This is a genomic window from Corynebacterium anserum (genome assembly GCF_014262665.1).
Lineage (GTDB): Bacteria > Actinomycetota > Actinomycetes > Mycobacteriales > Mycobacteriaceae > Corynebacterium > Corynebacterium anserum.
Genome location: NZ_CP046883.1, coordinates 2,076,172 through 2,133,842 on the forward strand (window position 1 = coordinate 2,076,172; position 57,671 = coordinate 2,133,842).

General features: G+C 55.6%; 49 protein-coding genes, 4 tRNA genes, 1 other RNA gene and 3 pseudogenes (1 of these 57 running past the window's edge). 25 read left to right on the forward strand and 32 right to left on the reverse strand.

All coding sequences use genetic code 11. From position 1 onward, the window contains the following. The 6 genes in view from GP473_RS08730 to GP473_RS08755 are tightly spaced (at most 6 nt apart) and all read left to right on the forward strand, a layout consistent with a single transcriptional unit that may run on beyond the window. On the forward strand, positions 1 to 101 hold the end of the coding sequence (locus GP473_RS08730; protein WP_186276871.1) for a DUF4040 family protein. The gene continues 3,145 nt to the left of window position 1, outside the view; the window shows 101 of its 3,246 coding nt (coding positions 3,146-3,246); its start codon lies off the left edge, out of view; it ends in the stop codon at positions 99 to 101. Beyond that, complete coding sequence (locus GP473_RS08735) at positions 98 to 583, forward strand: cation:proton antiporter subunit C (protein WP_185770477.1); 486 nt, start codon at positions 98 to 100, stop codon at positions 581 to 583. Before GP473_RS08730 ends, GP473_RS08735 begins: the two co-directional genes overlap by 4 nt. Continuing rightward, positions 583 to 2,289: a monovalent cation/H+ antiporter subunit D family protein gene (locus tag GP473_RS08740; protein WP_185770478.1), complete on the forward strand. Its 1,707-nt coding sequence runs from the start codon at positions 583 to 585 to the stop codon at positions 2,287 to 2,289. The genes GP473_RS08735 and GP473_RS08740 overlap by 1 nt, the downstream gene beginning before the upstream one ends. Further along, positions 2,289 to 3,266 carry a Na+/H+ antiporter subunit E gene (locus GP473_RS08745; RefSeq protein ID WP_185770479.1) on the forward strand — a complete coding sequence of 326 codons (978 nt, stop codon included), beginning with the start codon at positions 2,289 to 2,291 and terminating at the stop codon, positions 3,264 to 3,266. The genes GP473_RS08740 and GP473_RS08745 overlap by 1 nt, the downstream gene beginning before the upstream one ends. A gap of 6 nt (positions 3,267 to 3,272) precedes the next feature. After that, the gene (locus GP473_RS08750) at positions 3,273 to 3,551 is read left to right on the forward strand and encodes a cation:proton antiporter (protein WP_185770480.1); all 279 of its coding nucleotides are present in this window, start codon (positions 3,273 to 3,275) and stop codon (positions 3,549 to 3,551) included. Positions 3,552 to 3,555: 4 nt separating this feature from the next. Then, on the forward strand, positions 3,556 to 3,960 hold the full coding sequence (locus GP473_RS08755; protein ID WP_185770481.1) for a Na+/H+ antiporter subunit G: 405 nt from the start codon (positions 3,556 to 3,558) through the stop codon (positions 3,958 to 3,960). 149 nt (positions 3,961 to 4,109) lie between these two features. Here the strand turns inward: GP473_RS08755 and GP473_RS08760 are convergent, their stop codons facing one another. Next, a complete protein-coding gene (locus tag GP473_RS08760) occupies positions 4,110 to 4,535 on the reverse strand; it encodes an organic hydroperoxide resistance protein (protein ID WP_185770482.1) in 426 nt (141 codons plus the stop codon). A 195-nt stretch (positions 4,536 to 4,730) separates the two neighbouring features. Then, positions 4,731 to 6,338, reverse strand: a complete 1,608-nt coding sequence (locus tag GP473_RS08765; RefSeq protein WP_185770483.1) for a catalase — start codon at positions 6,336 to 6,338, stop codon at positions 4,731 to 4,733. An 89-nt stretch (positions 6,339 to 6,427) separates the two neighbouring features. Here GP473_RS08765 and GP473_RS08770 point away from each other — a divergent pair, with 89 nt between their 5' ends. Next, on the forward strand, positions 6,428 to 7,030 hold the full coding sequence (locus tag GP473_RS08770; RefSeq protein ID WP_185770484.1) for an RNA polymerase sigma factor: 603 nt from the start codon (positions 6,428 to 6,430) through the stop codon (positions 7,028 to 7,030). Between the two features lie 60 nt (positions 7,031 to 7,090). Continuing rightward, positions 7,091 to 8,317: a ferrochelatase gene (locus GP473_RS08775; RefSeq protein WP_186276872.1), complete on the forward strand. Its 1,227-nt coding sequence runs from the start codon at positions 7,091 to 7,093 to the stop codon at positions 8,315 to 8,317. Between the two features lie 42 nt (positions 8,318 to 8,359). On the opposite strand, the gene GP473_RS08780 is transcribed toward GP473_RS08775, so the two are convergent. Next, positions 8,360 to 9,394: an aspartate-semialdehyde dehydrogenase gene (locus GP473_RS08780; protein ID WP_185770486.1), complete on the reverse strand. Its 1,035-nt coding sequence runs from the start codon at positions 9,392 to 9,394 to the stop codon at positions 8,360 to 8,362. Between the two features lie 148 nt (positions 9,395 to 9,542). Next, entirely contained in the window at positions 9,543 to 10,808 is a 1,266-nt protein-coding gene (locus tag GP473_RS08785; RefSeq protein WP_185770487.1) for an aspartate kinase, read from the reverse strand. Between the two features lie 141 nt (positions 10,809 to 10,949). Here GP473_RS08785 and GP473_RS08790 point away from each other — a divergent pair, with 141 nt between their 5' ends. Further along, on the forward strand, positions 10,950 to 11,921 hold the full coding sequence (locus GP473_RS08790) for a DMT family transporter (RefSeq protein ID WP_185770488.1): 972 nt from the start codon (positions 10,950 to 10,952) through the stop codon (positions 11,919 to 11,921). Here the strand turns inward: GP473_RS08790 and GP473_RS08795 are convergent. Genes GP473_RS08795 through thiS form a run of 3 tightly spaced genes read right to left on the reverse strand, consistent with a single transcriptional unit; the run spans position 11,883 to position 14,053 of the window. Continuing rightward, a complete protein-coding gene (locus GP473_RS08795; RefSeq protein WP_185770489.1) occupies positions 11,883 to 13,040 on the reverse strand; it encodes a ThiF family adenylyltransferase in 1,158 nt (385 codons plus the stop codon). The two genes, GP473_RS08790 and GP473_RS08795, sit on opposite strands and share 39 nt — an antisense overlap. A gap of 9 nt (positions 13,041 to 13,049) precedes the next feature. Then, positions 13,050 to 13,841: a thiazole synthase gene (locus tag GP473_RS08800; RefSeq protein WP_185770490.1), complete on the reverse strand. Its 792-nt coding sequence runs from the start codon at positions 13,839 to 13,841 to the stop codon at positions 13,050 to 13,052. A 5-nt stretch (positions 13,842 to 13,846) separates the two neighbouring features. Next, a complete protein-coding gene (thiS, locus tag GP473_RS08805; protein ID WP_185770491.1) occupies positions 13,847 to 14,053 on the reverse strand; it encodes a sulfur carrier protein ThiS in 207 nt (68 codons plus the stop codon). A gap of 1,557 nt (positions 14,054 to 15,610) precedes the next feature. Here thiS and GP473_RS09380 point away from each other — a divergent pair. Next, the gene (locus GP473_RS09380; protein WP_222104952.1) at positions 15,611 to 16,282 is read left to right on the forward strand and encodes a hypothetical protein; all 672 of its coding nucleotides are present in this window, start codon (positions 15,611 to 15,613) and stop codon (positions 16,280 to 16,282) included. A 984-nt stretch (positions 16,283 to 17,266) separates the two neighbouring features. Here GP473_RS09380 and GP473_RS08815 read toward each other — a convergent pair. Then, positions 17,267 to 17,500: a hypothetical protein gene (locus GP473_RS08815; RefSeq protein WP_185770493.1), complete on the reverse strand. Its 234-nt coding sequence runs from the start codon at positions 17,498 to 17,500 to the stop codon at positions 17,267 to 17,269. Positions 17,501 to 17,549: 49 nt separating this feature from the next. Here GP473_RS08815 and GP473_RS08820 point away from each other — a divergent pair, with 49 nt between their 5' ends. Further along, positions 17,550 to 17,702: a hypothetical protein gene (locus tag GP473_RS08820; RefSeq protein WP_185770494.1), complete on the forward strand. Its 153-nt coding sequence runs from the start codon at positions 17,550 to 17,552 to the stop codon at positions 17,700 to 17,702. A 149-nt stretch (positions 17,703 to 17,851) separates the two neighbouring features. Here GP473_RS08820 and thiO read toward each other — a convergent pair whose 3' ends face one another. Then, positions 17,852 to 18,946 carry a glycine oxidase ThiO gene (gene thiO / locus GP473_RS08825; RefSeq protein WP_185770495.1) on the reverse strand — a complete coding sequence of 365 codons (1,095 nt, stop codon included), beginning with the start codon at positions 18,944 to 18,946 and terminating at the stop codon, positions 17,852 to 17,854. Between the two features lie 7 nt (positions 18,947 to 18,953). After that, complete coding sequence (locus GP473_RS08830; RefSeq protein ID WP_185770496.1) at positions 18,954 to 19,685, reverse strand: thiamine phosphate synthase; 732 nt, start codon at positions 19,683 to 19,685, stop codon at positions 18,954 to 18,956. 536 nt (positions 19,686 to 20,221) lie between these two features. On the opposite strand from GP473_RS08830, the gene leuA reads away from it, so the two are divergent. The 4 genes from leuA to GP473_RS08850 all read left to right on the forward strand — a co-directional run bounded on the left by leuA (position 20,222) and on the right by GP473_RS08850 (position 25,633). Continuing rightward, on the forward strand, positions 20,222 to 22,021 hold the full coding sequence (gene leuA, locus GP473_RS08835) for a 2-isopropylmalate synthase (protein WP_185770497.1): 1,800 nt from the start codon (positions 20,222 to 20,224) through the stop codon (positions 22,019 to 22,021). 120 nt (positions 22,022 to 22,141) lie between these two features. Continuing rightward, on the forward strand, positions 22,142 to 23,545 hold the full coding sequence (locus GP473_RS08840; RefSeq protein WP_185770498.1) for a DNA polymerase III subunit epsilon: 1,404 nt from the start codon (positions 22,142 to 22,144) through the stop codon (positions 23,543 to 23,545). Between the two features lie 24 nt (positions 23,546 to 23,569). Then, a complete protein-coding gene (locus GP473_RS08845; protein WP_246394781.1) occupies positions 23,570 to 24,898 on the forward strand; it encodes a MurT ligase domain-containing protein in 1,329 nt (442 codons plus the stop codon). Then, entirely contained in the window at positions 24,899 to 25,633 is a 735-nt protein-coding gene (locus GP473_RS08850; protein WP_186276873.1) for a type 1 glutamine amidotransferase, read from the forward strand. A gap of 86 nt (positions 25,634 to 25,719) precedes the next feature. On the opposite strand, the gene recR is transcribed toward GP473_RS08850, so the two are convergent. From recR to ffs, 6 genes are all read right to left on the reverse strand, one after another. After that, on the reverse strand, positions 25,720 to 26,379 hold the full coding sequence (gene recR, locus GP473_RS08855; RefSeq protein ID WP_186276874.1) for a recombination mediator RecR: 660 nt from the start codon (positions 26,377 to 26,379) through the stop codon (positions 25,720 to 25,722). A gap of 3 nt (positions 26,380 to 26,382) precedes the next feature. Next, complete coding sequence (locus tag GP473_RS08860) at positions 26,383 to 26,697, reverse strand: YbaB/EbfC family nucleoid-associated protein (RefSeq protein ID WP_185770501.1); 315 nt, start codon at positions 26,695 to 26,697, stop codon at positions 26,383 to 26,385. Positions 26,698 to 26,785: 88 nt separating this feature from the next. Then, positions 26,786 to 29,449, reverse strand: a complete 2,664-nt coding sequence (locus tag GP473_RS08865) for a DNA polymerase III subunit gamma and tau (protein WP_186276875.1) — start codon at positions 29,447 to 29,449, stop codon at positions 26,786 to 26,788. 9 nt (positions 29,450 to 29,458) lie between these two features. Continuing rightward, on the reverse strand, positions 29,459 to 30,115 hold the full coding sequence (locus GP473_RS08870) for a suppressor of fused domain protein (protein WP_185770503.1): 657 nt from the start codon (positions 30,113 to 30,115) through the stop codon (positions 29,459 to 29,461). 6 nt (positions 30,116 to 30,121) lie between these two features. Further along, positions 30,122 to 31,390, reverse strand: a complete 1,269-nt coding sequence (locus GP473_RS08875) for an aspartate aminotransferase type Ic (protein ID WP_186276876.1) — start codon at positions 31,388 to 31,390, stop codon at positions 30,122 to 30,124. Between the two features lie 153 nt (positions 31,391 to 31,543). Beyond that, an RNA gene (ffs, locus tag GP473_RS08880) (signal recognition particle sRNA small type) lies at positions 31,544 to 31,638 on the reverse strand. 137 nt (positions 31,639 to 31,775) lie between these two features. Here ffs and GP473_RS08885 point away from each other — a divergent pair. After that, a tRNA-Ser gene (locus GP473_RS08885) sits at positions 31,776 to 31,864 on the forward strand. 87 nt (positions 31,865 to 31,951) lie between these two features. On the opposite strand, the gene GP473_RS08890 is transcribed toward GP473_RS08885, so the two are convergent. The 3 genes from GP473_RS08890 to GP473_RS08900 form a co-directional block, all read right to left on the reverse strand. Beyond that, positions 31,952 to 32,497: a hypothetical protein gene (locus tag GP473_RS08890; RefSeq protein WP_186276877.1), complete on the reverse strand. Its 546-nt coding sequence runs from the start codon at positions 32,495 to 32,497 to the stop codon at positions 31,952 to 31,954. A 233-nt stretch (positions 32,498 to 32,730) separates the two neighbouring features. Then, the gene (locus GP473_RS08895) at positions 32,731 to 34,080 is read right to left on the reverse strand and encodes a Na+/H+ antiporter family protein (RefSeq protein WP_185770506.1); all 1,350 of its coding nucleotides are present in this window, start codon (positions 34,078 to 34,080) and stop codon (positions 32,731 to 32,733) included. Positions 34,081 to 34,288: 208 nt separating this feature from the next. Further along, complete coding sequence (locus GP473_RS08900) at positions 34,289 to 35,134, reverse strand: hypothetical protein (protein WP_186276878.1); 846 nt, start codon at positions 35,132 to 35,134, stop codon at positions 34,289 to 34,291. Positions 35,135 to 35,323: 189 nt separating this feature from the next. Here GP473_RS08900 and GP473_RS08905 point away from each other — a divergent pair, with 189 nt between their 5' ends. Next, on the forward strand, positions 35,324 to 36,196 hold the full coding sequence (locus GP473_RS08905) for a crotonase/enoyl-CoA hydratase family protein (protein WP_185770508.1): 873 nt from the start codon (positions 35,324 to 35,326) through the stop codon (positions 36,194 to 36,196). Positions 36,197 to 36,469: 273 nt separating this feature from the next. Here GP473_RS08905 and GP473_RS08910 read toward each other — a convergent pair whose 3' ends face one another. Beyond that, positions 36,470 to 36,739, reverse strand: coding sequence for a metal-sensitive transcriptional regulator (locus tag GP473_RS08910; protein ID WP_185770509.1), 270 nt, complete (start codon positions 36,737 to 36,739; stop codon positions 36,470 to 36,472). A gap of 208 nt (positions 36,740 to 36,947) precedes the next feature. Then, entirely contained in the window at positions 36,948 to 38,000 is a 1,053-nt protein-coding gene (gene gluQRS / locus GP473_RS08915) for a tRNA glutamyl-Q(34) synthetase GluQRS (RefSeq protein ID WP_186277317.1), read from the reverse strand. A gap of 184 nt (positions 38,001 to 38,184) precedes the next feature. Here gluQRS and tgt point away from each other — a divergent pair, with 184 nt between their 5' ends. Further along, positions 38,185 to 39,501: a tRNA guanosine(34) transglycosylase Tgt gene (gene tgt, locus GP473_RS08920; protein ID WP_186276879.1), complete on the forward strand. Its 1,317-nt coding sequence runs from the start codon at positions 38,185 to 38,187 to the stop codon at positions 39,499 to 39,501. Between the two features lie 26 nt (positions 39,502 to 39,527). On the opposite strand, the gene GP473_RS08925 is transcribed toward tgt, so the two are convergent. Then, complete coding sequence (locus GP473_RS08925) at positions 39,528 to 42,698, reverse strand: MMPL family transporter (RefSeq protein ID WP_186276880.1); 3,171 nt, start codon at positions 42,696 to 42,698, stop codon at positions 39,528 to 39,530. A gap of 1,539 nt (positions 42,699 to 44,237) precedes the next feature. On the opposite strand from GP473_RS08925, the gene GP473_RS08930 reads away from it, so the two are divergent. Further along, the gene (locus tag GP473_RS08930) at positions 44,238 to 44,846 is read left to right on the forward strand and encodes a PDDEXK family nuclease (protein ID WP_185770512.1); all 609 of its coding nucleotides are present in this window, start codon (positions 44,238 to 44,240) and stop codon (positions 44,844 to 44,846) included. Positions 44,847 to 45,152: 306 nt separating this feature from the next. Here GP473_RS08930 and GP473_RS08935 read toward each other — a convergent pair. The 4 genes from GP473_RS08935 to GP473_RS08950 all read right to left on the reverse strand — a co-directional run bounded on the left by GP473_RS08935 (position 45,153) and on the right by GP473_RS08950 (position 47,036). After that, positions 45,153 to 45,240 (reverse strand) — tRNA-Ser (locus tag GP473_RS08935). 244 nt (positions 45,241 to 45,484) lie between these two features. Further along, the gene (locus tag GP473_RS08940) at positions 45,485 to 45,652 is read right to left on the reverse strand and encodes a hypothetical protein (RefSeq protein ID WP_185770513.1); all 168 of its coding nucleotides are present in this window, start codon (positions 45,650 to 45,652) and stop codon (positions 45,485 to 45,487) included. A 176-nt stretch (positions 45,653 to 45,828) separates the two neighbouring features. Continuing rightward, the gene (locus GP473_RS08945; RefSeq protein ID WP_246394784.1) at positions 45,829 to 46,362 is read right to left on the reverse strand and encodes a nucleoside deaminase; all 534 of its coding nucleotides are present in this window, start codon (positions 46,360 to 46,362) and stop codon (positions 45,829 to 45,831) included. 134 nt (positions 46,363 to 46,496) lie between these two features. Continuing rightward, positions 46,497 to 47,036 (reverse strand): tRNA adenosine deaminase-associated protein, encoded by a 540-nt coding sequence (locus tag GP473_RS08950; RefSeq protein WP_185770514.1) that lies wholly within the window; start codon positions 47,034 to 47,036, stop codon positions 46,497 to 46,499. A gap of 37 nt (positions 47,037 to 47,073) precedes the next feature. On the opposite strand from GP473_RS08950, the gene GP473_RS08955 reads away from it, so the two are divergent. Then, positions 47,074 to 48,132, forward strand: a complete 1,059-nt coding sequence (locus GP473_RS08955) for a prephenate dehydrogenase (RefSeq protein ID WP_185770515.1) — start codon at positions 47,074 to 47,076, stop codon at positions 48,130 to 48,132. Positions 48,133 to 48,142: 10 nt separating this feature from the next. On the opposite strand, the gene GP473_RS08960 is transcribed toward GP473_RS08955, so the two are convergent. Continuing rightward, complete coding sequence (locus GP473_RS08960; protein ID WP_246394786.1) at positions 48,143 to 49,423, reverse strand: acyltransferase family protein; 1,281 nt, start codon at positions 49,421 to 49,423, stop codon at positions 48,143 to 48,145. A 454-nt stretch (positions 49,424 to 49,877) separates the two neighbouring features. On the opposite strand from GP473_RS08960, the gene GP473_RS08965 reads away from it, so the two are divergent. Continuing rightward, entirely contained in the window at positions 49,878 to 50,378 is a 501-nt protein-coding gene (locus GP473_RS08965; protein ID WP_185770516.1) for a hypothetical protein, read from the forward strand. Between the two features lie 707 nt (positions 50,379 to 51,085). Here GP473_RS08965 and GP473_RS08970 read toward each other — a convergent pair. The 4 genes from GP473_RS08970 to GP473_RS08985 all read right to left on the reverse strand — a co-directional run bounded on the left by GP473_RS08970 (position 51,086) and on the right by GP473_RS08985 (position 54,012). Beyond that, positions 51,086 to 51,158 (reverse strand) — tRNA-Arg (locus tag GP473_RS08970). Between the two features lie 149 nt (positions 51,159 to 51,307). Further along, positions 51,308 to 52,699 carry an alpha/beta fold hydrolase gene (locus GP473_RS08975; RefSeq protein WP_222104953.1) on the reverse strand — a complete coding sequence of 464 codons (1,392 nt, stop codon included), beginning with the start codon at positions 52,697 to 52,699 and terminating at the stop codon, positions 51,308 to 51,310. A gap of 290 nt (positions 52,700 to 52,989) precedes the next feature. Continuing rightward, positions 52,990 to 53,418 (reverse strand): hypothetical protein, encoded by a 429-nt coding sequence (locus GP473_RS08980; RefSeq protein ID WP_185770518.1) that lies wholly within the window; start codon positions 53,416 to 53,418, stop codon positions 52,990 to 52,992. A gap of 509 nt (positions 53,419 to 53,927) precedes the next feature. Beyond that, positions 53,928 to 54,012 (reverse strand) — tRNA-Ser (locus tag GP473_RS08985). A gap of 275 nt (positions 54,013 to 54,287) precedes the next feature. On the opposite strand from GP473_RS08985, the gene GP473_RS08990 reads away from it, so the two are divergent. The 3 genes and pseudogenes from GP473_RS08990 to GP473_RS09000 all read left to right on the forward strand — a co-directional run bounded on the left by GP473_RS08990 (position 54,288) and on the right by GP473_RS09000 (position 56,838). Continuing rightward, a complete protein-coding gene (locus tag GP473_RS08990) occupies positions 54,288 to 55,424 on the forward strand; it encodes a pyridoxal phosphate-dependent aminotransferase (protein WP_185770519.1) in 1,137 nt (378 codons plus the stop codon). 53 nt (positions 55,425 to 55,477) lie between these two features. Further along, positions 55,478 to 55,861: pseudogene (locus GP473_RS09515) on the forward strand (alpha/beta fold hydrolase); the annotation flags it as partial. 791 nt (positions 55,862 to 56,652) lie between these two features. Continuing rightward, complete coding sequence (locus GP473_RS09000) at positions 56,653 to 56,838, forward strand: hypothetical protein (RefSeq protein ID WP_185770521.1); 186 nt, start codon at positions 56,653 to 56,655, stop codon at positions 56,836 to 56,838. 38 nt (positions 56,839 to 56,876) lie between these two features. On the opposite strand, the pseudogene GP473_RS09585 reads toward GP473_RS09000, so the two are convergent. Continuing rightward, positions 56,877 to 57,002: pseudogene (locus GP473_RS09585) on the reverse strand (helix-turn-helix domain-containing protein); the annotation flags it as partial. 19 nt (positions 57,003 to 57,021) lie between these two features. Between GP473_RS09585 and GP473_RS09525 the strand changes: the two are divergent. After that, positions 57,022 to 57,299: pseudogene (locus GP473_RS09525) on the forward strand (alpha/beta fold hydrolase); the annotation flags it as partial. Positions 57,300 to 57,671 lie beyond the last annotated feature (372 nt).

A 57,671-nucleotide genomic window follows, 5' to 3' on the forward strand; every position in this document is an offset into this window, starting at 1 on the left:
AGAAGCGTAGGAAGGTGGAACCCTCGCCCCGCAGCGTGCGCACCGCCGCCGAAGACGCACCGGAAACAACCGCCACCGATACGGAAGGAGAGAAGAAGTGATCATCGCACTCATCATCGCCATCCTGATCGGTGGGGGTACTTACATGATCATGCAGCGTGGCATGGTGCGGCTCATCGTCGGCATCACGCTGCTGAGCCACGGCGTCAATCTGCTCATCCTTGCCGCCGGCATCGGAGCGTGGCGCTACGAGCCACTGATGAACCGTTCCACCCCAGATCAGGCCGCCGACCCCCTCCCTCAAGCTTTCGTCCTCACCGCCATCGTGATCTCTATGGCTTCCACCGCCGTGATGCTCGTGCTCGCCGCAGTCGGCCGCGATGATGACACACGCAGCTCCGACACCCCCGAACGATCTGCACACAAACTGCGCGCGTTACAGACCTTGGGACGTGAAGCTCAGCACATCGCCCCAGATTCACTTCGGGCAGCACGGCGCACCCAACGTGACAATGCAGCCCATGGCGGTGCTCAGCATCACCAGAAACATCAGGTACAGAAGCAGAAGGGAGATGCACGATAATGACCGCCGGAGCCACCCTCTCCTTCTTCATCCTCATCCCCCTGCTGGCCTCCGCCTGTGCGGCGATCGTTCCTTCCCTAGCGGTTCGCCGCTTCCTTGGCCTAGCTGTTCCCGCAGTAGGCATATTGGCTGCGGGCTACCTACTGTTTTATCTTTCCGGTGAGGGCGGCCCTGTCATTGCCGACAATGTGGGCGCCTTCATCGGTGGTATCTCCATCCCGTTGGTGGCAGACACCCTCACCGCAGTTATGCTGCTCGCCACGTCCATTGTGGTCTGTGCCGCGATGTGGTTTGCCGATGCCGTGGGAGAGACGAAAACACGCTTCTTCCCGGCCCTTGCGCTCATGCTCTTGGCGGGCGCATGGGGAGCCATCATGACGGCAGATATCTTCAATCTGTTTGTCTTCATCGAAGTGATGTTGATGCCATCCTTTGGTCTTCTCGCCATGACTGGCACGTGGGCTCGTCTGGCTGCCGCCCGGATGTTCATCGTGGTCAATCTGGTGACCTCCATGATTTTGCTGACGGGCGTGGCCACTGTTTATGCAGTTGTGGGCACCACAAACCTTGCAGCCCTCGCTGGGTCGGCTGGCCCTCGTGGACAAAGCTTCGCTCCCGGTATTTTTGGCAATCAGTGGCAGCTCATGGTGGCACTGGGCGTCGTCCTGCTCGCGCTGTCGGTTAAGGCTGGCATGGCACCGGTGCACACATGGCTGCCGCGCGCGTACCCAGCCACCTCACCTGCTGTGATGGCTCTTTTCTCCGGGCTTCACACCAAGGTTGCAGTGTATGCAATTTTCCGTATTTACCTCACGGCGTTCGAAGGCGATGTGGCCTTGGGGTGGGGAATCTTGGGCTTCGTGGTGCTTGGCATGTTGATCGGTGCTTTCGCCGGTCTGGGCGAAGCATCATTGCGTGGCGTCGTGGCCTACCAAATGGTCAATGGCATCCCATTCATGTTGGTTGCTCTGGTCTTTCTCAACCACGACGCACACCTCATGCTCTCCGCCTCTTTGTTCTACATGCTTCACCACATGGTGGTCGCATCCTCACTGATTATGGCGGCGGGATCCATCGAGGAAACGTACGGAACTGGGCGGATCAGGCCTCTTTCCGGCCTGTCGAGGCGCGACCCCTTCCCATCGGTTATCTTCGCTCTCGCTGCATTGGCCATCATCGGTTTCCCTCCCTTCTCCGGCGTGCTAGGCAAGCTGGGACTCATCATGGGCATCGCTCAAGATGGGACATGGAAAGCGTGGATCGCGATCGGCGCGATCATCATCGCCGGGGTGGGTGCTCTACTTTCGATGCTCTATGTCTGGCGCGAAGTGTTCTGGGGGCGTTCCATGAATGCAAATGAGTGTGATCCCTCTCTAGCTGTCGCCCACCGTTTTGTGTACCCATCCGCCGCGATGATCATTCTGTCGGTGGCCATGTTCTTCGGAGCTGGTCCTGTATTCAACGTTGTGGGTCGTGCCGCGGATAATCTCACGGACACAACAGCTTATGTCTCTGCCGTCATGGGCGACCCGGATACAGCAGTGGGTATGGTTCTCGAGCCCGGGCCGAGCGGATTGGACAATGTTCCGGCCGGCGCGCTGGACTCCACATCCGAGGCTGCGCTACGGGAGCAGGAAATCCGCAATAACCAGATCACGACCAGTGATAATACCGAACAGTCCAAAGCTAAGGAGGCTGGGCGATAATGAAGTATCTCCGCATTCTTGCTCACTGCCTTCGCTATGGTCTGTGGCTGGTGGGGCAGATCATCAAAGAATCCACGGTGATGGCTATCGACACTCTGGGCACTGGTCGCAACATTGCCCCCGTGGTCATTTACTATCCTCTGCGGATTACTAAAGAGCGCGACATTGCCGCCTTCACGGCCTCAATTACCATGACGCCAGGCACCCTCGCACTGGGCATAACCGGCCCCAAAGAAGTGGACTATGACGCGGAGGCGGGTAACCGTTCTCGCCATGATGCGTCCGCTGTCGGTGAATCTGAGTTCGGGACTCACGGCCTAGAGACTGTGCAGCGCTTCCTCGCCGTGCACGCAATGTATGGATCACATCCACAAGAGCTCTTAGATTCTCTCGCAGAGATGGAAGAGAGACTCGTTCCGAGCATCAAGGATAAGAAAAACCACTTTGATGTGCAGACTTTGGTGGAACGTGGACGCCCAGGACCACGCGGTTTCCGCGGTAGTCATGGTGGGCGCGTGTCAGACGAAACTGTCTTTGACGTGGAGAAGGTGGACTCCACTCCCCACGCCGCTGCGTTCGTCGCAGCAATCTTGGAGCAGGACGAAGAAGAATCCAACCCTGAGGATGTCAAGAATATGAACCGGGAAGAACGCTATGCCGTTGCTCAGCGCAACGTTGAGCGTGCCCGTTCCCGTCGCACTCAGTCGCCAAAGAGGGGACCGATGACGGACATCGACACATTCAGAGGCGATAAGCTTGGCTCCTCCCGTCCTGACAGAGAGGGGCGCACCAAGCCAGGAGAAACTCTCTACGATCCGCTCTACCCCAAGAACAATCCAAAGGACGGTGATGTTGACGGGTCTCAGCTCAAAGCACCGCTGCCCAAGGCTTATCGGTTGGAATCAGAGAAAGATAACGGTAAAGACAAAGACAACAGTAAAGGCACAGACACACACAAACACAGGAAAGAGGAATAAGCAGCAATGAGCCCCCAAGATTTCCTCAACGTCACCTCTGGCTTGGCGGCCGTCATCGTGGTCATCGCCCTGCTCATGGTGCTATGGCGTGCGGTGACCACGCATAACGACGCCCGGCGTGCGGTTCTTTCGGACGTCATCTTCCTCGCAATGGCAGCCCTGTTCATGTGCTACAGCCTTTTTGACCATACGTCCGTGACTTATGAAGTGGTGTTGTTTGCCGGTTTCTTCGGTGCCCTGTCCACCGCGGCGTACGCACGCATCATCTCTCGAGGGAGGCGTTAAAAGCATGACCATCACAACTATTGCTGCAGAAGCCGGCGAACTCATCCACTTCAACGAGCCAACGTGGGGGCTCACGATTCTCACGAGTGTGCTCGCTCTGCTAGGAGCCGTATTTGTGTTTGTCTCCGCCCGCGCAATGTACCTCGCCCCGGATGCTATCTCCCAAATCAACATGCTCGGCCCTGCCACGGGCGTGGGGCTTCCGTTATTGATCCTCGCCAATGTGGTACACGGCTGGAATATTCACGGATGGGTGGCCGGGGAGTTCATCCGGGCAATTGGTGCGATCTTTCTCCTGCTCGTTGTCCAGGCCGTTGGCTCCTACATCATGGGCCGAACCCTACACGCCACGCACTGGGATCACACTGCTCCGCTGTCGGGTGGTCAGCGCGCCAAAGAACCAAAGTAAATCACCGTTCGCTCAGCATACGGCCGCATCAAAAATCCCCCGCCGGGAGCGATTGTCTTCACCGGCGGGGGTTTTGTTGTTCTGTGGACTACCAGATAGCGGATTGCTTAGCCGCCGCGGGCTGCCAGATCCTGGTGTCCTTGGCTCACTTAAGCAGCGGTGGCGGTCACTTCCGTATCGACGTTGCCGCGCATCGCCTTGGAGTAAGGGCAGAACTCGTGTGCCTGCTGCACCAGTTCATTGGCCTTGGCAGCGTCTACGTCGAAGATGGTGGCATGGATTGTGGCAGTGAGGAACATGCCGTCCTCACCCTTGTTGAGGGTCATGGTCACTTCCACTTCCGGGGTTTGGTCAGATTGCACGCCAGCGTTTTTCATCATTAGCTGCAGTGCACCATTGAAGCACGCTGCCCATCCCGCGGATACGAGCTGTTCCGGGTTTGTTCCTTCGCCGTTTCCGCCTAGTTCCTTTGGCGGGCGGACATCGAGGTCCAGGGCGCGGTCGGAGGTTGCCACGTTGCCGTCGCGGCCGCCGCCGGTGGACAGCGCCTTGCCTGTGTAGAGTGCCTCACTCATGATGTGTTCTCCTCATTTCTTGTTACTGGGTGTGTTCGGTGTATGTCGTGTTGCCTTGTGGCATTCGGTGTTGTCCTGCGGCATCCAGCGTCGTCCCCGTGGCTCGGGGGCTCTATCGTCCTGGCAGCACCGTGGTCATCGCTGGGGCTTAGCCGGTGTAACGACGCCACGCGTTCCGGCGCCTGCGGGAATCCTTTAACTGGCGTTGAAGATCTCCCTGACCCGGTCACGTAGATCCTCGTCCACATTGCCCCAGTATGTCCAGCATTGTTCCGCCACCTGGTCGGACACACCGTCCATAGCCGCAGCGATGTTGTTGGCTAGGCGCTCGCGTTGAGCATCATCCATGACCTCGCGAACGAGAATTCCCGCCTGGATGAAATCATCATCCTCCGGATGGCGTACATACGCTCCGCGTGTGAAGTCCTTACCGTGAAGCTCATCGAAAAGACCAAGGTCTGCTGCAAGCCCAGTCGCGGATTCTTGACCTCGACCAAAGCCGTACTTGGAGTGGCCTGCGTCGACTCCCTTCTGAACCGCACCGGAACCATCGGATACGTCATCGACACCCTCACCACGCTCAAAACGGTTAGGGGAGTACACTGGCGTGCCCGCTGGAGGGAATTCCTGGGTACCCGCACCGTCCTTAGCCGTGTACAGGTTCTTATTCTCTACGATCGGACGGTTTGATGGCAGCTGATGAAAGTTGACGCCCAGACGGTAGCGCTGTGTATCCGCATAGGCGAACACGCGCGCCAACAGCATTTTGTCTGGAGAAAAGCCCACGCCCGGGACGATGTTCGACGGGGCGAACGCTGCCTGCTCCACCTGGGCGAAGAAGTTCTGTGGGTTTTCGTTCAGTGTGAAGTGACCAACTGGAATCAGCGGATAGTCCTTCTGCGACCACGTCTTCGTGAGGTCGAACGGATTCCAGCGGTAATTCTCTGCCTCGTCAACCGGCATGATCTGCACCTTGACATCCCAGGTTGGGTAGTCGCCCTTTTCAATGGCCTCATAGAGATCCTTGCGGGAGGAGTCAAAATCGCCATCACCAATCAGTTTGGCTGCTTCCTCATCCGTGTAGGTCTGCCACCCCTGGCGAGTCTTGAAGTGGTATTTCACCCAGAAGCGATCACCGTCCTCATTGATCCATTGGTAGGTGTGGGAACCGAATCCGTCCATGTGACGGAAGTTTTTCGGGATACCGCGATCACCCATCAAGTAGGTGACTTGGTGTGCTGTTTCCGGCGAACGAGTCCAGAAATCCCACTGCATGTCAGCGGATCGTAGGCCAGAGTCAGCTAGACGCTTCTGGGAGCGGATGAAGTCTGGGAATTTCATGCCGTCGCGGAGGAAGAACACCGGGGTGTTATTGCCGACGATGTCGTAGTTACCCTCCTGGGTGTAGAACTTCAGGGAGAAACCACGCACGTCGCGTACTGCGTCAGGAAAGCCCTGCTCACCAGCAACGGTGGAGAAACGTGCCAGCATTGGGGTCTTACGCCCTGGCTGGAATAGGTCAGCTTTGGTGTATTGCGAGACGTCTTCGGTGATCGTCAGCTCACCGAAAGCGCCAGAACCCTTCGCATGAACGTTGCGCTCTGGAATGCGTTCGCGGTTGAAGTGAGCATGCTTCTCCACAAGATGCACGTCACTGAGCAGTAGCGGCCCCTGCTCACCAACGGTGGCGGAATGTTCCTCAGTGTGAACGGGTGCACCGTTGACGTTGGTGGAGTGGCCTGCGTATGGGCACACCCCTCGATGTGCGATGTCCTTCGCTGTCTGCTTCTCGTTGGCAGTCATGAGTCGTGGACCTCCTAAAGTTGGGTGGCCACCCATCCTGCCAGAACTCTGCTCAGCCTGCAGAAAACACAGTGCTAAACTTCTTATCTATGAGCATTCAGCACAGTGAGGCGCACGATGCCTTCGTCACCGACCTCGCACTCAAGGCCGCCCACGGTGACCGTGCTGCATTGACTGAATTCATCGCCCACACCCACGATGATGTGTGGCGCCTCCTCGCCCACCTTGCTGATAGTGACAGGGCTGATGACCTGACACAAGAGACGTATCTGCGAGTACTCGGCGCATTGCCCCGTTTTGCGGCTCGTTCTACCGCTCGCACGTGGATTCTTTCCCTTGCCCGCCGCGTCTGGGTTGATTCCGTCCGCCATGACATGGCTCGTCCGCGTAAATCGGCCGGAGATTGGGACGACGCCACATCTGACCACGCCGCAGCGGAAACTACCGGTAGCCAGACATGGGCTGACTGGGTCGACACACGAGCACTCATCGACCAGCTCGAACCGGAACGTCGAGAGGCGCTGATCCTCACTCAAATGTTGGGGTACACCTATGCAGAAGCCGCAGGTATCGCCGGGGTTCGTGTGGGCACCATTCGTTCTCGCGTCGCGCGCGCCCGGGCGGACTTGGTAGATATGTCTCAACCCCGTGATCATCGGAGTGTGTCTCGACAGGTCAAGAAACGGGCGTAGTCTCCGTACAGTCGCACCTGCGAGATTTCAGGTTTCTTAATTCTCGGTAGAGTAAAACGCATGACAAACACTGCGTTGCTCCTGCTGTCCTTCGGTGGTCCGAACAAAACCGAAGACGTCGTTCCTTTCTTAGAAAATGTCACTCGTGGCCGCGGTATTCCTCGGGCGCGACTCGAGCAAGTGGGTGAGCATTATTTCACCCTCGGGGGTAAATCCCCCATCAATGAACAGAATCTGCAGATCATTTCCAACCTCGAAGCCGAATTATCTTCCCGCGGTATCGATATGCCGGTCTACTTCGGCAACCGCAACTGGGAACCATATGTAGAAGATGCCACTGTGCAAATGGCTCGGGATGGAATCGAGCACGTCTACGTGTTCGTGACATCCGCGTGGGGTGGTTATTCCGGTTGTTCTCAATATCAGGAAGATATTCAACGCGCGATCCAAGCGTGTGAGAAAGCCGGTGTTTCTGCTCCCACGATGGAGCGCCTCCCGCACTTCCACACTCATCCCGCGTTCATCGCGGAATTCGCCTCCGCCGTGGATGCAGCCCGTGGTGAACTACCTGAGGAGGCGCGCGAGGATGCAGATCTCATTTTCGCTGCGCACTCTGTTCCGTGTGTCGCCGATGAGGAGGCTGGCCCTCACAAGTTTGGCGGAAACCTGTACTCTCAGCAGGTATTAAACGCGGCGCGCTTGGTGCAAGAAGCTAGCTCATTCAAAGGCAAGCCGGGTTCTGGGGCTTCTTATGCATGGACTGGCAAGCTTGCGCAGCACGAGCCTGTCGGCGGGCGTGGCGATGGGCCGGCTCATACAGGGGAGACGGTCGGTGTAGATCTTGGTGTGGGGACGGACTACGACGTGGAGCTAGTATGGCAGTCCCGTTCCGGTTCTCCTCATACTCCTTGGTTAGAGCCAGACGTGTGCGATCACATTGAGGAGCGAGCACGCAGAGGCAATAAGCGGGGAATTGTTTTATGCCCGATTGGCTTTGTCACTGACCACATGGAAGTGGTGTGGGATCTTGACACGGAAGCTAAAGAGGCTGCTGCGGAAGCTGGTATCCCCTTCATCCGCTCCGCTTCTCCTGGACTCAGTGCTTCTTTCGCCACCATGGTCGTAGACATGGTGGCTGATTATGCAAAGAGCTTTGAAAAGTCCCAGCCGACAGAGGCTCAGCGGGCTGCGGAGGACATTGCGAAGAAACTGTCCACGGTTCCTAACTTCGGGCACACCACAAATGGTTCTTTCTGCGCCCCAGGTTGCTGTGGCTCGCAAAGGTAGCCTCCTACGGCCACCCCGCTAGCCCCATCGGGGTGACGCCCGTTAATCCAACAGTAATTCGGCAATCTGAATAGTATTCAGGGCAGCGCCTTTGCGCAGATTATCTCCTGCCACGACGAAGACGAGCCCGCGACCACCGTCGACAGACTGATCCTGACGGATACGCCCCACCAGGGACTCGTCCTTACCGGCGGCGGCTAGTGGCGTCGGTACATCAACAACCTCAACCCCCGGCGCATCGGCGAGAATTTCCCGGGCGCGATCCGGGGTAATAGATTTGTCGAACTCCGCGTGGACGGTCATAGTGTGCCCCGTCAGGACTGGTACGCGAACGCACGTGCCACCTACTAGGAGATTTGGGATCCCCAAAATCTTGCGTGACTCGTTGCGGAGTTTTTGCTCCTCGTCCGTCTCTTCGGAGCCATCCTCCACCAAGTTGCCAGCAAAAGGCAGGGCGTCGAAAGCAATTGGGGCTACGTATGGTCCCAGATCCTCGGCGACCAAAGCGGAACCATCGTGCACCAGCTCTTCGATACGGTCCACGTTCTCGCGCACTTGCTTTGCTAGCGTTTCCACACCCGCTAAGCCGGATCCAGACACGGCCTGGTAGGAGCTCACGCGCAGTCGCCGCAAGCCAGCCTCAGCGTGCAACGGGCCTAGCACGGGCATAGCCGCCATGGTGGTGCAGTTCGGGTTTGCGATGATCCCCTTGGGGGTGTTTTTCACCTCGTGTCCATTGACCTCGGAAACAACGAGCGGAACGTTATCGTCCTTACGCCAGGCAGATGAATTGTCCACCACGATCGCGCCGGCCTCTGCGAAACGTGGTGCGTGTTCACGGGAGGTGCCGCCACCAGCAGAGAACAGGGCGATATCGATGCCCTTCAGTGCATCCGTAGGGGTTGCTGCAACATCCTCTACAACTACTTTCTTATCCCCGAATTCCAGTTCCTTGCCCGCCGAACGAGCAGAAGCGAAGAAACGGACATTGTCTGCTGGGAAGTTACGCTCACGCAGGATGGAACGCATGACACGTCCCACCTGGCCTGTAGCGCCAACAACTGCGATGGTCGTCATGGGTAATCCCTCTCGGTCTTTCTCGCCCAATTTTATTGCGTCACACAGCGCCTCATCTTCGCGCTGTCTAGGCTTATGTCGGTTGTATTCCTGTTGTGTTCCTAGCGGCCGGCACCAAGGTGCGCGTAGAGCCGACGCTGAGGTGACATTAACGGCCGGTACCTGCGTACACCGTGGCTTCTTCCTCGCCGCCGAGCTGGAAACGCTCGTGGAGAGCCACCACGGCCTTGTCCATATCGGCCTCACGAATCAGTACGGAAATGCGGATCTCAGAGGTGGAGATCAGCTCAATGTTCACGCCGGCGTCTCTGATCGCCTCACAGAAGTCAGCAGTTACTCCGGGATGAGACTTCATCCCGGCACCGATCAGGGAGACCTTGCCGATTTGGTCGTCGTACAGCACATCCTGCCAGTCGGAGTTCTTCTGCATGGCCTTCAACAGTTGGACGGCCCGCGGCCCATCTTCTCGAGGGCATGTGAAGGTGATGTCTGTGCGGTTGTTGTCGATTTTGGACACATTTTGCAAAACCATATCGATGTTGATCTCTGCATCTGCGACCGCGCGGAACACCTTGGCTGCCTCGCCTGGATTGTCCGGGATGCCTAACACGGTGATTTTTGCCTCGGAGCGGTCGTGCGCCACACCGGTGAGTACTGCCTCTTCCACTGGAATATCCTCCATCGATCCGGAAACTAGGGTGCCAATGTCATTGCTGTAGGACGAGCGAACACGCAGGGGCACGTTGAATGCGCGAGCGTACTCGACGCTGCGCAACATGAGCACCTTGGCGCCCACCGCAGCCATCTCCAGCATTTCTTCGAAGGAGATGTTGTCCAGTTTGCGGGCATTCTTTACGATGCGCGGGTCCGCGGTGTATACGCCATCGACATCGGAGTAGATCTCACACACGTCGGCGTTCAGAGCTGCAGCGAGTGCTACTGCGGTGGCATCCGAGCCTCCGCGTCCCAGAGTGGTCACGTCGCGAGTCTCACGGTTGACACCCTGGAAACCGGCGACGAGGCAAATTTTGCCATTGTCAAGAGCCTCTTGAACCCGCCCCGGGGTGACATCCACAATGCGTGCATTGCCGTGGCGTTCTGTGGTCAGCACTCCCGCTTGAGAACCAGTGAAGGACTGTGCTTCTGCCCCATAAGATTCGATGGCCATGGCCACCAAGGCATTGGAGATGCGTTCACCGGCAGTCAGCAGCATATCCATCTCGCGGGCAGGCGGGACCGGGTTGACTTGTTCAGCGAGATCCAGCAGCTCATCGGTAGTATCGCCCATGGCGGAGCAGACCACTACCACGTCGTTGCCCTGTTTCTTAGTTTCCACGATGCGCTCCGCCACCCGACGGATGCGCTCCGCACTTTCCAGCGACGATCCGCCGTATTTTTGGACGATGAGTGCCACGTGGCTTTCACTCCTTTATGCGCGCCGAATTCACAGACGCGCGTCTGCGTGAGTCTTGTCGCCCAGATTCTACCCCAGTGTGCAGACATTCAGGCAAGGTAGGTGAGGTATTTCGCCTATTGTGAGTTAGATTTGATAGCGATGTATCACAACAATCTGTTAGCGGTTTTCTTCGCTTTGCTCTCCGCGTTGACTATCGCGTGGGGAACTGTGATTCGGCACCGCGTTGCGGAAAACACCGCTGAGGGCGTGGTGCCGATCATGGCCGCGATCCGTTCGGGCTGGTGGTGGGCTGGCCTGTTTGGCGCTATGGCGGGCTATGGCCTACAGATCATCGCACTGCGCTTCGGCACGCTTTTGATTGTTCAACCCATTTTGGTTCTCAGCCTCATGTTCACCCTGCCACTGTCTTCGTGGATGAATGGGCGTCGTATTTCAAAGGCCGAGACCGCCTGGGCAGGGTTTCTCACTGCTGCGGTGTCCGTCATCATCATTTTGGGGCGTCCTGCCGCTGCAGAGACTAACCCGTCGGATGTGGTGTGGTGGTCGTCGTTCTGCGTGGGAACCGTGGCTATTAGTGCGCTGTACTTATGGGCTCGACGCCAATCTCGCCACACCCGCGCTCTTATCTTCGGTTCGCTTACTGGTGCGATCATGGGTTATCTCGCACTGATGTCCAAGACCGTAGTTGATATATGGAGCACTGAGGGGCCTCGCTATCTGGTATCCAGCTGGGAGCTCTATATGCTTCTGTTCTTGGCAGCCACCGGTACTGCTGTTCAGCAAGCAAGCTTCAATGCGGGAGACCTCAAGAATTCCCTGCCAGCCATGACCATCGTTGAGCCACTCATTGCTTTCAGCTTGGGGTATGTTGTCCTCGGCGAGCATTTCCAGGTGAATTCAACGGAAGGCTGGGGTGTCATGCTGGCAGCCATGACGGTAATGATCGGATCCACCGTTGCTCTCAGTCGCCTTGGGGTCGAGGCTCACACTGTCGAGGCTCACGCTAACGAGGCTCACGCTAACGAGCTTTCTGAGCAGCAAGAGCCGCAACAGTTGACAGCACAACAGCAGTTAGACCAGCCCGGCAATACCACCCGGAAGATTCCGTAGCGTTATTCCGCGCGTCTGGAACTCTTCCCCGAAACGCTCGATGAAATGTTGACTGCGCATTCCGGAGGCGCATGCCACCACAATCTGGGAGACATCCTCCCCAAACAGTTCTGGGGGTACATCATCCACACGATGGATCCCGCTCAGGGGAGCCAGTACAGCATCCACGCCTGGCCATGGCTGCACCATGACCTCATGGTCTTCACGAATGTCGAGGCCTACCGCGTCGCCTTCCTGCAGAGCGCGCTGCAGATCATGCGCTTCCTGCAGTAACTTCTCCGCATTTTCCATGCCCGATGTGTCTGCTATCCCTGCACCTGCCCTGCCAGGAATGGCGCATGCGTTGTTATAACTGTTGTCCACGCCAGTCACCAGTGCGCGTTGAGGGTCTGCCGCAACGTGTAGGGAACGAAGTTGGGCGCCGAGAGCATCGTAGCTTGTCACTTTTCCCACCGTGTCGGCCAGACCGGTGAGATACATAATTAGCTCGGTGACCATGAGACCTGCGATCACAGACGTCGTCACGCCCAACACACCAGCTGTGGCACAGTCCGGGACGAAATCCCCACCCGGCTGTTCCGGGAAGAGGTCACGCAAACCCACCCCGCGGGCGTCCGCGGTATTCACACCGGAATGCCAGAGCGCTACGTCTCCGCGAAATCGCAGCACAGTACCCCAGACGAGAGGCGTAGAGGTTGCCTCGGCGGCATCAGCAACCAGGTATTTCGTGGAAAAGGAGTCTGAGCCATCCAGCACCACATCCACGCCATGCACCAACTCCAGTGCATTGTCTGGAGTCAGCCGTTCCTGCAAGGTATGCACGCGTATCCCCGGCTGCAATGCACGAATGCGCTCGGCGGCAACTTCCACCTTCGGCTTCCCCACATCATCAGCGCCAAATAGAATCTGGCGATGGATGTTTGTGATGTCCACGGTGTCATCATCAATCACGGTGATCTCACCGATTCCCGCTGCCGCCATTTGCTGCAGGGCTGGACAACCAAGACCACCCGCGCCGACGACCAACACGTGGGCGTTGTGCAGTGCCTCTTGCTGTTCCAGTCCAAAACCCGGGAGGTTGAGTTGGCGCGCGACGCGGCGCAATTCTAACTGCCTCATTGTTTTCTCCTAGAGCACCTGGTCTGGCCAGCTTGCCAACCCCTCGAACTGGGACGACGCATACGCCTGAGCGTGTTCCCGGCGCGGGATACGCCCCGCCCGTGCGGCCCAGTACCCTGCTTCCACTGCGGCTTTCATAGCGCGTGCCATAGCTACTGGATCTTCCGCCCGGTTCACAGCACTAGCGAGCAGTACTCCCGAACAGCCCAATTCCATGGCAAGGGTGGCGTCGGACGCCGTCCCCACACCCGCATCGATGAGAACGGGCACAGATAACCGGGAGCATATGAGTTCAATATTGTGGGGGTTGAGAATACCCAGCCCTGTGCCGATAGGTGAGCCAAGGGGCATCACCGCGGATGCTCCCGCATCCTCCAAACGCTGCGCAGACACGGGGTCATCGCTGGTGTATGCCAACACCACAAACCCTTCACTGACAAGAATCTCGGTGGCATCGATTGTTTCTACCACGTCGGGTAACAGGGTGTGCTCGTCGTGGATGATCTCCACCTTCACCCAATTGGTACCCAGAGCCTCGCGGGCCAAACGGGCAGTGAGGATCGCATCTCGCGCCGTGCGACAGCCGGCAGTGTTCGGCAACGGCGCGATGCCAAGCCGCTGTAGTAGGTCAAAGATGCTCTCCCCTCCTCCCCCAGCCTTCGCTGTGTAGCGACGCATCGCCACCGTCGTCAGCTCCGTCCCCGATGCCACCAGAGACTTCTCCAACATAGCTTGGCTGGTAGCCCCTCCCGTGCCCATGATGAGGTGCGAATCAAATTCCCGATCTGCCACATTCAACATGGCACTTATCCTCCTTGAACGGCGGTAAGCACATCAACACTCATGCCGTCCTTCAACGCGGTCGCCGTCCATTCTGAACGGGACACTACCCGCCCCTCTATTGCCACAGCCATACCTGCTTCAGAGGCGTTCCCGGTAAGCTGCCCCACAAGATCTTCCACCGAGGAGCCTTCGTTGAGGATGAATGGCTCACCGTTGACAATTAGTTGCATGGCTGTTCCCTTACCTTTCCTTTCAGCGCGTTTTCGTTGCTTCTTTCCGCATATCGCTCCCGGTGAGCGGTGCGGTAGTTGTTCCTGGCAGGCGGTTTTTCTGTGTCAGTTCAGACCCTATATCTCCGTCCCATATCTGCGCCATATCCTCGCCTTGTAGCTGTGCTACTCCCCTTGTCCTGTGTTTGGAAGATCCTCTTATCCCACGGCCGCGGTATCTACACGACGAACCAGCAAGAGCACACAGGTTGATCGCGACACGGAATACACCTTCACCCCCTCAACCTTCTTTCAGCACCTGGAGCTAAGAACACGCCGAACCCCAAATCTTCATTGATCGGGTGTCTACTCATGCTCCAAGTTATCCACAACCCAACCTCGCAGATTCCCGACTAAACTCTCGCTCGTGCATGCAAGAACTTCCGCACCTTCCCCCTAACAGCAGCTCACATAGGAAAACAACGCACACCATATAGTTCTACGTAACCGGTTAGAAAACAAAAGGCGTCCTAAGAAACCGAACACATGTATCGGGTGTGGGCACATATGTATTCGGTCAGTTATTTAGAATATAGCTGAGTTTATGCAGACATTTACTCTCCGTGTCCCTTATTCTTCGACCCCTGATTGCCGAAGCTGCAGAGGCACATGAGCAATCACAAAGCGATTACATGCGCCGAGCCATAGAAGTACGCGTCAAACGAGCTGACCCACACCATGAACGACAGCTATTGAAAAGAACATCACCCTCACTGCCTACGAGCGAGCCAGTCTAATCCCCCGCATTAGCGAATTGTTGAAAGCCGCATCGGCTTTTCACTCGAAAACTCTACCAACCCAGGCGGTACGCGATGAGATTCTTATTGAACAAATCAGGCACATCCACGTTGCAAACCATGCGGTGTACGGCGTTCATACGACGACCCACACTACGCGCCTACCGTAGGCGGATCTGTGTACACCGCTTTTCATGACCAATGCATTCAGTCAAACGATTGTTGGGCAGGCTACGAAAAGCTCGTTGAACATCACTGCCCCGTGGAAGATTTCAACCAGGCGTTACACGCTGCACGCGCTAGCGTTCAGGGTCAACTTATCCACGACAGTGAGAGTGGCAGTCACTATGTCTGCCTGGTTTATACGGACTGGCTAATTGATACTCGGGTGAAGCTATCTGTTGGCTCTGGGGGTAACCCTACGACAACGCCCTGCCTGAAACACTCAACTGGCTCTACAAGAGCCAAATTAATCCACCGTCACCGCGTGTGACCAGGCCTGATGGACGTGGAACTAGCCACATGCACTGGATTCACTGGTGGAATAACCGGCGTTTGTATAAAGCGCTGGGCTACCACACCACAGATGAGGTTGAGACACACTATTATGACACCAATCCAACGACAATTGGAATCTCACAACACCGGAACAACCCCCGTACGCTTCACGAGCCAGTTCTAGCTACAGTACAGTTTTCCGAAAGTTCTAGGAAAAATGAATCTGGTTTATATAGGTCAACATGGATTTTATAAAAGCCAACAATAGTAAGTCATCAGTTAAATGAAGAAATACGATAGATACGATTCAATAGGCGAACCAAAGTGGAATTTCCGAAGCTCGGTAGAGGTTCTATTCCCGCACATCTTCCCTTACGATATTGATGATGCCGAGTGTCTCGCCACCCTTAGTCGGAACTACTTGTATGCAGTAGAGGTGCGGATGGAGTCCTCTATTTTTCCGCCGCTAGGCGAGAATAAGGGATGTACATGGCGGGAAGTAGGAGCTGCTCTTAATCGACCCGTTCTCCCCGCTCGTTCTTTCCGGGATGCTTTCGGAAACATGAGCGACACCCAATTCCAATCTGAAGTAGTTGACAAGGTGTCATGGCCCTTCGATACAAATCTCACTCTCGTATGGTATCCGCTTCGCGCTGAACTTGGCGCGCCTGAATATTGTTGGTACCTACCGGAAGGCTACGATATGGGTGATTGTGAGGAGCAGAAACTAAACGGATGGCATTATCTAAGTGGCAAACTTCTTGAGGAGACTCAGGATGCATCCGAGGGCATCATTATGGCTACCGCAGCATGGCATTCAGACTCTTGGCTTATGTTTTTAAATAGGTGCGGATCGCGAGCCATCGTGACTTTAAATAACAGCGCTCAAGCGCGGAGATTACTAGATAATCAAGACATTGAAACATCCTTACTTTGGGGAACTTTCACCAACTAATAATAATCTTCTTAAATACTACTCGGGATAAGTGTGTGGATTATTTCCCCACAATAGGTAGGGACTAATTGACACGCCGCATATTTTGAGACTGCGTTTCGATCGCTGTTTCGCACGATTCGGCAACATCCACAGACAAAATCATCCCTGATGTATCTACTTCGCCCACGGTGACAAAACCGCCGGGCTCGAATCCAATGCCGGTCTATCCACTAATTGATTCGGCTTATACAATCCGAGTATCAGAACGAAAGTCAAAGAGGCTAGGGTTTTATCTTTACCGAAAGAATGTTCGGTATCACTATGTACATCGTGAATAACGAATTGATTAGATTAGGTTTGAATATCTTCAGTTTGGACACACTGCTCGCGTAAGTGGCGGTCTTCGCTCGAGCTTTCTGGAGGCAAGAATGACGCCCTAACCTGAGAGTCGGCGTCTGTTTCCATATCGGGGAAGTTGGCCATCCAGCCGCGGGCAAAGGCAATACACAGATCGCGGCTAACCTGCGAGGTCAGTAATGCGATTATCCCGGCGCTATCGAATCTCCATCCCACCTAAGGCTACGCTAGCCATCGCTATGACCAGTCGTACCTGGGTATCTTAGGAGAGAGTGGCGGGTATGAGGGCACCAGCCTCAATCACTCCGTGATGTCCGAAACTGGATACAAACCACTTCGGGTCTTGGCAGTAGTGGTCACTATCCGTAACCGCCTCGGGAGAATGACGGCCTCATCAAAGAATTCAGAGTTAATCTCGTCACTCACCAAGACGAGCCTACAGTGATGGTGAGATTGTCGGCTACGCCGTTCTTAGTTGTAGCTGCAAAAGTGGAAACGTTTTCAGACGTAGCACCATCCCACACACATCCATTGAGACAGCCTCGTGTAACGGTGAAGCGCTAGAGGTTCGTCCTCTCAAAAGCTGACTTCGAAAAATGCTCAATCAACGAACTCGGCGGCGGTAGTCTCAGCCACTGCCCCAGGTTAATCCTGTACGGAATTTGCTGGAACCTTGAATCCGAAGAAGTTGGTGTTGGTGAGGACTGAATTTGACAGATCCAAGCCCTTCACCCAACAATCCACAAAGATCACACCTTTATCACTCATACCGAGCACACCAGCTGTACGCAGATCCTTGCCGAGGATGACTACACCATTGACTACGCCTGATCCATAGTTAACTAATTCATCAGGCAGCGTTTGGGCAAACAGCTGCACGTCGCTATCTCGGACTTCCCACGCGGATGCAAACAGTGGAAGACCGAACGTGTACGACTCCTCAGGTATCGCCTTCGTTGAGGGTGCTGGCAATCCAATCAACCGTCCCATCACCAGCATCACCAGCACTGGTCACAGCCTCAACGATGAGGCTGTGACATCGTGTGTGGTGCCGGTTGTGGCAGCCAGCGTGAAGAACTGATGCAGCACCTTGCGCTAAGGATAATTTCAAGCACGCTTCGTCCTGAGTCCCTCTCATCACCGGAAACGTGTTCATCCTGAGCTTACTAGTTCAACGCTAAGGCCTTATTTAGGTCAGTGACGGGATACAGGTGATTTTCGTCGGCGATTTCACGACCGGCCAGCGAAACGCTCCGGCGCGCACGCACTGACATCCACACTGACTGGCGTTCCCTCTATCAGCTCGCGTGTAACACGTGCCGCCAATGACGACAACAAAATACCATGCCTGAAATAGCCCGTAGACACGATAATTTTCTCCCCTGCATACCCCAAATAAGGAAGATCGTCTGGGGTTCCCGGTCGGGCACCCACACTCGCTTCAACGAGATCACATTCCTCGATCCCTGGAACAATACGAATCCCATCGCGCAGGAGTCCATAGATTTCTCCGGCTCGTGGCTGTTGCCGCCCGTCTTCCCGCGACGTCGCCCCCACCGCTATGGTTCCATCTGAACGCGGGATGATGTAGATCGGACGCCCTTCCACAAACCCACGCACCACCCGCCTGACTAATGGCTGCTGTGGTTCCGGCTCCGCACACCGCAAAATGTCCCCATAAACCGGGCGCAGTTGTAATGCACTGCTAAACTCGTCACTCATCTGCGCAGCCCCCAAACCATTAGCCAGCACTACGCGGTCTGCGTCCCCACCGTTTTCTTTCAAAAATCCGGCCACGCTGTGTGCTTGCTCACGCACAATATCCACCCCCAGGTTGCGCGCTGCATCTAACATCGCCGCCGCCAATTGACGAGGGAATACCTGATGATCACCCGGAATACTCACCGCCCCAGCTAGTCTCGGCGTTAATGCTGGCTCCATCGTCCGCGCCTCGCGCGTACTGATGCGCTCCACAGTCATACCGTGGGCTGCTTGATAATCCTGCACATTCCTTAAATGTTCTGCATCGGCGCGATCAGCCGCCAGCACGAGGGTACCGTCGGTTCGGTGACCCGTCGGCAGCTGTGTATGGTGCGCAATGAGATCAAGGAGCTCCGGGTACCACTGCCCGGCCGCCTGCATAAGGGGGAACAACGGGTCCTGTTGGTAAACCACCTCGGCCGCCGGGGCAAGCATGCCACCGGCGTGATGGGTGGCTCCGCTGGCAGGTGCTGGATCAACGAGCCGTACCTTGTGCCCCGCAGCCGCCAATGTCACCGTGGTGGCTAACCCCACGGCGCCCGCACCGATGATCGTGATGTTCATCGCCTGTTTATCCCTTCGGTTGCTGTTTTGGTCGACCTGCCTCAAACTCTTCGACGACACCACGAGCAAAACCTTCCGGATCCTCCGCGTTCATCAGGGCTCGAACAACAGCCACCCCATCAATCCCCGTTGCTGCAAGGTCAGCGACATCGGCGAGGGTGACGTCGCCAATTGCTATGACAGGCAACCGGGAAGCAGCAACAATCGGCGGATAACCCTCCAACCCCAACGGGGCGCGACCAGAATCCTTGGTGGGAGTAGTCCTAAAAGGCCCACATCCTATGTAATCCAGCATGTCAGCGAACTCATTCGCCGCCTCTACAAGTTCCAGCGTTCCGGTAGTAAGGCCAATGATGGCATCAGACCCTAATAGTTCGCGGGCAGCCGGAACTGGTAAATCATCCTGGCCAATATGCACGCCATGCACTGGTTCTCCGGCACGCATAAGCGCGGCCGCCACATCCACACGATCATCCACCACCACCCTTGTGCGAGGAGCTGCATCATGCACCGCGCGGGCAACCTGAACAGTGAGTGTGTATAAATCTCGCGCAGAAATTGGTTTAGAACGTACCTGGATCATCCCTGCTCCACCTCGAGCAGCCGCTACAGCTGTCGTAACGATCTTGTCCGGCTCGCCTGTTCCTGTAATGAAGTAACAGCGGGGATCACCACCACGGTTGGTACAAAAGCGGTCAGCATATGGGTGTCCCACAAGGATCCTTTCCTTCGCTGGCATTACCCGAACCGGCTCTTACGCTCGGCCCCTACCGGGAGTAGTCTCAGCGCACCAGTGTAATACTATGCTCGCTCCGAATTATGCGCGTCCCGGAGATACGTCAATCGCCACGCTCCAGCTCAACGGACTCGAAAAACGCAGACTCGGTGAATCCTGAAGGTGCCTGAATACTGAGGCTGCCTGATTCAGAGGCCACTAAAAGCACTGAGCACTGAGCACTGAGCACTGAGCACTGAGCACTGAGGCGGAGTGTTCTCAAGCTCCGAGAAAACTCAAGGGCGGACGGCCGTGGTTGACCTCAACATACGAAAACATACGAAACCCCCACATGGAGGGATTGAAGTTTCATATTATGAGACACCTCCCCTGTGAGGTGTGATCCGCGCTATAGTAAGTGGCATGTTTGCACACCGCGCACGCGCACTTCTTCTTCGCCGCGGCGGGGCTCAGGTCTAATAATCCGACCGGCACCCCGTCGCGGAGTTTGTGCTGCCGGTCGGATTGACACCCCACAGACCTTCAACAGGAGCTCCCTCATGAACGACTCTTTCATCTCCGCACCGGCCGCCATCACCACTCCCAATGGTGAGATTCCAGAAGGCCAACCAGCCTGGAACAAGCAGCGCAACTCCTCTATGCCTTCAAAGCGTTACAGGCCTTTTTTCGAAGAGGTCGACCACATTGTGCTGCCAGACCGCACCTGGCCAGACAAGGTCATCGACCGTGCACCACAGTGGTGTGCCGTGGATCTGCGTGACGGCAACCAAGCCCTGATTGACCCGATGAGCCCAGAACGTAAACGCCGCATGTTCGATCTGCTGGTGAAAATGGGCTACAAGGAGATTGAAGTCGGCTTCCCTTCCGCCTCTCAGACGGACTTCAACTTCGTCCGCGAGATTATCGAGGGCAATCGCATCCCCGACGATGTCACCATCCAGGTACTGGTCCAAGCTCGCGAACACCTCATCCGCCGTACATTCGAGGCGTGCGAAGGCGCAAAGAACGTCATCGTGCACTTCTACAACTCCACCTCTGAACTGCAGCGCCGCGTAGTGTTCCGCAAGGACAAGGAAGCCATCAAGAAGCTGGCCACCGACGCAGCCCAGCTCATCAAAGAAATCGCTCAAGATTACCCAGACACGAACTGGCGGTGGGAATACTCCCCTGAGTCCTTCACCGGCACTGAAGTGGAGTACGCCAAGGAAGTCTGCGATGCAGTCGTTGAGGTCATGGATCCCACCCCTGACAATCCAATCATCCTGAACCTGCCTTCCACGGTGGAGATGATCACCCCAAATGTGTACGCGGATTCCATCGAATGGATGCATCGTAATCTGAACCGCCGCGACAGCATCATCCTGTCTCTGCATCCTCACAACGACCGGGGAGAAGGCGTCGCCGCAGCAGAACTGGGTTACATGGCCGGCGCTGACCGCATCGAGGGCTGCCTGTTTGGCAATGGCGAACGCACCGGAAATGTCTGCCTCATCACCCTGGGTCTGAATATGCTGACCCAGGGTGTGGATCCGCAAATCGATTTCTCTGACATTGACCAGATCCGCCACACTGTGGAGTACTGCAACCAACTGCGCGTACCTGAACGCCATCCATACGGTGGCGACTTGGTCTTCACCGCATTCTCCGGCTCGCACCAAGACGCAATCAACAAGGGTCTGGACGCCATGAAGGAAAAGGCCGACGACATGCGCTCCGCTGTATGGGAGGTTCCTTATCTGCCTATCGATCCCAAAGATGTGGGTCGTACCTACGAGGCCGTTATCCGTGTCAATTCCCAATCCGGCAAGGGTGGCGTGGCATACATCATGAAGACAGACCACAACTTGGATCTGCCTCGTCCTATGCAGGTCGAATTCTCCTCGGTGGTTCAGTCCGTGACAGATGCCGAAGGCGGAGAAGTCAATCCGAAGGAAATGTGGGATATTTTCGCTGGTGAATACCTGGATCGCGAAGCTCCAGTCGAAGCCATCTCTCTCACTGTCGATGGTGGTCAGCGCGAAGGTGAAGAGGCCAAGGTTACAGCGCAGGTGGAGTTCAATGGCGAGGCCAAGACCATTCAGGGACGCGGCAATGGTCCAGTTGCGGCATACTGTAACGCGCTGGAATCCCTGGGCATCGATGTGGAAGTTCAGGAATACTCACAGCATGCCCGCACCTCTGGTGACGACGCAGAAGCTGCCGCCTACATTCTGGCAAATGTCGGCGGGGTGAAGGTATGGGGTGTGGGTATCGCCTCCTCCATCACCTACGCCTCCCTGAAGGCCATCACCTCTGCCGTTAACCGTGTTGAAGATGCGGGTCTTCCCCAGGGAATGTAGTAAACGCTTCACCACTAGGGTCAACAGCGGACCGGCCTACCGACGCCGTGATGAACCAAGCACGTGGCTCTTCACGGCTCGTCGCAGTTCCCTTCTCCCGGTCTAGTACTCTTGATTCTCATGAATACTCGAAGGCGACCACGTCGCACCGTCCACCGCCGTGCTGCATCGCCCTCCGTCCCTTCATCCTCGCCGTCAGCCACAGTGGCATCATCGGCGTCATCTCAAAAATCCAACTCATCCCGCTCCCGCAGAAAAAACGATAAGCCCCGTCATTTCCCCACGCCCAGCGAAGCTCCTATCGCTGCCGTGAGCATCGCCACCACCGGCATCCATCCCACCACGGCGCGGCTCGTTGCCCTATCTGTGGTGTTCTACTCCGAATCACATGAAGAAGTCTCCAGCTGGACACGCCATATGAACCCCGGCGGTGACCCCGGCCCGTGGCACCTTCACGGATACTTCCCCGGGGATCTCGCCCAATCTCTCGGATTCGCCAATACAGCTTCGTTAATAAACGAAGCCCTTGACGGACGCTCCCTGATCATGCACCAAGCCGCCTACACATGGGGCTTCCTCACCTATGAGTTCAAACGGGCTCAGCGTTCCGCCAATCGCGGCCGCCGCAGCCGTGGGCGTAATCGACCAGCCCGTAAAGTTCCTTCACCTACACCAGTGGAGATTCTGGATACACTTGCGACCGCACGGCGTCAATCCACTGAATGCTTCGATTTCCGGCTCCGGGCAATTGTGGGCTGCTACAACAACAGCCCCCACCCGGTGCATGCCCCGGATTCAGCACTGCCGCATGTGGGAGCAGTGGCGTCGCAAAAAAGGGGAAAGATTAACCCCGACACGTTGCTCGAAGCCGATGCACGCCTCACCATGGCGCTTTACCACACCCAGTTGCGCGCCGCGGGAGCGGGAGCCGGCATGATCGAAAAAATCGACCCATCGTTGCTCACGGCCGACTCATTCGGTCTGCAGCGTTCCGCCGTGCGCGTAGACGCAGCCAATGCTCCACGCCCATACGAGAATCCAGGTCAATGGATCCACGGCAGCAAACTCGTCCAAGGGATGGAGTTCGTCGTCAGCCCTGACGTAGCTAGCGAACCAGACGAGATCATCCAGCGAGGCGTGGCTGCCGGGCTAGCCTATTCCGAAAAACTTAATCGGCGCAGCTCACTGGTCGTCTGCAACACCAACTATGAGTTACGCGGTAAGGCCATGCACGCCGAGCGTAAGGGCATTCCCCTAGTCGACGACAAACTCTTTCTCACCCTCCTCAACGACGTCGAACCAGGTACCAAAGCAAGCACACCTCTCAGCCCCCACGCGGGAGTTCGCCCTAACACCCAAGGCATGAATGCACCTCGACGCATTAATGGATTCAGCGGGACGAAAAACAACTCCGGTAGGAATAATCCCCCCGGCAGGGCGGGGAGCAGATCCGCTAACCGCATCCCTGAACCGCAAAAAGGTGGAAATCGCCGGATCAGAAAGCGTCGCAGCAACAGCTCCTAGGAGTGCTCGACTAGTCTGGGGCGGGTGAACCCGACGCAAAGCAAGACGAGCATCCGCAGCCGTGCTGCCATAATCGCCGCTGATCTCGCCACCTGGGCGAGTAAGAAAACCGGACGTGGTTCCGGTGGCATGATCGGCGGTTTAATCGCCGGAGCAATTGACCCCAACCTCATGGCATCACTCGGCAAAGGCCGCCCAGTTGCCCTCGTCACGGGCACCAACGGCAAGTCCACCACCACTCGTATGCTGGCTCACGCCATACGCACCCAAAAGACGGTAGCTACCAATGAAGGTGGCGACAACATGGATGCCGGCGTGATCTCCGCACTACTCGCCGGGCGCAAAGGTGAAGTGGTGGTACTGGAAGTCGACGAACTGCACGTGCCAAACATTGCAGAGAAGCTCAATGCCTCAGTTCTCGTCTTACTGAACCTCAGCCGCGACCAGCTGGATCGCGTGGGAGAAATCAACAAAATTGAACGTACCTTGCGCGCCTGTGTTGATGCCCGACCTGACATGACCGTCATCGCCAACTGTGACGATGTGAGTGTGACATCCGTGGCGTGGGACTGCCCGAACGTCGTATGGGTGTCTGCAGGCTTTGGGTGGGTGGGAGACTCCACATCGTGCCCCCGCACCGGCGGAGCGATCATCCACGAACAACGCGCGGACGGAATCATGGACTGGTATGCCGTGAAGAGGTTGCCGGATGGACGTGAATTTCGCCGCCCTGACCCCGATTGGCGCATTACCACCGAGGGAATTATCGACGCTGAGGGAACACTGCACGCGCTCAATCTCAAGCTGCCGGGTAACGCCAACCGCGGTAACGCAGCCCAGGCGGTAGCAGCTGCCGTGGCACTGAATGTGGGCGTGGACACTGAATCGGCCATCGCCGCCGCGGAACAGGTAGATAATGTCGCAGGCCGCTACTCCACCATCCGCTTTGGCAACCATGATGTTCACCTGATGCTCGCCAAGAACCCAGCCGGTTGGCAGGAGGCTTTGTCTATGGTCGATCGCGATGCTGATTCCCTCGTGATCGCGGTCAATGGACAAGTAGCCGATGGTCAAGATCTGTCCTGGCTCTGGGATGTAGTCTTTGAGAATTTTGAGGAACTACATGTCGTGGCCGCTGGTGAACGGGGCATTGACCTCGCTGTGCGTCTGGGATACGCGGGAGTGGAACACACCCTCATCAAAGATACGGTGGCCGCCATCCGCTCCTGCCCTCCGGGACGAGTGGAGGTATTGGCCAACTACACCGCTTTCCGCGATCTCAAGCGTGTTCTGGATCGCGAGGCAACCCCCAGTAACGAATCCATCACCACCAACGAGGCCAAGGAGAAGTAAATGAGTGAATTGAACATTGGCCTGGTACTCCCCGACGTGTTGGGGACCTACGGCGACGATGGTAACGCGCTTGTACTCCGCCAACGCGCACGCATGCGTGGCCTGACTGCAGAAATTCACAGGATAACCCTAGGGACGAAGGTGCCGGAGAATCTGGATGTCTACACGGTAGGCGGTGGGGAGGATGTGGCTCAGCTCTTGGCTGCGGAGCATCTCATCAGCGACGGCGGGCTTAATCGTGCGGCGGAAGCGGGGCGGCCAGTTCTTGCCATTTGCGCCGGGTTACAGGTACTCGGCGAGTCTTTCCGCGCCGCCGGCAAAATTGTCGACGGCCTTGGATTACTCGACGCCACCACTGGCTCCCTCAAGAAACGGATGATCGGTGAGATCACAAGTAAGCCTTTGTTGCCAGGATTGACTGAGACTCTGACGGGTTTTGCAAACCATATGGGATCCACAATTCTGGGATCTGATGCTCAACCACTGGGAAAGCTCACGCGCGGTACGGGTAACACTGATGACGATGCCCAGGCCTCATGCGAGGGGGCGCTGCAGGCCTCCGTGGTGGCTACATATATGCACGGCCCTGCACTTGCTCGTAACCCTCAGCTAGCCGATTATCTGTTGGCGAAGGCAATGGGTGTGACTGTGGAAGAGCTTCCTCCCCTGGAAGGGTCGCTTGCGAACCAGCTCAATAAAGAGGTCACACAGCTACGTTCGGAGCGCTTGCGGTAGCTAGGTTAAGCCTCACAGAGCATGCCCTGACCGTTAAGTACCTACCACGACCACTCTGGCTTCTTGAAGGCGTAGCTGCTGAGTCCTTATAGCGTCGTTCGCCCGGCAAATGCCCTGGACAGGGTGAGCTCATCGACAAACTCCAAGTCGCCGCCCATCGGGATCCCCGAAGCCAAACGGCTGACCTTAAGACCGGGAAAATCGCGCAGCAACCTGCCCAAGTACGCAGCCGTGGCTTCTCCTTCGGTGTTCGGATCCGTGGCGATGATCACTTCTGTGATTTCCGGTCCGGGTTCCACAATGGGTTCGTTGTTGGCGTCGAATTCGGCGGTCGCAACATCAGGAAGGGCAGAGCCGACGCGCTGTACCAGTGAGGTGATATTCAATTCCTTTGGTCCCACGCCTCCGAGCGGATCCAAAGCTCCACCAAGTACGTGGTAGCGGCCACGATATTCCCCGGTGCGCTCGATCACCTGGATATCTTTGGACTCTTCGACCACGCAGATCAGGGTTTTATCACGGGAGGAATCTGCACAAATACGGCACACATCCTCTTGCGAAATATTTCGGCAGATACGGCAGAATGTCACCCCATTCTGCAAACGCCCTAATGCCTCTTGGAAGCGTTTAACGTCCTCAGGGTCTTCATCAAGAAGGTGCAGCGCGATGCGCTGGGCGCTTTTCGGCCCGATGCCCGGGAGCCTGGCAAATTCGTCGATGACGTCCTGTAGTGGCCCTTCGAACAAGACTTAGAAGCCCATTCCGTTCAAACCCTGGGACAGTGGGCCCATCTTTTCCTGAGCTAGTTGCTGCAGCTTGGTGTTGGCATCGGTAAATGCACCAAGAACCAGGTCTTGCAGGGTTTCCACATCGTCAGGATCCACAATCTTGGGATCGATAGTTACAGACTTCACATCGCCAGAACCAGCCATCTCCATGGTGACGAGGCCGTTGCCTGCCTGCCCGGTCACTACGGATGCAACAATTTCCTTTTGTGCTTCCTGCAGCTGCGCCTGCATAGCCTGAGCCTGTTGCATGAGGGCGTTCATATCTGGCTGATTCATGTGGAAGGTATCCTTTCCGTGTTTTCGGCTGCGGGTGGTGTATTCATTCCGCGCTAGCCATGTCCGTAAGCAACTGTACCTGCATCATCTAGCGCATACGGTGCCCACCCAGGTGTTTCTCAACAAGTTCTCCGGCAATCTCCAGAGGCTTCCGGTGATCCATCTCTCCGGGACCTGCAGCAATTTGCTCGAGAATGTCATCCTCTTCGGAGCGGGTTGGCCGTCCTGCTGGCTGGTTCTGCGCACTCCGCACTCCTAGGGCTTTATCTGTACCTCCATGTGGGTGCTGCCAGTGTGGAGGGTGAACCTGCCTGTCGGGCTGAGTTTGGGGAGTGGGATCGGCGGAGGCGTTCATGCCATCGCTCGGTTGTGGAGCGTCATCCCGCAGGAGTGTGTCTGTTGGCTCTGCCTCCCACGGATCGGCCGGGGGTTCTGGTGGCAACGGCGCCCCGTTGAAACCGTTATCCACGTTGTATTGGTGCCGTTGCCGGTATTTTTCCGCTCGAGCTTTCCAACCGCTCAAGGGTTTTTCTTGTTTTTCTGGAGTGTGGTGTTTTTGCGTAGCGGCGGTAGACGGGCGGTGTGCCTCTGCCATCGCGCGAGCACGCTCGAGCGCAGAACTGGATGCCGAACGGATCTCACGCGGATCTAAATCTTTCTCCGTAGGAATAGGGCTGTGATGTGAGTTGTACTGCGTATCATCGACGGCCGGAGCCGCTGGTTCTTTTCCCTGCTGAGCATCATCATCCTCGGTTGGCGTGGTATCAGCGTTGCCCTGTGCTCCAGCTCCGGCAGTACCCTGCGCTTCGTCGAGACCAATCTGCGCTCCAGCGTTACCCTGTGCTTCGCTTGTAGTCTGCCCCCCGGCGTTATCCTGTGCTTCGCCGAGTGTGGTCTGTGCGTGCTTTCTATTTCCGACGCCAGCAATGACCATCACGGGGCGTCCCAGTACTTTTTCCGCTGCCTGAGAATACACGGCACGGTGCTTGTTCACGAAGTTTGCAAGAGCTCCCGTGTGATGCTGGATGTGCAGCTCGTCACGGCTGGGCTGTTCTTCTGCTGGACGTGCATCTCGAGCGGCGATCCACGCACTCATGTCCAGGTCTTTCGTGGCTCCAAGAATATCAGACCACTTTTCCGCTACCTCGGGGCTCTCTTCTATTGCACCGCAGTTCTCTTTTACCTCGTCAGAGTCCCTTTCTAACGCGTCGTGGCTCTTTTCTATCGCCTCAGGACCCTCTTCTGTTGCTTCGGGCAGCTCTGAAGCCGCGCTATGTGCCGTGGTGCTCTTACCGTGGTTGCGATCCATGATTTCGCGAGCCCGGCGCGCCTCAGCAATAGCTGGATCCTCCGTGGTGGTATCTACCGGCGCACTAGCAGCACCCGGTGACGGCTCCACCTCCATTTGTGTACCCGGTGACGGCTCCACCTCCATTTGTGTACCCGGTGACGGCTCCACCTCCATTTGTGCATCCACATCGGCAATGTGTGCGTTCCGGCGGGAGGGGCGTTCATAGCGGCGTCCTGATCCCGTAGCTGGAGCACCCGCTGCGGCCGCGACCGGATTGTTCTCCTCACTGCCCTGAGGCATTCCACTGAGAGCTCGCCCCTGCTCTAACGCCTCTACTCGTTGAGCCAAAGCCTCCACGGTCATCCCCGCTGCCGGTAGTGCCATGCGGGCACAGAGAATCTCCAGCAACAGTCGCGGCGACGTAGCTCCACGCATCTGCGCCAAACCCTCATTCACCAATGCGGCACAGCGCGTCAAGGTTGCTTGTCCTATCTGCTGCGCCTCCGCTATCAAAACATCCCGAGCTCCAGCTGGTGCATCCACCAGCCCACGGTCGAAAGCATCCGGCACTGCCTGGAGTATCAGTAAATCGCGGAAGCGATCCAGCAGATCCGTAGCGAAGCGGCGCGGGTCATATCCGGCGTCAATAACATCGTCAACCACGCCAAACAGCCCAGCTTGATCTTGCGCAGCCAGCGCATCAACAGCCTTATCGATGAGCGCTGCATCCGTAACTCCCAAGAGCGCCAAGGCACGCTGATAGGTCACGCCCTCAGATCCAGACCCTGCAAGTAATTGATCCATCACAGACAAAGAGTCACGCGGAGAGCCACCGCCAGCCCGAACCACCAGCGGGTAAACAGCATCCTCAATGTGCTTGCCCTCCCCTTCCACCACGCGTTCAAGCAAGTTACGCATCGCAGGTGGGGTCAGCAAACGGAATGGGTAATTGTGGGTACGCGAACGGATCGTCGCCAGCATCTTCTCTGGTTCTGTGGTGGCGAAGATGAAAATCAGATGCTCCGGAGGTTCCTCCACGATCTTTAGCAGAGCATTAAAACCCTCCTTGGAGATCATATGCGCCTCATCGATGATGAACACGCGGTAACGTGACTCCGCTGGGGCATAAAAAGCACGGTCGCGCAGTTCGCGCATGTCATCCACGCCGTTGTGAGTCGCCGCATCCAGCTCGGTCACGTCGAGATTTCCTGGCCCTCCTGGAGCTAGGGAAACACAGGAAGCGCATTTTCCGCACGGAGTTGACGTCGGGCCCTCAACGCAGTTCAAGGACCGGGCTAGGATGCGGGCGGACGAGGTTTTACCGCATCCACGCGGCCCTGAAAAAAGGTAGGCGTGATTGATCTGACCACTGTCAAGAGCAACAGACAGTGGTTCAGTTACGTGTTCCTGCCCCACCACCTCAGCAAAGCTGGCCGGGCGATACTTCCGGTATAAAGCCACGTTTACAGACTACAGTTCCCCTGAGACACGCCATACGTCATTCAGATTCACACCCTTCTTAGCGATGTGTTCCTGCACAGCGTTGAGGCCGCTCGTCGTGGCAAGCTCAAACTCGGCATCTGTAAGCATCACCAATTGGGCGGGAACGGTGAGCCGGCCTGGGTGCGTAAACTCAATGTGCTCGCCGGTCTTGTTCTTACCCCGTTTCCCCGACGACGCCACTTCATGTACATGAGGCACCCCCTCTTCCCATACATATGGTGCCAACAAAAGGCCGTGCTTAGCGGTGATTTTCTGCTGAATATGGTCGCCGAGATTCGGCAGAAACGTCCCCGGCTGTGGAGAGTGCACGTGCGGATTCTGCGCGATAGTGGTGACAGCAGCCGCAAGCAACTCAGCCGCGGTGGATCCCTTACCTGTGGTGATGGTGAGGAGCTCGACCCGCAAGTCCGAGCCATCCTCAGTTTCCAACTGCGGATCGATCTGAGAGGCATTGAGCGTCATAGCCACGGTCTCTGCATTGCCTTCATGTCCCTCCACGTCTGAACCCACAACCACCGTGGCCACGTTAACGGGCAACGCGCTCTGTCCTGCTGTATACGTCTTGACCTGCGGAGAACCAGGAAGTAGATCAGCGATCCACGCGAGAGTTTCTTTCTGATCCATGGGGGCTTAGGCCTCCAACGCCTCGATGGTGGCTAGCAGAACACAAGTAGCAAAACCATTCATTGCTACGTCGAGCTGTTCAATGCTTGGCATGGACGGCGCGAGGCGAAGATTTCGGTCATGGGGGTCCTTTTTCAGTGGGTATGTAGAACCCGCAGCCGTCAAAGCCACGCCTGCTTCCTTGGCCAGCTGAACCACCCGCGAAGCGGTGCCGTCTACAAGGTCCACGGAGATGAAGTATCCGCCGGTCGGCTCAGTCCACTCGGCAACGTTGTACTCAGATAGGCGGTCGTTAAGGATCTCCACCACGCGCTGGAACTTTGGACCAAGGGAGCCAGCGTGCTTACGCATGACCGCACGAACTCCCTCTGCTGTCCCGAAGTATTCATAGTGAGCGAGCTGATTCACCTTATTTGGACCGATGCCACGGATGTTCGCGATCTTGCCGTACCATTCCAGGTTGGCCTTGGAGGAAGCAAAGAATGCCACACCAGCGCCGGCCAAAGTGATCTTGGAAGTGGAGGACATGAACCAGAACCGGTTGGGGTTACCAGCCTTTTCGGCGATCCCCAAGATGTCGATGATCGGCGGAAACTCGTCATTCAGAACGTGCACCGCATAAGCGTTATCCCATACGATGCGGAAGTCCGGAGCTGCGGTCTCCATCGAGGCCAGTTCCTTAGCGACCTCCTCGGTGATAGTCACGCCCGTTGGGTTAGCGAACATTGGTACGGTCCACATACCCTTCACGGCTGGATCCTTCACCAGCTCGCGCACAGCATTCACATCGGGGCCAGTCTCTGTCCACGGCACGGTGACCATCTCAAAACCGAAGAGTTCCGTGATGGAGTGGTGGCGGTCATAACCAGGCACCGGGCAGATCCACTTGAGTCCCTCTTCAACGGACCAGGGCCGTGGTGAGTCGTTATTGCCAAAAGTGTAAGACCAGCTAATCAGGTCGAACATAATGTTCAGGGACGATGCATCGCCCGCCACAATGTTCTCAGCTGGAACGCCGATCAACTCACCCCACAGTTCGCGCAACTCTGCGATTCCGTTCAAGCCACCGTAATTGCGCACATCCACACCCCCCGGGGTGATGTACTTGTCTCCTGGAAGGCTTAATAGATCAGTGGCGAAGTCCAACTGCTCTGGGCTGGGTTTACCCCGAGTCAGATCCAGGTTCAGCCCCGCTGACTTGAGTTCCTCATATGCGGCGGTAACTTCTGCTTTGGCGGCAAGGAGTTGTTCCTTATTGACGTTATCGAGCTTCATAGTCTTTTCCAGCCTCCTTCAACGTGCCATACGCTGGTTTTTGGGCGCGCTGACCTGATGGACGGTTTGTCTGTGCCGAGTTTAGCCGTTTCACCGGATATTAGCTTGCGGGGGTCACGCCCAACTCATTGTCGTACAGGCGTAAAGCATAAAAAAAGGGGACCCCGCGCACCCGGTAGAGCTCACTGACCCTTGCTGCATTCCTGCCCTGGGGGAGTTCATGAGATAGCCGCCGCACGGAATCCGGGCTCCATCGTAGCATGCCGCGCATAGAACGTTTCATCGCATATCTCCTATCCACTATCTCGGGGAGATTTTGCTCCACCGGGCTTCATTGTGTAACCTGTGCGGAGTACACGGGAGCTCCGGCTCAAGTGTCCGACATGGAGGATTCGACTAGCGGCCTATGTCACACGCCTGGAACGCGTGCGGGAGTTACATCCCTCAGGGGTTCAAATCCCCTATCCTCCGCCATGAACAAAGACCCCGGTTTTAACCGGGGTCTTTGCGATTCTCGTCTCCATAACTCTTAGCCTTCTCTTAGCCTAGAGCTGTCCTCGTCTACTGATCACGTTTCTCACGCGCCTGCTTTTCGTGATTATCACGTTCTTTCCGCTGGGCACGCTCAGCTTCCTTCTGAGCTTTCTCACGCTTTTCACGCACCTCACCCAACGCGTTACGTAACGCCGACGGATCAACTTGCCAGTCGTCTTTTCTGTGTGGCTTCACGAAAGGCAGCTTCAGATCGGCCGGCCACCAACCCGCGATGTCAATATCGTTGTCTTGGGCTGGGCCACAGAAATTTACGTCGCCTACCTTCAGACTGTGAGTTTCTACGTCGCCGGCACTGTTGCGCATATAAAGGTACTGGTAGTCATCGCGTTCGGACGTATCTTCCGCCTGATCTGGTTGAATACCCAGCTGTTGCGCTATCGTCGCAGCATCTGTGCGTGGACATTGCACGCTAAACTCCGCCCACTGACCTCCATAGAGATCTTGGACGGAGGCCTCTGAGTACTGCGTTCTATTGTCGTCCAAGTAACGCGTGACGTCTGTTCCGCACCCCGTGAGAACCACCGACGCCACCAACCCAACCCCCGCAACCATTACTTTCCGCTGATGGCCCTCACGCAACCGCAGTCGATCTTTTCTTCGTCTCACCACATCCACAAATATATCCCGTCCAGCATGCTGAGTAGTGCCTGTTCGGGGCAGGTGCCTACTTCTTCTCATCATCCCATCTCGCAATTCTCCCCCGGTAGCCTTTGCCCCGCGCTTATTAGAGAACCATCGGTGAAAAACTCACAGGACAACGCAGCGCTCCCTTTGCCCCGCGCTTATTAGAGAACCATCGCAGCAATCCAGCCAGAGATGAGAAGGGGAATATTGTAGTGAATAAATGTTGGGATCACCGAATCACGGATGTGGTCGTGCTGACCATCCGCATTCAGACCCGCTGTCGGCCCCAAGGTGGAGTCAGAAGCTGGTGAACCTGCGTCACCAAGAGCTCCAGCCGCACCAATAATTGCCACCGTAGCGGCGGGAGAAAAGCCCAAGGTGGTGCATAGGGGGACGTAAATTGTTGCGATAATCGGCAGGGTAGAAAATGACGAACCAATTCCCATGGTGACCACCAGGCCAACCACCAGCATGGCCATTGCAGCAGCGGCCTTATTGGCACCAAACATCTCGGCGGAGGCATTCACTAGACCCTCAACTTCACCGGTAGCGTTCATGACGGATGCAAAGCCCTGGGCGGTGATCATAATGAAACCAATCAACGCCATCATCCGCATACCAGAAGTGAACACATCGTCTGCCTCCCGCCAGTTCACTGCGCCGGTCAGCATGAAGATAGCCAAACCGACCAGAGCACCAATCAGCAGCGAGTCAGCCTCAGTACCTAACTGTTGCATGACCACCTGCACAACAAATGTGGCAATCACCGCGACAATAGCCACGCTGATCTTGTACGTTGAAATGCTCTCCTCTTGCTTCACGTCAGCGATCGGGAGATCTTCGTAAACGCGAGGCTTGCGATAGGACACAAAAGCGGCGACCAGCAGGCCAGCCAACATTCCCAGAGCAGGAATGCCCATGACGTGCATGATATCGATGGAGGAAGTATCCATCCCGGCTGATTTGATGTTGCCCAACAAAATTTCATTCAAGAAGATATTGCCGAAGCCCACGGGAATGTACATATACGTGGTGACCAGGCCAAAGGTCAGTACGCAGGCGATTAACCGGCGATCCAACTTCAGGCGATTCATCACAGCTAAAAGCGGCGGAATAATCAATGGAATGAATGCAATGTGAACCGGAATAAGGTTTTGCGACATAATGGCCATCGCCAAAATACCCGCGATCATGAGCCATTTGGTTACGCCCACAGCCTTGGACACAGTGCCCGGATCATCAGTTCCGAGTTTGGCCATTACCCACCGGGCGAGGAGGGTCGGCAATCCTGAACTAGCGACTGCCATGGCGAAAGCTCCTAATAAGGCGTAACTCAGAGCAATCTTGGCGCCTCCGGATAGTCCTTCTTGGAAGGCAACCATTGTGGCGTCGAGGCCAATGCCACTCACCAATCCACCCACCAAGGCTCCGATGAATAAAGCCAGAACCACATGAACTCGAAGAACCGCAAGCAACAGCATGATGATCACGGCGATTAGCACAGCATTCATAATTGGAAAATATACGCGATAATAAGTATTTTTCCCTAGCGCTTTAGCCCTGCGCACACTAGCTGAGCTCCCCCCCCAACCACGCCCCTGCAGTTTTTGTACTAATTCTCCGTCTTGACTCTCACTCCGCGTGTGACTCTCGCGTCAATCCCACTCCGTGTCTGGCTCTCGCGTCAATCTCACTCCGTGTCTGGCTCTCGCGTCAATCTCACTCCACGACGGGAAAGGCCTGCCGCTCCTTCTCCCAATCTTCATCACTGGCCGGTTGCACCCAGACGGGCAGTTCCTCAGGCTGCGTATCGAAGTAATAGCCTTTTTCGGCATCAACAGACGCCATAAGCCACACCCACGCACGCCCGTCACGCTGATACGTCGCGTTTTTGTGGGCGACGATGACCCCCTCGATCCGGTTCAGAGCATCTCCGTCATACGGAATCGGCCGCTCGCCCCCCTCCGGGACTATCAACACCCCTGCTTCCCTGCGTTCACCCAGCATGACAGCCCACAAAGCCACCCGTTTTCCCCTCTCAACAGAAATGGGGCGCAACACCTGCGCGATGGCATACTCCGCTTGCTTCACCACATCCTCGGCAGAGGTTTCCACGTACTCCCACCTCAGCGCAATATCGTGTCGAGGTAACGCCTTCTGCGTCGCAATCAGGCTCCGCCTCATGGGTTCATCTCTCACTGGGCAGAAGAAGGCAATCGCATAGCCACTGTATTCCTTATCTTTGGCATACTCACGCGCGTATTCGTCAGCCTGACCCCCGATCACAGCGCGCACGGAAGCATTAACACGGCGTTGTGTCCATTCAAGGCGTTGTCTTTCGGCGCCATAGGCGATATCCAGCGGGACGTTATACCCCATCACCAGCTCGCCCTTTGTGGAGATGGCGAAGAGATCCGGGGCTACCACTGCGCCTTGCTGCACCGAGGCTTCTCCTTCGGACTCCGATAACGAAGCCCTACCCTCTCTTCCTTGGGCAACACTGGATGGGTTGTTGTCCAGCTTGTGATCGTGTCCATTCGTCAGTTCATTGTCTGATGACGTCATGCGTCCATTCTGCCGAAGAATCCCCGGCTGCGTTTTTATCCGGCATGTGAGCGGCATTGTCTGCCAATCCACCAAGAATCTCCCACGAATCTCCCACGAATATTGCGAAACCTCTCGCGGAAATTCCCTAGAGCAAAATATGTCCGGACTCGAATGTTTCTGCAGTGGATTATGTCTAGGGTGAAATACATGACCACCAGCACTGGACTTGGACAAGTCACTGTCACTCGCGGCGAACAGGATTTACAGGACGTTGCCTACGTCACCCTGGAGCGTCCAGATAAACTCAACGGCCTCACGCTAAAAATGTTGCGCGATTTAATCCGCGTCTCCAAGCGCATCAAAGCAGATCGCACCATCCGCGCGGTAATCATCCGCGGCGCGCAACATAATTTCTCAGCCGGTTTGGATTTTGGCACGGCGTTAAAAAGTCCGGTTGATATTGCCACAGCCTTCATATCTCGCCCATGGCGTGGCACCAATCTTTTTCAGGAGGGACCGTGGTGCCTTCGTCGCATTCCCGTTCCCGTTATTGCCGCTGTGGAAGGTTACTGCTTCGGCGGCGCACTACAAATCGCTCTGGCTGCCGATTACCGTTTCACCAGTGCCGACGCCACGTGGTCCATCCTCGAAGCAAAATGGGGTCTTATTCCGGATATGACCGGAATCCACTCCCTCTCTCAGATATTGCCGATCGACATTGCCAAGCGCCTGACCATGACAGGTGAGCAATTCGATGGCCGCCGGGCAACTGAGCTGGGGCTCGCTAGTGAAGTAGCCGAAAACCCTCTGGAAGCAGCGGAGGAACTTGCCCGCCTTATCATTTCGCGCTCCCCTGACTCGGTGGCCTACACCAAGAAAGTCTTCGACGAGACCTGGAGCAGCGGCCCACGCCATACCTTCTTTAAGGAGCGAATCCGCCAAGCGCGATTATTGGCGTCGAAGAATACAAGAATCGCGCAGAAAGCGGCGGCAAAAGCAAAAGGTACCGGCGCTTCCGTGCGCTATGGCAAGCGGCGGGTTTTGCTCCGCGAAGCTTTTGGTTCAAGGCCTCCCCAATAGAAGCTCATTCTCGCTGGGGTAGGGACATGGATCATCGCTTATCTCGGGAATAACACTTATCTCCGCAATAAAAGCAGCAATAATCCTTAGTGGCAGTACCCCTCGCTTTAGTTTCAACACCTCTCGCTTTAGTTTCAACGCCCCTCGCTTTCCCACCCATCACATGGTCTCCTCCCCCCGTCAGGATTGCGGCAGTCTCAGCTACTGACCATTAATAACCCGACTACTGACCATTAATAACTCAACTACTGACCAATAGGAAACGGTATCAGCCTAGGCAAGCGACAGGAAGAGCTTCTCCAGTTCCTGCTCACTCATGGCAGGCTCTTCACCAGCGGCGACAGCATCCATGCAGGAGCGCATGTTAGTAGAAATGATCTTAATTCCTGCGCGATCCAACGCACTGGAAACAGCCGCCAGTTGGGTGACAATATCGCGGCATTCACGGTCATTCTCAATCATGCTGATTACACCATCGAGCTGACCACGCGCCCGGCGGAGGCGTTGCAGAATCTTCTTGGACTCTTCTTCGCTGACGTGCATGCGGGTGCCTTTCGGTTTATGGCTCAACTATCTCTCAACGTGACTCAGCGGCGTTGCCTTATAAAAGTGGAGCCTGAGTTTGTAACTTGAGCTGGAATCCGACAATTCTTCCGGAAGGTTTCACAGAATATAGGGAGTATAAGGCAAAAATACCCCGCTGGGTATCCCTTGCTTCCTTTTTGTCTTATCCCTGGTTTATCGGACGGCTCTATATCGTCTCTGGCTGCCAGATCACCGGATCATGGGAGAGCGCCACTGGGTCAAAATGCTCAACCAATATCTGCATGGTCATGGCTTCACCTTCTTCCACGACATCTGCCATACCTATACTCCGCCCAATCCAGCTCAATGCGACCTGCGCACAGGCTGCTAAATCCCCGTTTGGGGCAAGTTCGCGGAGAGTGACTACCCCGTCCCTCTTAGCTAAGCGTTTAGCGTGTGGCCCCAGCACCAGTGGAACATGAATGTACTCAACTGGTGGATAACCCAACAGGTGCTGCAAGTATGCCTGACGAGGAGCCGAACTGAGCAGATCATCTCCGCGCACTACCTGGTCGATTCCACCCAAGTAGTCATCAACCACCACTGCGAGGTTATAGGCAAAGTCAGCTGTGGATACTTGGTTCGCATTGCCTCCGCGCCGCAGAACCATATCGTCAACATCGCCCGTATATTCACCATAAACATTGCCCGTATATTCACCGTATTCGCCGGCTCTCATGGTTTGACCGGCAGTAAAAGCTCTGCGGCAGAACAGTTCCTTTACTGTCCATTCATCGACATTCGCCCGCAGGCGCAAAGCTGGCACTCGCCCCTGGAGTTCCAGCTCATGCCGTTTAGCTACACGCTGCTCTTCGCTGAGGTTGCGGCAGGTACCCGGATACTTCCCCGGAATGGCGTGCGGCGCGCTAGCGGCTTCCTGTATATCCCGACGCGAACAGTAACACTCATAGACCAATCCCCGTTCGGCCAGAGAATCCAACGCCCGCTGGTAGTGAGCAACCGTGTCTTGTTGCGTGCTCACCGGTAGTTCCCACGTGATGCCCAGGGCAGCGAGATCCTCCAACTGCCGTTCAGCTTTATCGGGACGACAACGCTGGGCGTCGATATCATCGATGCGCAGCCGCAGTTTCCGGCCGGTGTGTACAGCAAACAAATAGGCCAACACCGCAGTGCGTAGGTTACCCAGGTGCAAATCCCCAGAGGGGCTAGGAGCATACCGTCCATAGCCATGCTCGCGATCCAGCGTGTTCGCAGTCATTCCACTCTCGCCGGGCTCGCTGATGGAACAGCTCAGTGCATCTGGAGTTTTCTCTGGAGAATTCACTCTCTCTAGCCTAGAGCGTTGTGCTCTTCACACCATCGAGCCTAGTGCGTTGTGCTCTTCACACCAGTGACTCTTCATTTGCCGGTGCGGCCTTTACTCAAAGGTATGCTTGGCAACCATGGACAACACACGCCCAGATATAACGTTTGACCTGTGTACCCGTCTGAAGGAGACCGCGGACGGAGCGCACTTAGCGCAGGAGGGGGAGAAACCTCGCGAGCCACAAGGTCGAACGGGTGTGATTCATACGCCTCATGGCGATATCGCCACTCCCGCATTCATTCCGGTGGGAACGAAGGCAACAGTGAAGACTCTCACAGCCGAACAGGTACGCTCCACCGGCGCGCAGGCTGTGCTCTCTAATGCTTATCACCTGTATCTTCAACCAGGTCCGGACATTGTTGACGAGGCTGGCGGCGTCGCTAAATTCGAGAATTGGAATGGCCCCACGTACACAGACTCGGGTGGGTTCCAGGTGATGAGCCTCGGCCAGGGCTTTAAGAAGGTGCTGGCCATGGATATGACGGGGAAATCGGAGACGGATATCATCGCGAAGCGGCGTAAGCGCTTGGCTGTGGTGGACGAAGAAGGTGTGGATTTTCGCAGCGTCATTGATGGTTCCAAGCATCGCTTCACCCCTGAGATTTCCATGCAGATTCAGCATCGGTTGGGCGCGGACATCATGTTTGCGTTCGATGAGCTGACTACCTTGGCTAATACGCGTACGTATCAGGAAGAGTCTGTGGAACGCACTCACCGTTGGGCTAGGCGCTGCCTTGAGGAGCATAATCGCCAGACTGAGGCGCGACCACATCGGCCTTTGCAGTCTTTGTGGGGCGTGGTGCAGGGTGCTCAGTTTGAAGATCTACGACGCCAAGCCGCCCAAGGTCTCACGGCTCTCTCCGAAGAATTCGAAGCCAATGGGCAGCGTGGTTTCGGTGGTTTCGGCATTGGTGGGGCATTGGAAAAAGAGCAGCTCGGTACCATCACCAGTTGGGTCACGGAGGAACTACCTGAGCACAAGCCGCGCCACATGCTGGGTATTTCCGAGCCGGATGATTTATTCGTGGCGGTGGCTGCGGGCGCAGATACCTTCGACTGTGTGGCCCCGACCCGGCTGGCTCGTCGCGGCGGTGTGTACACCTTAGATGGACGTATCAATCTCACTAACGCCCGCTTCAAACGCGATTTCACCCCAATTGACGAGGTGGTGGGTGGTTATGTGTCGGAGAACTACACGCGCGCCTATCTTCATCACTTGCTCAAGGCCAAGGAGTTTCTGGCGGGTACATTGTGCACGCTGCATAATGTGTACTTCATGGTAAGGCTGGTGGATAATATACGCGCCTCGATTGAAGAAGGTCGTTTTGTGGAATACCGCGAAGAGTTCATGCGGCGATACTACGGCCCTGAGTGGGAACAGCGGCTCAGCTGATCATTGCTACGGGTACGTGCCACTGTTCACTGTCTGTGATTGTCGCGACGGGGGATCTCAAAGGTTTGAGTTTGGCCTGAATAGAAGTCGAATGCTGCTTCGCCTTCGAAGTCAGAATCGTCGTAATCCTCGGCTTTAGCGTGGCGCGGCACGTAGTCATCGTCATAGTCAGCGGTAGTACGGCTGTTTGCATGTTCGCCATCAAACTCAGAACCGTGCCTATGCTCGAAACCGTACGCAGAGTCGGAATCACGCTGGATCTCGCCGTGACCACTATCCTCGAAATCATTATGCTCAGCAGGCCGATAACCGCGATTATCAACTCCCGCAAAATCCGCATGTTCAACATGCCGATGACCGCGATCGCCATCGTCCGCAAAATCATCATGCCCAACATGCCGATAACCGCGATCATCATCCGCATCAGACCACGTATCGAAAACGCGCTGTTCATACGGGTTACCGCTTGTGAGAGTTGAACCGCCCGCTCCTGCACCAGCCGCACTAGCTAAGCGGGCGGTGGTACCGGCACTAGTGGCGTCGTTAGTATCCGCCACATCCTCCCGAACCTCCTCACTGGAGCGCTGCCGAGCACGCCGACGGCTCTTCAGCAGGCCGCGCTTCTTCCGGCGCCTGCGTCGCTTCCCACGAACCGCAGTCTCATCATGCATCTCAGAAACCTGCGATCCTTCACGGTGCTTTGCAACATCGCCAATCTCCCCAGCTTCGTACGCTTTCTCCAGCGCTTCGCCTTCAACGTCCACGGTCGGCAGGACCTTGTCCAACCATCGTGGCATGTACCAAGTACTACGCCCCGCAATCATCATTAGCGCGGGAACCAACGTCATACGGATTAAAAAGGCATCGAAGAGTACACCCGCGCCCAGCGCAAAACCAAAGATTCGAATAAACGGCAACGGCTGGAACACAAAGGAAATGAACACACCGATCATGATCAAAGCCGCTGCAGTCACCACCGAAGCGCCCATGCCAAAGCCACCGATAACGGAATCCTCTGTCAAGGTGTACGACGAATTCGGCGCCATGAATGGTTCCTGGTTCGGGTCATTCATCTTCTTTATCTTGCGCTTCTGAGATGCAAAGCGCTCACGCATACGAGACACGATGAACACCTGATAGTCCATCGCCAAACCGAATGTCACGCCAATTAAGAAAATCGGCATGAAAGAAATCAACGGTCCTGGTGAAGGCCAGATATTCCACAGACCCTCCTGCCACACCAGCACAGTCACACCGAATGCTGCGCCCACGCTCAGCAGGAACCCTGTCGCCGCGATCAGTGGCACCATCAAAGAACGGAACACCATCATCAGCAGCAAGAGCGCTAGCCCCACAACCAAACCAAGGTAAATGGGCATCGCCTCAGAAAGCTGATCTGTTACATCCTGCTGAATCGCCGTGAATCCGGTGATACCCATATCTACGCCGGTCTCAGCCTGAATCTCGCGCTGTTGTTCTCGCAAACCCTTGATCAAATCAACAGTACGTTTCTCTGTCGGCCCACCTATCGGGGTGATAACGATCTGCGCGGTTGTGCCGTCCGGCGACATCGCCAGCAGCTGCGCATGCTTCACCTCAATGTTCGCACTCATCTGCTGCACGGTGTACAGAAAACTGGCTCTCATCGCTGCTTCGTGGCGCGGAACATCTGCCTGGCTACGGACAAACATCTCCAGCGCCGGAGAATTCTCATTAACATTGTCTGCGTTCACCACAGCGAGGAACGGCGAGTTGCGCCCTGCCCCAAAGCCTTCCTCAAGCATCTCTGCCGCCTTGCGCTGTGTGGTATCCACATTGCCGGTTTTGTCACTCGGTAATGCGAGTTCGAGTTTCATCGCGGGCAGAGTCAATGCGCCCAACAGCAGGAAAACCACAATAATCGCCAGACCCGGCGCTTTGTGGATTAACTTGACCCACTTCGTGCCCAACGACTCCTTCGGCCCGTGCTGCGAATTACTCTTCCAAAAGCGAACACTGTCTCGATTCCCATCGATTCCCCCTCGGATCTGACGTTGATGCGCGCGCGCATCCTGAATACGGTGCCCCCACTCCACCTCGCGCTTGAAGACTTTATTCCGAGCCCACCCCAACATCGCAGGGAGGAAACTAATCGCTACAAGAACCGACACACCGACAGTCGCTGCTGCCGCATAACCCATGTACGCAAGGAATGGGATACCTGCGAGTCTCAGCGCAACCAGTGCGATAATCACCGTCAAACCAGCGAATACCACTGCGGAACCAGCGGTACCAGTGGCGAGACCGATTGCGTCCTCACGGCTACGCCCCTCCTTCAGTTCATCTCGGAAACGCGACATAATGAACAGGGCATAGTCAATGCCGACCGCCAAACCAATCATCATGCCGAGAGTCGGGGTGATCGTATTAAGCTGCGCGAAAGCGGTTCCTCCGAGTGTGAGCAGTGTACCGATCGACACGCCGACCACTGCTGTCACTAGTGGGAAGAAAGAAGCCACCCATGAACGGAAAACCCACAGCAAGATAAGCAAACCGACAACAATGCCGGCCACTTCAGAAAATGGTTCCACTGCGACAGGTTCACCGAAGCCGGGGCCTCCTGCTTCGGCTTTTAGACCAGCATCGCGGGAAATCTGGAGAGCATCGACCACGGCTTGGCGATCCTCTTTGGTGACATCTGCGGGAATCGGCACGTCGTATTCGAAGTACATCGTGCCGTAGCGTCCGTCTTGAGACACCATGCGGAGGTTATCGGCATCCTCTTTGGCGGTTGACTCCGGAATGCCCTTGCTCGTGAGTTGCGTGATGATCTTCTTGTGCAGATTGTCATTAAGCGCGATGGGGTTCATCAGGCGCTCAGTGTTTCCGAGGTCCTTGACGTTATTCTTAATTGCCTCGACAGTCTGATCCATCGCAGCCATATATTCTGGCTGGTCAAGCCTTTGGCCTTCCGGAGCTTCAAACACCACGTTCACACCGGCGGTGTCAATTGGATGTTTGGTGCCTGGGAATTTCTCGAGCATCAGCTTCGTTGCATGCGAGGAAGGCACTTCCCTCATCGCGAAGGATTCACTGAAACCCTTTTGGATGCTCAAAGCAACACCTGCAATGGCGCATAGCGCAATGAGCCAGCCAGCCACTACTCGCTTGTGGTGGATGTAGCACCAGCGAGCAATGTGAAACAGAAGTTTCGCCACGGGGATGTCCTTCTTTAATGCTTATACTTCAATGCTTATTCGGGCACGTATCACTTGGCACCAGAGTTGCTGTGCAACCAAGACCCTGCATTATCACCGCAACGTCTGCCCTCTCGAGCGAGTTGCTAAGAACCCGCAAGGCTGAGGGAGTGCCCGATGATTATGGCTTTTGTGCACAGTAAAACTGCCCGACGCAAGCAGAACGTTACTAACACTAGCGTTCGCACGGCGGAAAAACCTAGTATTCAACGTTAAATATGTTAACTGGAGTTACGGATGTGGCGAAGTTGCGGCTGCACTAACTCGCAAATTAACGCACTTCTCGGCGGCTAAGGCGTTCGGTTTATATCCGGAACTTGTTAGAAATCTTCCCCTTCGAAGCCACTACCGCACCCACAGCAGCCATGCCTGGCACCAATCGGCAACGCCCCACACCCACCACAGCAGCCATGCCTGGCACCAATCGGCAACACCCCCACACCCACCACAGCAGCCATGCCTGGCACCAATCGGCAACACCCCCACAACCCACTCATTCAATAACTCGCCTCAACGGCAAGCGGATCAACACAGTACATCGAACCTTACCTTCAAAACCGCGCGATGTAACAACCGGTACAGTCTAAATTTTTGATCACTGTATTTCCCCAGGTCACGAACAGCAACAAAAGAGATTCTGTACCTTGCGTTACATTCTTTGATTCGTCCTTTGTCTTACACGGTTTCCCATGCCATTATTGAGCCATGTTTGGGGGAACATACATAGTGATGAGGGGGTCTACACCTCGCGATCGAACTCGCGTACATCGCCTCACCGAGCGACAAATACTCTTACGCATCGCGCATGGGGTTTACGTAAGCCGGCACCAATACATGTCAGCCAATGAACATCAACAAATGACAATGAAAATTGTCGGCAATGCACTGGCGAAACCAGCTGAAATCGTCTGCGGAGCCTCAGCAGCAATACTCCATGGCTTGCCTCTAGAGAAATTTCCGGAAAAGTACTCCCTAGAATTTGGACGGACTAGCAAGGTAGGTAGCAAATACAGCAGAAAAGCGAACACGGCCCCAGGATTCAAAACATTCCCAGCAATCACAGGTTACAAGGCATCAACTACAACAACCGGAACACCAACAACCTCAATGAGCGCAGGGGTCAAACACATGCGCCGTTGCGTGACAGACCACAATATTCAGTATCGGTATCTCAACCATCACCACGTCGGGCATTTACAGCACATAAGCATCCCAGTGATCTGCTCACCCATTCCCAACGACATCGATGAATTACGAAAGAGAGCGATCTACCTCAGCACTGTGGACTCTGCGTCCCTGCCACTACTCAGTTTTGCGGACACACAAGCGCCGCTTCTAAAGGAGAGCAAAGAACCATACCCTGCTGAGTCGCATCGCGGTCTGACACAAATGTGCGATGCTAATAAGCGCCGTGTCACAAACCCCACCACAAGTCCCAGCGCAAAACCACACACCACAAGCCCCACCACAAGCCCCAGCGCAAAACCACCTACTAGGGGTATGGCTCACATCGAACTACGCGTGACCAGACCCGCGCTTACCGGCCTTGACCTCGCGCGATGGCACTCACTGGAGTGCGGTGTCATGGCTCTCGACTACGCACTACGCACACGCACCGCTACTCACAGTGAGATTCGCACTCTGATCAGACAACTTCGCCATTCCAGCGGAAGTGCGACCCTCAGAAACGCAATGCTCCTCGCCACTCCCCATTCTGAAAGTCCGATGGAATCGGTTTTGAAGGTGAAAATGTGGCGTCGGGGCTACGAGAGGCCGTTACAGCAGGCGAAGATCTACGACTTCCACGGACGCTTCCTTGGGCGAGTGGATTTCTACTTTCCTCTCGCCGCGCTGGTTGTCGAGTACGACGGTCAGGGTAAATACACCGGACAATTCGGGCACAGCGGCGCAGCGGAACGCACCTCGGAATACGAGCGGCAACGTGCGCTGCACAACGCTGGCTTGGCTGTAGTTCGCGTGGGGTTGAGCGTGGAGGGGCTACAGGAAGGGCTCGAAAAAATCGCCCGACGCCAGAAACAAGCCCCCAACGCTGGTCAACATGCCGATGTGAAAATCCAAGCTGCCGGCTATGCCTGGCGCGAGTGTTAGGCTCAGCAGGTTCATTTTCCCCCCCAATCTGTAGACCCAACAAGACCCCCAACGCCCGGCGCGCCAAGCAACACGTTCAATTCAGTGTGGAAATTAGCGGAAACTCAGTGTGGAAATACGGGAAAACTGGGTACGGAAATAAGTGGAAATTCGGTGTGGAATTAAGGGAAAACTGGGTGTGGAAATTAGCGGAAATAAAACGAGTGGAACGAATAACCGGATGAGCATAAGAGCACAAAAAACCCGCCGCACTGCGCTTAGATTTTTCTCCCGAAATCTATCTAAGCGAGTGCGGCGGGTAATGTGCGGTGGCGGCGGGATTTGAACCCGCGGTTGGGGGTTACCCAACATTCGCTTTCGAGGCGAACACCTTCGGCCGCTCGGACACGCCACCAATGTCTCAGGGATGTGGCTGCGAGTGGAAGAAATCCACACCAGTGAAACCTGGTGCACGCCACGGTCATGCGAGACGGGTAAAGCCTAGCATCACGGCCTCACACGGCAAAAGTGTGGTTTCACCTACTGTCGAGCGGGAACCTTGCCCACTGCCTGACGGAGCGTATTCACCCACCACCGAGCGGGATCTTTACCCCACTGTCGAGCAGTGTGTCCCCCTCCTCGCCACCAGGCGGGATATCTTACTCGCCGTCTAGCGCGTCCAGACCCTTGTCGCGAGCCTCGCGTGCCTTGTCAGCCTTGTCGCCATCCAGCTTGGAATCGATAACCTTGTCAGAGGCCTCGGCGATCTTGTCGCGGTGGTCGCTTGCAGCCTGCTTTGCCTTGTCGCCTAGGTTTCCGAGGTCCATTGTTCCTCCTTCATGGCCGCACACTGGCGGCTCGTTGTGTGCATAAGTTGTCGTACAAATGGTGTACAAATCTCACACTGAGTCGATCCCTCTCAGAGATCCCCTAATGGGAGATTTACGTTAACTACCGTACGGAAAACGCCTGACTCCTGCAGAACTTCTCACATTCATGCAGTTCAGAAGGCATTCTCACTCTGCCCGCCTCCGCGCAGGGCAGCAAAGAAGTCTTTTAACAACGCTTCACATTCTTCCTGCAGCACACCTCCCAGTACTTCGGCCTTGTGCAGGGGCGATTCCCTCGGCAAATCCCATACGCTGCCACACGCCCCAGTTTTCGGCTCGGCCGCCCCGTAGATTATCCGTCCAATCCGCGCCCCGAGTAGCGCTCCAGCACACATAGCGCACGGTTCCAAAGTCACCACGAGCGTGCAGTTTTCTAGCCGCCATGCATCACCGAGCGCCACGGTCGCTTGCTTTATCGCGGCGATTTCTGCGTGGCCTATTGGGTCGGCGTCTGTTTCCCTTCTATTCGTACCGACGCCAAGCTCCTGCCCCTCGGGGCCAAGAATCACTGCGCCCACGGGGATATCTCCCGTAGGGGTGGTACGCGCTATGTCGATCGCCCGGCGCATCCATTGCTCGGCCTGCACAATCCTCGCGTGACGAGGTAGCCCCGATCCCACGGTGCTGTGTTGTTCACCCCTGTTCATGTTGTCCACGCCTAGTCACGCACCCTGACATTTACTGTTCATTCGCTCCTCCCCTTGACGGGGGCACACACCCACAGTCGCTAGCCATTCGCCATTCATCCGCTTTGGCATACCCTGACATGTCCCGAGGACAGCTAGTCATACGCTCCATCGCTGAGGTAGTCGTCCATGTCATCTGGGTCGATTCCCACTGCATCGGCTAGTTCTTCAGCAAAGCCAAGCTCATCGGCGATGCGTAAAACTTGGGCAGCGCCGTATAGCTCTTCGTCGTCGAGAATCACGCTCATGACCTGTTCGGATGCTCCGAGATCCTCTAACAGCGCAAAGTCCCCCTCGGGCCATGCCTCATCGGTGTCAGCATCGTCTTCGGTGGGAATGTCCACGCCCAGTTCATCGAGTATGTCCGCTGCGAGATCGTAATCAAGGGCTGCTGTGGCGTCGGATAAAAGAACACGTACCCCGGAAGGAACGGGGCGCACTATCCCCACCCAATCATCCTCCACGCACACAAGCCCCACGACCGCTCCTTCGGCCCGAGCATCGCGCACACGCGCAAGCAGTTCGTCGAGCCCCAGCAACGTGGACTCCGGCAGGAGACGGACATCCCAACCCGCCGGGCGGCTTTGCGCCACGGCCGCGAAACTCGGCTGATCCCAACCCTCGATGATGCTCATAGGGATAGGCTAGCCGGCTCGTGGCAAACTAGGTAGCGTGACTGAGAATCTTGCCTTCAAAACTTTCGCCGATAACTCCCGTCCTGTATGCATCCTAGGTTTGGGGCTTATCGGCGGATCCCTGATGCGCGACATCGCGGCGGCGGGTCGGAGTGTGTATGGCTGGAATCGTAGTACGAAGACTGTGGAGGCTGCACAGGCCGAAGGGTTCGATGTCAGCGCCGATCTAACGGAGACGCTACGCCGAGCGGAAAGCGATGATGCCCTTGTGGTTCTCGGTGTACCCGTACCGGCGCTCGGTTTTCTTCTCGAGGCCATCGCCCAGCACGCCCCCTCGGTGTGTTTTACCGACGTCACCAGTGTGAAAGCCGAGGTCCATGATCTTGTTGACCAGTATGGACTCACTGAACGCTTTATCGGCGGGCATCCAATGGCCGGCACTGCGGACAGCGGTTGGGCGGTCACCACTGAGGGGCTGTTCACAGGTGCCGTGTGGGTGGTCACGTATGACAACGCCATGGAGCTGGGCGGTCCAGAAGGGGACAAAAGCCCAGAGCGTGCTGCCGTGGCGCGTCGTTGGCTCGAAGGCTGGGTGCGAGTGGTGAAAATGGCGCAGCTGGTCGGCGCCGATGTGGTTGCCTGCCGTGCAAAAAAGCACGACAGCGCGGTGGCGCGTATTTCTCACTTGCCGCATATCCTGGCAGAGGCTCTGGCCATTGCGGGGGATAACGGCGGACCGTTGGCTTTGAGCTTGGCTGCGAGTTCCTTCCGCGATGGAACCCGCGTGGCGGGAACCGCCCCGGATCTGGTGCGTGCGATGTGCGAAAACAACCGCGAGGCTCTCGTCGAAGCTTTAGATGAAAGCATTGCGCTGTTGATGAAGGCACGCAGAGATTTGGTCAGTGACGAGCATGATCTCAAGGCACTGGCTAAGGAAGGTTTTGCGGCGCGGAGCCGTTTTGAGGCACGAGCCGGCCGTACGAAGGGCGACCACACCAATCGGCCAATCATCCGGGTTAATCCTGGGGCTCCGGGGTGGATAAACCAGCTGCGCTCAGCGGCCTCTATGGGAGCGCAAATCAATATCGGCGAGTGATGAATAGGGGTTACCCCACAGTTTTATCCCACAGTTTCGCTGGCCCTGGCCTACCCGTCATGACATCAGTGAGCCAGCGCAATCCTCGCGCGAGGGGGATGCTCACTACAGCCGTGACAATGGTGAGAGCAAACATGGAACCTTGGAAGGTTTGGTAACCCATGTGAGTCATGGCCCAGTCCATCACCAGTACATGTACCAGGAAGAACTCATAAGAGATCTCACCCAGCCACACCAAAGCGGGATGCCGCAGCCAGGATACCTGAGCATTGAGCGCGACTGGCGCCACGAAGAACGCTGCGGACAGGCCGTACAGCACAGTTTTCCACAGGGCTTGATCAACATCATCGGGAACGAGGGTCGCCGGCCCGGCATACCAGGTGGTTGAAATAATAAAGCAGCTCACCGCTGAAGCCCAGCACACCGGCAGATTAACCCGCCAACCCACGCGTCTGCCGTACGCCAAGAGCATTCCCGCAGCAAACCAGTCAAAGTAAGCCATAGGCCATAGGCGAGAGACCACCGGTAGTGATTCGACATGATGGGATAAGACCGTCCATATGGGGCCTATAAGGCCAAAAGCAACGATGATGGCAAGAACTGGTACCGACTTCAACCGTCCTTTTCCGACTGTCCACATGGCCATTCCCACCAGAGGAAGAACGAGGTAGAAACCTACTTCCACAACCATTGACCACATCTGGGAAAGCCCGGGATGAACCCATCCGAATTCCAGTGTTTGCGTGAACGTCATTGACCGCAGCCATCCGTTAAAACCCGCTCCGGTTGGCGTCGGCTCATCACCCGCATGAATCAGATATGCGACCGTGACAACAATCCAATAAGCAGGCAACACGCGCTTCACGCGGTGCCAGAAATAACGGCGAATGCTGGGCCGCTGTTGGGTAGTTGGAGAGTCTTTATCGGATAACCTGCCGAGCCAATGGCCGGTCAACAAGAACGCGGAGAGAACGAAGAAGATCGTCACGCCAATCTCCCAGCGGCCATGCAACCGGCCACTCCAGTCGTTGGTGTAGTGGCCTGTCCAAAACGCCGCGTGGGTGAGTAGCACGCCAAAGGCTCCGATAGCACGGATACTGGTCAGCTCTGGCACCTGACGCTTAGCATCAGCCGGGGCTGATGAGGTGGATGCGGCAGCTGTCTGCATGGTGGATTCGGCAGCTGTCGGCGTAGTAGACATTTTTTCCGATGTACTAGCAGAAGTTGTCTCCGGAGGTTTAGCGGTAGACGGAGTCTGAACGACGAAATCGGCGGAGTCTGGCGTGGTCATGCTGAGTTATTCTAGGGGTTCAACGTTACCTCGGTGGCCGAAAAGGGAAACCCAACCGACGATCCGAAGACATGCTCCGCAAAGAAAGCAGCTGATTCAACACCAGATAACACAGATGGTTAGCTTCACATATGGATAAAAGAGATAGAAAAAGTAATAGTGCCGTTAGGCGCTAATGCGCCCCTAATCTCTTCCCGTCATACATGGTTCAACATGGGTGCTTCCACGAACCAATCACAGACGTCATTTCCGGCAAATCGGGCATTTTCAACACCTAAAGACTACGATAATGTAGTCGTTTATTATCCAGTTCGTAATGCAATCGATATAGTCAAATTGTTGATATCTACGATCACCACAAATAGTGTGTGATGTACATCACCTTTCATAAGACTCGAGGCATTACAGGCACTATTTGCCTCAAGACTTCAAACCATGAGGAAGGATTCACCACATGTTTAAGATTGCTCGCACACGTGTTGCTACCATAACTCTCCTGCTAACACTACCTTTGGCAGCTACCCCAGTAGCGGCCGCAGAGACTCCTATCTCGACTACCGTTGAATCTGCAAGCACGATCAACGAACAAAAGCTCGCTCAGTACTTTTCCGAGATTGATAACGCTAAGACTGACGAGGAAGCATACGGCGCGCTTGTGAAACTTCTTGGCAAAGACGCAGCTAATCAGGCTATCGCAGAAAATTCTGCCACTACTCCTTCGGTATCCTTTCGTGGAGCTGGAACATTTCTCAGTTGCATTAAGGGAAAAGCCTCTGATGACATCAAAGGGGTTCTCGATATCAATGGAGTCGCCGTCCTAATTGGTGAGAAAAACTATCCTGAAGCCGCAAGGGAAGCAGTGAAACATCTAGCCAAACAAGGCATCAAGAGAAATGCCGCTGTCCTGGCTGCCATGTTCGCATACTGGGGCTGGCAATGCCGGGGTGACTGGTAAATTCTCACCAACACGAGGGTAGCGTGGACATGAAAATAGTGAGAAAGTTTCTAATCGAATGGATTATTGCGCTTCTAATCCTTGGGGCATACATCAAACTTTGGGAAGTTGTTGGGTGGGACGAGCACTTTGACTGGTCTCGGTTTGACAGACTCGCCGCACTGGTAACTCTTCTTCTTTTTGTTCGGTATGTTTACTGGGACTACAGGAAAAAATGATACAATTTCGCTCAAGGCAATTATGAGCGCATAATCCCCTCGTTGTGTATAAAACAAATACACAACGAGGGGATCCTGTACTCACTTTTCCTAAAAGGAACCCATCACCAAGTGGTGACATAAATAGGTAAAATTTCAGCCGTTACTTGCGGGGACTGACCTACATTTTAAGTAATAGAAAGAGGTCTCGCGAAACGAGGAACTCAATTCCAGAACACTATCCGTGGTGAACATGATGCAGCCAAGCAGTATCACTCGATACCTGGATAGCACATTGTCTAAGGCATTGACTGCGAGGAATATTTTACTAAACGCACCCCGCGCCAGAAAACTCCTCAATGCGAATTAATAATTGCCAACTGATAGTCAACATCATCAACTCACCACACAATCCCACATGTTCGAAACCCACACCCCACTCCCCTGTAAAACCCCTACTCAAGACTGAACCCCCAGGGAGACTCTTCATCTCTCTGGGGGTTGGTACTGTGCGCCCGGAGGGATTCGAACCCCCAACCTTCTGATCCGTAGTCAGATGCTCTATCCGTTGAGCTACGGGCGCAGCCGTTACATCTGGATCTACGAGCGACCCGCCGTGTAACGAGGGATAACTTTACACACGATCCTAAAAAACTACAAACCGCGCTTCTACCTGCTATTTCACTCCGTTTATGTAACCGGCAGCTTTCTAGTTCCTTTAAACTGCAGTGCCTATTTCAACGCATAGTCACGTACCGGCGGCTCATGGTCCTGCCGCGCAGCGGTTGGAACATCGTTCAGCTCGCGGAATGCCTCACTGGAGCTCTCTGTCGAACCCATCGCTTCCAAGGTCTTACGCACGTTGCTTGTACTGGAACCACTGGAAAGTGGATTCTGGTGCGGTTCACCCTCTGGGGAGCCCACTAACGAAATGGCAGACTGAGACAGCCCCATCACTATGCTCTTCGGCAATTTGTTGATGTCCACTCCTGGCATGATGAAACGTCCACATACCTCATCGCTGACCTTACGGCTTCCCCCACCGCCCGCATAGGACGCTCCTCGATAGCTGGTGACGCCCTCATGGTCGAATGCATCGAGCGTGATCTCGTACATTGCACTATTGGCGATGTCGCTGAAGTGCTCCACTGGCGTCGCTGGGCAATGGTCTTGCACCACAACATTTCGCACCGTGCCACCATTAGGCTCGTTGAGCGGAAGGAATCCATTCTGATACGGCACCACGAGTTCGTCGAGCGTAGTACTCACGGTGGTATAGGAAATGCCCGGGAACGTCATCTGTCCCGCGTGCAGTGCAGTCATGAAATCGGAGCCGGGCGCCTGCTGGTACAACGCCGGTGCGCAGTATCCATCAGCTACACAGAACGGCACCGTGGCATAGGTTCCATTGTTTGATGGCGAGAGCCCCACCACGTCATCCACCATTGCTCGAGTATCTGGCCACCACTTCAAACTCCAGTGAGGGATCATGCCACCCTGGCTGTGACCAACAATGTCGATCTTGCGCCCTGCGCGCTCATGCATCATGCGGATTGCGTGGGTGACGTACTCGGCGCTGATTTGGATATCTTCATTGCCGGATCCAGGCAACGTCACGGTACAGAAAGATCGCCCTTCGGCTCGGAACGCGGGCATCCAGGTCCAGGACCATGTGGCTTGTGGTGAGGAGGTTGTGCCATGTATGAGCAGGACTGGGTCGTGCTTACCACCAGCTAGATCGCCTTCACAGTGCAGTGCTTTCTGCAGCTGCTCGGTCGGCACCGTAAGCGCCGGCCCGGTTCCGCTCATGGGGGTTGGGGCAATATCGGCTGCGGTCAAGCGCTTGGTTCCCGCCCTCCGGTGCGCATCCTCATGCATTTTTTCTGCGACGCCAGCGAGCTGATCCGCCTCCTGTTTCCGGGTACTTGAAAGCGTTGTGTCCGCCGGGCCGAGTGCATGTTGCGCTTCACCAGAACCTGCTGCTGTCTCCTGGGAACTTCCCTGTAGATGAGGATGCTGCTGCGCATCCCCGGTGAGAATGCTGGGCATTGACTGACCTGCACTATTCGCATCCTCAGCCACCGCGACGCCCATGCTGGTGACAAGTCCCGCGCCGATAGTCACTGCACTCAGCACAGCCCGGATTCGTTTCGATGCCTGTCCCCCCTTGTGTGCGTCTTCTCGCACTGTCTGCCTTATTCTCCAATTGTTGAGCACGCTTTTACTCTTTCCCGTCATGAATACGCCTACGCCTTTTCCACTGCCCCGTGTGCGGCAGTTAGGTCAAAGGAAAACTGGCACTCGGTGATGCAACGTCACCTTTTAGTTTCCTTTTCAAATGATTTATATGACGTTATTCATACCGGGAGTTGAGTCCGCGTATACCCACTTTGCTTGAAAAATATCGAAAAAAATCAGAATGGCGCCAGATTGTGATCCAGCATTCCCGAACTGCCAGATGGCCCGTCGGTTGAACCAATGTAGGGGCCGGGCACCACGCCAGGAATATTCCTTGTAAGTCCCGCGAGGAAGTCGGTGAAATCTGTGGATCCCACAGCTGCATCGTTCAACGGGCCAGAGAGGGTCGACCCGGAAGCATCGCCCTCCGCGCCGTCCTTCTTTTCAGAACTACTGGATGACCCGTTATCCTCGGCTGCGCGCCCCGCTGGAGCCCTCTGATCTTCCGGCGTTACCGCCCCAGCGGCACCAGAACCAGTTATCGCGATTCCGGCAGCTAATAGTGCGCCCGCGCCGAGCGACATACCCCGGCGCCCCACACTCCCCACGGAGCGTGATGTACGGTGCCGACCCCGGTAAAGGTACCCAGCCAGGGTGTATGACATTCCCATAATGTGTCTCCTCTCAGCTCCTACCGCAAACCATCTCAATCCATTTGATGGTCTCTGTAGTCTGTTCCATCTCGATTAGTCTGTTCCATCTCGTTCGAACTTAGAACTTACTCGCTTGAGCCTTGAAACTAATCCAAAACCTCAAAATATTTAGCTTTTCTCACAAAATATTAATGTGGCCGCGGCAAAGGGACGGTGAAGAGATTCTCAAAGTAAAGAAGTTGGTAGAAAGCGCTCGGGGTAAATAAAGAAGTTGGCAGAAGGCATTCAAAGTGCTCAAAGTAAAGGAATTGGCAGGAGACGCTCGGGGTAAAGGAGTTAGCGAAGAGATACTCAGAGTAAAAGAGACTCCGATGAAGCATCCTCGCAAGCACATTCCCAGCGAACCACCACAGGCGCACCACACGCCCCACAACACTGTTCGCAGCTGTTGATCCCGGACCTCACCACAAGTTACCGGGCAGCAATCGGGCAGCTCGCGCATGGATGCTTCATCGAAGCTGCGGAGACGACAGGATTTGAACCTGCGGTCCCTTGCGGGACAACTCCTTAGCAGGGAGCCCCATTCGGCCGCTCTGGCACGTCTCCAGGTCAAGCATTTCTCATATTTTCATACGGAACAGCCGTTTGACCGTCCTCAAGAGTACACTGTGCCCTCGCGTGTGTACAAAATGGAACTATTCGGCACCACTTCCCCAGGGCATCACCCGTTATCCCCACATCCTCATGTCTTCTCCTTAACACTTACGTACTCGTCAACGTCAACACTTACGTACTCGCCAACGTCAACACTTACGTACTCGTCGATGTCGCATCATCTCTTCCTTACTCACCGATGCCGCATCGCACGCTAAGGTTTAGGCATGGTTCGTTCAGATCTCGCCTCACTCCCTGCCTATGTCCCTGGTGCAACAATCCCCGGCGCGTTGAAGCTTGCCTCCAATGAGTCCAGCCAAAACCCCCTACCATCGGTAGAGGCTCTTATTTCCGACGCCACCGCTCACATCAACCGCTATCCGGACATGGGAGCGGTAGAACTCCGAAAAGCATTGGCAGAGTTCGTGCAACCGAAATCTGCGAGCACAAGCCCTACGGCAGAACCACTAACCTGGGCACATGTCGCTGTGGGAAACGGTTCTTCCGCTCTGTGTCTGCAGACAATCCAAGCAACGTGCGCTGATGGCGACGAGGTAGTGTTCGCTTGGAGAAGCTTTGAGGCCTACCCCATCCTCTGCAAGGTAGCCGGTGCTGTGCCGGTTCAGGTTCCACTGGATGCGGAGCACCGCCATGATCTGGACGCTATGGCGTCGGCAATCACAGAAAAGACCAAGCTGGTTTTTGTCTGCAACCCGAACAACCCATCGGGAACCACCATCACGTCGGAAGAATTCGAACAATTTATGGCGAAGGTGCCATCCGATGTGCAGGTAATTCTGGACGAGGCGTACACAGAATACGACCGCTCTGACAACGGGCCGCTCACACCCTTCATCCCAGCTGGTGCAGCGCGCGCGAACCTGGCGTTAGCTCTCGAAAAATACCCGAACCTCGCAATTTGTCGCACCTTCTCCAAGGCCTATGGTTTAGCTGGCATTCGCCTGGGGTATCTGGTCGGCCATACACCATTTGTTGAAGCAGTAAATAAGGTCGGCATTCCCTTCGGCGTCAATGCACTTGCTCAAGCCGCGGGCATCGCCTCATTGGACGCACAAAGCGAACTTCTTGAACGGGTAGAAGCCAGCGTGACGCAGCGTTCACGAGTACTCAACGCAATCCGCGAGTGGGCTCCCGAACTGCACATCGCGTCGCAGGCAAATTTCGTCTGGCTGCCCGTCGGGGATAAAGCGGTAGATCTCAACGCCGCCTTGCAAGCCGAAGGCATCATCGCACGCTGTTTCGGCGGTGAGGGGGTACGTATTACCGTCACCACGGAAGAAGAGATCGATCGGCTCCTTCCGGCCTTGAAAAAAGCCCTCGAGGCCACGGGTCTTACCAGCTAGTCACAAGCTAGAAGGCTTAGGTTAAGACACAAGCCCAGGAGGAGGGGCGCCAAGTGAGTACCACCCAATTCGGCCACCGGATCGTAGAGCACACCCTACAGGTGCCCTGGGACTACTCTTCGCACAACGGAGCAGACACCCCGGAGACCTTCGAACTTTTCGCTCGTGAAGTTATCCCTCCTGATGGTGAGGATTTTCCTGCCATCGTGTGGTTCCAAGGTGGCCCGGGTTTCCCCTCGCCACGGCCGCTAAGCGCCACCGGTCTCTTCGGTGAGGCGCTTAAGCACTACCGCTGGATTCTCCTGGATCAGCGTGGCACGGGTCGCTCCCACAGAATAGACTCCGCCTCGCCTGCACATGATCTGACGGCTCAGCGGCTGGGACAGTTGCGTCAGGAAAATATTGTCCGAGACGCTGAAGCGCTCCGCACACATCTCATCATCGATAACGATGACGGCAGCATATTGTTTATGCGTCAGCATCACGTATTGGCAGCGTGCTAACGCATCTGTGCCAACACGGTAGAAGTTGGGGACAGTGTCGCCGTCTTTGTCTTTGCGCCACGCTGCTTTGAAGTTGCGTGTGGGACTTCCTTGAAATGATTTTCGCCCCAGGTGGGCAATGAGGTCGTTTCGATCTTGCTCGGTAACGCCGAAGGAACCGAGTGTTGATGGGGACGCGCCGAGTGTGCCGACGATGGATTCGGCAGCGTCCCACTGGGATTGTGTGGCGACAGTGCGTGGCGTTACCACGCCTGTAGGGTGTGCTCTACGAATCCCCTGTTTACCGAGTTCATTGCGAAACTCCCGTAACCTGCGAGCCAACAGAAGAATGGTTCACAGGAAGGTTAATATACGATAAAACTCCAGTTGTAGACTCCGACAAGCCACTCGGAACAATCACCTTTTACCCACTCAAAGGAACTGGAGAGCCAACCTTAACAGGCGTAACCGTTCCAGATTGGTTTAGTACCGAACTACCCGTTTTCCCTTAGAAATGAGTTTCCTCCATGTTTAACCTACAACGTTTCAACGAGGAAATATCTGCAGATTTTAATATTTTCCCGGAAGAATACGAAGGATATACGATTACCGTTGTAGTTTCTTGGATCTCTGATGGTTATATCCGATCTGTTTTTCAGTCAAAAAATTCGCAGAGATCCTCCCTATGGGGATACAAAACCAGCCAAAAGATCGAAACACCTCACGCTAGATTCTCCGAAAAGGAGATGGCTGACAACTTATATTTCACCCACATAGCGGGCGATTTTCCCGCATTATTTAACACCTCCAACGGAGTCAATATCGATTGGCGTAACGTTCCGGAAGAACTAGAACCAAAAACACTCGCCGAAATTAAGGAAATCCTGGATAGCCTAGGAAGCCAATCGAAAGCGTGTTCTGTGAACTTATAATTAAACACAGCTCTTCCATTAATTAACACAAACGATAATCACTGTTGTTGTAGGTATACATACAAAGTCGTTCGACCCACCCCTAGACCTCGTGCGACTTCCGCTTTCGGAACCCCCAACTCAATCCACTGACGAGCTTGAGCAACCTGATCCTCAGTTAACGCCCTCGCCCGCCCCTTATCAGCGTATTTATTGGAAGCTCCGTTTCATACAGTTTGCGGTGAGAAGCGCTTACGTACGGATTTTCTTCATGATGCAGGTACGCGCGTGTCCTTCAATGAGCTCCGCTGTATGCCGCGATACATGAATCGATCTACGGTGGTGTCGGTGGGCAGGCTGTCACGGGGTGGGCTGCGCACCGGGTGCGCGAGGAGTTTCCGCAGTTTGCGGAGGGCACAGCTTCCGCTTTAGCAGCTGGCGATGCCGTCTTTCTCACTGGTGACCAACAAGTACCAACACAACGGTATTCACGAAGATGGGGCTGATATCTTCGCAGAACTCCAACGGCTTGCTCATGACCACTAAGGCTCCACTACTGCGAGACCACGTGGGGAGCTCAACCAGGTGACACCCTAGACATCATCGCTGCACACGTCCCTGCCTCTGTCTTGGATGTCCAAGAAAACATCATTCCCGTCCGTATCTGGTAGGTGCAGTAGGTACAGTCCATACGTTGTCTTGGGCGGAGGTTCTAACGCTGGCTGCCGTACAGCCAGAAATCGCGGTACTAGCTGCACTGGGGGAGAAGGATTTTTCTGGACATGGGTAGGGTCGCACTGTTAATAATTCTTTTCTCTCCGGCTCAAAATTTTTGTTAGGAGATTTCTAAGAAC

Coding starts and splice junctions, on each gene's coding strand:
- GP473_RS08740 (WP_185770478.1), top strand. CDS start 583: ATGACCGCCGGAGCCACCCTCTCCTTCTTCATCCTCATCCCCCTGCTG.
- GP473_RS08745 (WP_185770479.1), top strand. CDS start 2,289: ATGAAGTATCTCCGCATTCTTGCTCACTGCCTTCGCTATGGTCTGTGG.
- GP473_RS08750 (WP_185770480.1), top strand. CDS start 3,273: ATGAGCCCCCAAGATTTCCTCAACGTCACCTCTGGCTTGGCGGCCGTC.
- GP473_RS08755 (WP_185770481.1), top strand. CDS start 3,556: ATGACCATCACAACTATTGCTGCAGAAGCCGGCGAACTCATCCACTTC.
- GP473_RS08760 (WP_185770482.1), bottom strand. CDS start 4,535: ATGAGTGAGGCACTCTACACAGGCAAGGCGCTGTCCACCGGCGGCGGC.
- GP473_RS08765 (WP_185770483.1), bottom strand. CDS start 6,338: ATGACTGCCAACGAGAAGCAGACAGCGAAGGACATCGCACATCGAGGG.
- GP473_RS08770 (WP_185770484.1), top strand. CDS start 6,428: ATGAGCATTCAGCACAGTGAGGCGCACGATGCCTTCGTCACCGACCTC.
- GP473_RS08775 (WP_186276872.1), top strand. CDS start 7,091: ATGACAAACACTGCGTTGCTCCTGCTGTCCTTCGGTGGTCCGAACAAA.
- GP473_RS08780 (WP_185770486.1), bottom strand. CDS start 9,394: ATGACGACCATCGCAGTTGTTGGCGCTACAGGCCAGGTGGGACGTGTC.
- GP473_RS08790 (WP_185770488.1), top strand. CDS start 10,950: ATGTATCACAACAATCTGTTAGCGGTTTTCTTCGCTTTGCTCTCCGCG.
- GP473_RS08795 (WP_185770489.1), bottom strand. CDS start 13,040: ATGAGGCAGTTAGAATTGCGCCGCGTCGCGCGCCAACTCAACCTCCCG.
- GP473_RS08800 (WP_185770490.1), bottom strand. CDS start 13,841: ATGTTGAATGTGGCAGATCGGGAATTTGATTCGCACCTCATCATGGGC.
- thiS (WP_185770491.1), bottom strand. CDS start 14,053: ATGCAACTAATTGTCAACGGTGAGCCATTCATCCTCAACGAAGGCTCC.
- GP473_RS09380 (WP_222104952.1), top strand. CDS start 15,611: ATGAAGAAATACGATAGATACGATTCAATAGGCGAACCAAAGTGGAAT.
- thiO (WP_185770495.1), bottom strand. CDS start 18,946: ATGAACATCACGATCATCGGTGCGGGCGCCGTGGGGTTAGCCACCACG.
- GP473_RS08830 (WP_185770496.1), bottom strand. CDS start 19,685: ATGCCAGCGAAGGAAAGGATCCTTGTGGGACACCCATATGCTGACCGC.
- leuA (WP_185770497.1), top strand. CDS start 20,222: ATGAACGACTCTTTCATCTCCGCACCGGCCGCCATCACCACTCCCAAT.
- GP473_RS08840 (WP_185770498.1), top strand. CDS start 22,142: ATGAATACTCGAAGGCGACCACGTCGCACCGTCCACCGCCGTGCTGCA.
- GP473_RS08850 (WP_186276873.1), top strand. CDS start 24,899: ATGAGTGAATTGAACATTGGCCTGGTACTCCCCGACGTGTTGGGGACC.
- GP473_RS08860 (WP_185770501.1), bottom strand. CDS start 26,697: ATGAATCAGCCAGATATGAACGCCCTCATGCAACAGGCTCAGGCTATG.
- GP473_RS08870 (WP_185770503.1), bottom strand. CDS start 30,115: ATGGATCAGAAAGAAACTCTCGCGTGGATCGCTGATCTACTTCCTGGT.
- GP473_RS08875 (WP_186276876.1), bottom strand. CDS start 31,390: ATGAAGCTCGATAACGTCAATAAGGAACAACTCCTTGCCGCCAAAGCA.
- GP473_RS08890 (WP_186276877.1), bottom strand. CDS start 32,497: ATGGTTGCGGGGGTTGGGTTGGTGGCGTCGGTGGTTCTCACGGGGTGC.
- GP473_RS08895 (WP_185770506.1), bottom strand. CDS start 34,080: ATGAATGCTGTGCTAATCGCCGTGATCATCATGCTGTTGCTTGCGGTT.
- GP473_RS08900 (WP_186276878.1), bottom strand. CDS start 35,134: ATGACGTCATCAGACAATGAACTGACGAATGGACACGATCACAAGCTG.
- GP473_RS08905 (WP_185770508.1), top strand. CDS start 35,324: ATGACCACCAGCACTGGACTTGGACAAGTCACTGTCACTCGCGGCGAA.
- GP473_RS08910 (WP_185770509.1), bottom strand. CDS start 36,739: ATGCACGTCAGCGAAGAAGAGTCCAAGAAGATTCTGCAACGCCTCCGC.
- gluQRS (WP_186277317.1), bottom strand. CDS start 38,000: ATGACTGCGAACACGCTGGATCGCGAGCATGGCTATGGACGGTATGCT.
- tgt (WP_186276879.1), top strand. CDS start 38,185: ATGGACAACACACGCCCAGATATAACGTTTGACCTGTGTACCCGTCTG.
- GP473_RS08930 (WP_185770512.1), top strand. CDS start 44,238: ATGGCTCACATCGAACTACGCGTGACCAGACCCGCGCTTACCGGCCTT.
- GP473_RS08940 (WP_185770513.1), bottom strand. CDS start 45,652: ATGGACCTCGGAAACCTAGGCGACAAGGCAAAGCAGGCTGCAAGCGAC.
- GP473_RS08945 (WP_246394784.1), bottom strand. CDS start 46,362: ATGAACAGGGGTGAACAACACAGCACCGTGGGATCGGGGCTACCTCGT.
- GP473_RS08950 (WP_185770514.1), bottom strand. CDS start 47,036: ATGAGCATCATCGAGGGTTGGGATCAGCCGAGTTTCGCGGCCGTGGCG.
- GP473_RS08960 (WP_246394786.1), bottom strand. CDS start 49,423: ATGACCACGCCAGACTCCGCCGATTTCGTCGTTCAGACTCCGTCTACC.
- GP473_RS08965 (WP_185770516.1), top strand. CDS start 49,878: ATGTTTAAGATTGCTCGCACACGTGTTGCTACCATAACTCTCCTGCTA.
- GP473_RS08980 (WP_185770518.1), bottom strand. CDS start 53,418: ATGTCATACACCCTGGCTGGGTACCTTTACCGGGGTCGGCACCGTACA.
- GP473_RS08990 (WP_185770519.1), top strand. CDS start 54,288: ATGGTTCGTTCAGATCTCGCCTCACTCCCTGCCTATGTCCCTGGTGCA.
- GP473_RS09000 (WP_185770521.1), top strand. CDS start 56,653: ATGGCTGACAACTTATATTTCACCCACATAGCGGGCGATTTTCCCGCA.